Genomic DNA, 56,277 nt, shown 5'->3' with positions numbered 1-56,277 from the left:
ATCCACGGTGTGTCGGTCACCCAGCCGCAAGGCACCGACCACCTGATGAGCCACTTCACCCCGCACTCGGGCTTCGGCTACGACGACGACGGCAACAAGCTGCGCCTCCCGCGCGTCCCGCTCAACCGCGGCGAGTACTTCAAGCTGCTGGTGCTGCTGTCCGGCGGTGACGTGGGCCGCGATATCAAGCTCGTCGGCGGCATCCGGGACGGCGTGGTGCGCCCCAACCGCGGTGCGCTGCCGGACGACAAGCCGCCGCTGTTCAGCCGGGCGGCCCGGGTGATCACCATCGTGCTCACCGCCTCCGTCCTCACCCTCGCCACCATCATCATCGCCCGCGACGACAATCCGCCTCCGCTGGGCTGCGAGAAGGGCGAGCTCACGGTCACCGGCTCCACCGCCTTCGCGCCCGTGGTGCGGGACCTGGCGAAGGAGTACGAGAAGGACTGCGAGGGCTCCGACATCGTGGTGGACGCCCGGGGCAGTACGGCGGGTGTCGGCGAACTCGCCGACCTGAAGGGCGGGTCTGCGAAGTCCAGGGCGTCCATGATCGCCTTCTCCGACGGCCGCAGCACCCGCGCCGATGCCGCTCTGGAGGCCGAGTCCATCGCCCTGTCCGTCTTCACGCTGGTCGCCAACGGCGGCCTCAACCTCCCGGAGGGCCTGACCCTGACGCAGGTCCGGCGCCTCTACTCCGGGGAGATCGGGCACTGGGACGAGCTCGACCCGTCCCTCCCGCACCGGCGGGTCGTCCTGGTCAGCCGGGACGCCGACTCCGGCACCCGGCAGGTCTTCCAGGACCGGGTGCTCGACGGACGGTGGGAGGGCGTGCCCAGCACCTCCCTTGACTGCGATCTCGCGGTCGACAGGTCCGCCCCCGTGCGCTGCGAGCTCAACTCCACGGAGGACGTGCTGAAGAAGGTCGCCTTGATCCCGGGCGCCATCGGCTTCAGCGAACTCAACCAGGCGAACGGCGAGAAGGGCGTCAAGCTCGTCCCCCTCAACGGCGACATCGCCGACGTCGACGCCATCGAGAACGACGGCAACCCCTACCCGTACCGCGGCGTGGAGTACGCCTACACCTACGGCGCCCCGCCCGCCGGCTCCCTCGCCGGGAGCTTCCTCGACTACATCCGGAACAACGGCCAGAACGTCATCCGCAGCCACGGCCATGTGCCGTGCTCGACGGAGGCGGGGGGCCAGCTCTGCCGCGACGACGACTGAAGCCGTCACAACTCCGCGTATTCCAGGCCCCCTTGCGCTGATCTTGACGCGTCCACAACCATGGGTGACGGTTCGTTCGCATCGGCCACGGGAGACGACATGCGCCCCAGCCCCTCCAGAAGAACGGTCCTCACCGCTACGGCGGCGAGCGCGGCGGTGGTCGGGACGGGGGCCGGAGCAGCGGACGCGGCGACGACAGGGGAACGGGGCGGCCCGGCGACGGCCCAGCGCCCGAGCCGCGAACTACGTGCCTTGCTACGGGAGATCTCCGAGTCCCGCATCGAGGCGACGGTCCGCAAACTGGTGTCCTTCGGCACCCGCCACACCCTCTCCACCCAGGACGACCCGAATCGCGGCATAGGCGCCGCCCGCGACTGGATCGCGGCGGAGCTGCGCACGTACGCCGAGACGTCGGGCGGCCGTATGACCGTGGAGCTGCAGTCGTACATCCAGGAACCGGCGCCCCGCATCCCGGTCGCGACCCGCATCACCAACGTGGTGGCGACGCTGCGCGGCTCGGTGACGCCGGAGCGCGTGTACGTCGTCTCGGGCCACTACGACTCCCGCGTCACGGACGTCATGGACGCCACCTCGGACTCGCCGGGCGCGGACGACGACGCGTCGGGTGTCGCGGTGGCGATGGAACTGGCCCGGGTGATGGCGAAGCGCAGGCCCGCCGCGACGATCGTGTTCGCCGCGGTGGCGGGGGAGGAGCAGGGGCTGTACGGGGCGGCGCACATGGCGCAGCGGTACCGGGCGGCCGGGACGGATGTGCAGGGCATGTTCACCAACGACATCGTCGGCAGCCCGAAGGCGGACGACGGCACGGTGGACCCGTACACCATCCGCCTCTTCGCGGAGGGCGTGCCGTCCTCGGAGACGCCGGAGCAGGCGGCGACACGGCGCTCGGTGGGCGGCGAGAACGACTCCGCGACCCGCCAGCTGGCCCGCTTCGTGCGGGACGTGGCGCAGAACGACGCGACGGGCATGCGGGTCCGCGTCATCTACCGCCGGGACCGCTACCGCCGCGGCGGCGACCACATCCCCTTCCTCGAACGCGCCTATCCCGCCGCCCGCTTCACCGAACCGACCGAGGACTACGCCCATCAGCACCAGGACGTACGCATCGACGAAACGGGCAAGCAGTACGGCGACCTGCCCGAGTTCTGCGACTTCCCGTTCATCACGAGGGTGGCGAAGGTGAACGCGGCGACCCTGTGGACCCTGGCCCAGGCCCCGGGCACACCCCGGGACGCCAAGATCATCACCGCCACCCTGACCAACTCGACCGAGCTGGTGTGGACGAAGGGCACCGAACCCGACCTCGCCGGCTACGAGGTCGTCTGGCGCGAGACGACCTCCCCGGAGTGGACCCACGTGATCCCGGTGGGCGACGTGACGACCTACGAGGCCGACCTGTCGAAGGACAACGTGTTCTTCGGGGTGAGGGCGGTGAACAGAGCGGGGCTAAGGAGCCCGGTGGCATTTCCGGCCCCGCAGGCCTAGTCGCTCACCTCTCGGCGCCGGGTCGGCATCATTCAGCCCGTCCGGCGTTTGAGGACGAGGCCGTTCAGGCCGAAGCGGGGGTCTGGGGGCGGCAGCCCCCAGGGATGGGACGGGTAGGGGCGGCGGGGGCGAAAAAACTCACCGCGGTTCCGGCGGCCGCTGCCGAGGCATGTTCGGCCGGGCGGAGCCCCCCGGCGACATGGGAAACCGCCCCTGCACCACAGCCCCCTCCCCCCGCGTCCCTCCAGCAACAGCCGACTGAATCCCCATCGGCGCGGACCCCGTCCGGAACTCCACCATCCAGTCCGCCGTCTCCGCCCGCACCAACTCCGTCACGTCCTCGGAGAACCTCCGCAGCACCCCCAGACACCGCTCCGCAGCCTCACTCGCCGTCCCCTCCGCCGGCCCCAGCACCTCCCGCACACTCTCCGAGGCCCAGTCGAACTGCAGCACCTGAAGCCGCCGCTGCACAGCCTGCGCGGTCGCGACGTCCCTTATCCACCCGGACGTCACCCCGAAGCACCGGTCGACCGCCACACACGCCGCCCCGAGCAACAGCGCCAGATATCCCCACGCGGCCGCCCCGACCAGCACCCCCGTCAGATCCAGCAACGGCAGCGCACCCCCCGCCACCGCCCCCACCGCGGCGCCGGCCCGCAGCCCCCGCGCCCCCCGCCGCTTCCACACCCGGTCGGCGAGATACCAGGACGCGGTGTCCAGCGCCCCGCGCTCCACCCACCGGTACAGCTCGTTCAGCCGCTCCGCCGGCTCCGCCCAGTCCCCGAGCGGAAACGTCCGCCCGGCCAGATCGCCCGGCCGCAGCCCGGCGGCCTCCTTGCCGCGCCCGTCCTGAGGCCGACCCTCGGGCTGCATCTCCGGCTGACCCACCCGGCACTCCCTACTGATCACGGTGCGTGACGCCTGCCTGGCGCTCACGTGAGATCTGATGCTGACGCGCCGCACCCTTCCTACCGCCCAATGGGTGGCGAAGACCCGGTTTTCGTCTCTTTTCCGCCCGGAAGTGGGCCTTGATCAGGTATAGGACTCACGACCGCCTCACTCGAAAGAGTGCTGGGGCGACGGCTGCGCGGACCACGTAGGCTCGTGCCGAGCGGGAAAAACGAGCGGGAAAAACCCGTACCCGAAGAGGAGCTGATCGTGATCCCCGGTGGTGGCCAGCCCAATATGCAGCAGCTGCTGCAGCAGGCCCAGAAGATGCAGCAGGATCTGGCGCAGGCGCAGGAAGAACTGGCGCAGACGGAGGTCGACGGCCAGGCCGGCGGCGGCCTGGTGACGGCCACCGTCACCGGCGCCGGTGAGCTGCGCGCCCTCAAGATCGACCCGAAGGCGGTGGACCCCGAAGACACCGAGACGCTCGCCGACCTGGTCATCGCGGCCGTCCACGCGGCCAACGAGAACGCGCAGACGCTCCAGCAGCAGAAGCTGGGTCCGCTGGCGCAGGGTCTGGGCGGCGGCAGCGGTATCCCCGGCCTGCCGTTCTGACACCTGTTCTGTGACCGGACCTGCCTTACTGCGGCGGGCGTCCGGCAACTACCGTACGAACTGAGAGAACACCAGGAAGGGCGGGCAGTCCGTGTACGAAGGCGTGGTCCAGGACCTCATCGACGAACTGGGGCGGCTCCCCGGCGTCGGTCCCAAGAGCGCGCAGCGGATCGCCTTCCACATCCTCCAGGCCGAACCGACAGATGTACGGCGCCTTGCGCAGGCCCTCATGGAGGTCAAGGCCAAGGTCCGCTTCTGCGCGATCTGCGGGAACGTCGCGCAGGAGGAGAACTGCAACATCTGCCGCGACACCCGCCGCGACCACGCCGTCATCTGCGTGGTGGAGGAGCCGAAGGACGTCGTCGCGATCGAGCGCACGCGCGAGTTCCGCGGCCGCTACCACGTCCTCGGCGGCGCGATCAGCCCGATCGAGGGTGTCGGTCCGGACGACCTGCGTATACGAGAACTTCTCGCGCGGTTGGCCGACGGGACGGTGACGGAACTGATCCTGGCGACGGACCCGAATCTGGAAGGCGAGGCCACGGCCACGTACCTCGCCCGCATGATCAAGCCCATGGGCCTCAAGGTCACCCGCCTGGCCAGCGGCCTCCCGGTGGGTGGCGACCTGGAATACGCGGACGAGGTGACCCTCGGCCGCGCCTTCGAGGGGAGACGACTCCTAGATGTCTGACGCCACGCTGCACGCGACCACGCAGGACCCGGACGACTTCGCGGTCCAGATCGCGGACCAGGTAGAGAGCTTCCTCGTTGCGGTCACCGAGGTGGCGAAGGGCGACGAGCCGGAATCGGCGATCCCCTTCCTCCTGCTGGAGGTCTCCCAGCTGCTGCTCGCCGGGGGCCGCCTCGGCGCGCACGAGGACCTGGTGCCCGAGGATCGCTACGAGCCCGACCCCGGCCCCGAGCCGGACGTGGACGACCTCCGCGAGAACCTCGCCCGGCTCCTCGAGCCGGTCGACGTCTACTCGGAGGTCTTCGACCCGTACGAGCCCCGCAAGGCGCCGGTGCCCGCGCGTATCTCCGACGACCTCACCGACGTCATCACCGACCTCCGCCACGGCATGGCCCACTACCGCGCGGGCCGCACCACCGAGGCCATGTGGTGGTGGCAGTTCTCCTACTTCTCCAACTGGGGCGCCACGGCTTCGGCGACCCTGCGGGCGCTGCAGTCCGTCCTGGCGCACGTGCGGTTGAACCAGCCCCTCGAGGAACTCGACGGCCTCGACACGGACCAGGCCATGGGCGACGACACGCTCGAGTTCGAGGCCGGGAAGGTCATGGCGGAGGAGATCGCGGCCCCGCTGGGCCTGGACAAGGCGAAGGCCAAGCCCAAGTCCAAGGCGAAGTCCAAGTAGCAGCCAGGGTGCGGAACCTCACTGCCGGGCGGGGTCCGGCGTGAGGTCCGCTTTCAGGCGTACGGCGGCACCGGTGACGCCGATGCCGCTGCCGGGCGCTTCCGGCACCGACACCCAGATCGTGCTCGGCCGCCCCATGTCCACACCCTGGTGAATCGTCAAGGCAGCCGGTACGGCGATGAGTTGCAGCTCCCTGAGATACCCGCCGAAGGCGGCAGCCGCCGCCCCGGTGGCGGGGTCCTCGACGACACCGCCCGGCGGGAAGGGATTGCGGGCGTGGAACACCGTGGGCGACTCCCGCCAGACCAGGTCCACGGTGGTCCAGTCCTTCCGGCGCATGAGCGCGCCGAGCGCGGACATGTCGTAGGCCAGCTCGGCCAGCCGGCTCCGGGCACCGGCTGCGATCACCGGATGCCAGGCCCCGGCATAGGCCACCCGCGGCGGCAGCGCCGGATCGAGATCCTCGGCCGACCAGCGCAGGGCGTCGAGCAGTTCGGCGAGATCGGCGTCGGACAAGTCCGCCGTACGAGGCGCAACACTGGTCAGCGAGGCCACGACAGAACCGTCTTCCCCCCGTTCCGCCGTGACCGGCACCGCCCCCGCCTTGGTGCGCAACACCAAGGACCCCGGCCCATGCCGCTCCGCATATGCGACCGCCGTCGCGATCGTCGCATGACCGCAGAACGGCACCTCGGCGAGCGGACTGAAGTACCGGACATCCAGCCCACCATCGCCGTCCGGCACCACGAACGCCGTCTCCGAATAACCCACTTCAGCCGCCACCGCCAGCATCGTCGCGTCGTCGAGCCCGGTGGCATCGAGGACGACACCGGCGGGGTTTCCGCCGGCCGGGTCGGTGGTGAACGCGGTATAGCGCAAGATCTCCATTCGGCCGACGGTAACGAGACGCGCTACCGAAGGCCACCCCAATAGGCCCACAGCCCCTTCCCGACTGCGCCCAGCCCACCCGCGAGGGCCAGCGCCAGTACGAGCGCTCTGACCCGCCGCTCCGGTACGCGCCCGGCGAGCCCCCACCCGGCCAGCGCACCGACGACCATCGCGACAGCCACGACGGCCCACTGCAGCCGGCCCATCCGCGGCACCCCGTTCGCGGCCACGGAGAACGCGTTGACGACAACGCCGTAGAACAGCGCGTTCGGCACGAAGTCCCGTACGGCCCACCCCGCGTTGACGGCGTACAGGGACATCGGCGGCCCGCCCACCCCGGCCGCCGAGTTCATGAACCCACCCACCGCACCGGCCGCGACCGCGCCTCCCGTGCCCCGCAGTGCTGGCATGCGCGCGCCCCGCATGACAAGCAGGACGGCGACGGTCACCAGCCCGCCCATGACCAACATCAGCCCAGCTTCGGGCAGTTGACGGGTGACCCACGTCCCCACGGGCACGGTGCACGCCGCCGCGGCACACAACGGCACCATCGCCCCCACCCGCACCCGCCGCCACCCCACGGCAAGCCCCACGACACAGATGACCCCGGCCGCACAGTTGACCAGCGCCACACCCTCACCCGGCCCGAGCAGCAGCACCAGCGCGGGTACGGCGACCAGCGCGAACCCCATGCCGGTGAGCCACTGGACGCAGGAGGCGATCAGCACGGTTGCGGCCAGCAGTGCGTCACTTGCCCAACTCCCCGTCACAGGGCGGCACCCTTCCAGTTCCGATGGGGCGCGAACAATGGCTGAAGTGTTCGCAGTAGCGGGAGAAGCGCCGGTAGAGGGGTGTTCACGAGAGGCGGTGGATCAGGAGTAGTCGCCGCGTTCGGCCCGGCGCAGGATGTCGCGCTCCCGGCCGGTCTGCGTGTCGAGTGAGTCCTCGTGGTCGATGACGATGGTGTCGTCGGCCGACTGGGCACGTACCTGAGCTCCGTAGGCGTCGGTCGCCTTCACCAGGAGAGCATCCTGGTGTGCGGCGGGCCAGCTTTGGATCAGGTAGGACTCCACGACGTCATCCAAGGGTGTCTGGTCGACAGCCCCGTCCCGGCCCCGCGCATGGACACGCAGCCGGTACGGGCCTGGCCCTTGGGACGCCAGAGAGGGCAGATCCGCGGGGTCGTCCATCCAGTGAGTCACCAGCACTTCTCCGGACGGGGAGTTGCCCGAGATCTCAGCGATCTCTTCCCAGCCCGCAGCTACGTCGGGGCGCTGCGCGTGCAGCTCGGCAGTGACCTGGACGTGGCCGGTGTGGATCCCGGTTGTCACCTCGATGGCTCCGCCAGAAGCGGATACCAGCCCGTTGCACGTGCTGTCGAGATCACCGGCCAGGGGCCCATGCGGGTCCACGATCTGGAAGTGGTGGTACTGGGCGAGTACCAGGCCTGTCCCTGCACGGGCTGACTCATTCACAGCTGCTGTCTTCCCGATCTTGTCGCCGGCGAAGGGAAACCGCCGGTCAGTCTGAGCTTCGTCCTCTACGAGGCGGTGCTGCGCGCCCCCGCAGGTGACGCCGAACAACTGCGCCGCCTGCTGGAGGTGGGGCGGCTGCGGAACTTGTTTCTTGCGAGGAACCTCGGGCGTTACGCCCGAGAGGAATCGCATCCTTGGCCAGGTGGCGCGGAGCGCCGCAGCGTCATGATGTCTGCTCGGCCGCGGAGCGGCCGAGTCTCTCCTGTCCGGTCAGGGCGTCGACGCACACCTATGCGTATCACTCGTTCAGGTGATCGACTTCGAACGTGCGGTGCCGTGTCGCGCAGATGTGTACGTTCGTGATTGTGAAGCTGGTGGTGCAGGTCAAGCTGCTGCCGACGCCCGAGCAGGCGGCGGCACTCAAGGCAACCCTGCACGCCTGCAACGAGGCCGCCACCTGGGTGAGCGAGGTGGCCTTCGAGCGCGGGGAGTTCAAGAACTTCGCCCTGCGCAAGCGTGTCTACGACACCGTCAAGTCCCGTTGGGGCCTGGGCGCGCAGGCCGCCCAGCACGTCATCAAGAAGACGTGCGACGCGTACACCACGCTGAGGGCCAACCTGAAGGCCGGCAACCTGGGACGGCCCGGCTCCAAGCGCTACCGCCGGGCCACCGAGAAGCCGATCGCCTTCCGCCCCCAGGGCGCGCAGCCCTACGACGACCGCATGCTGTCCTGGCAGATCCCCGGCCGCACGGTGTCGATCTGGACCACCGGCGGGCGGGTCAAGAACGTGGCGTTCACCGCCTCGGTCGAGCAACTCGCCACCCTGGCCCTGTACCGCAAGGGCGAATCCGACCTGCTGGAGCGGGACGGCATGTGGTTCCTGAGCGCCACCTGCGAAGTCCCCGAAGCGCCGCTGAACACCGAGCCGGTGGACTTCCTCGGCATCGACCTGGGCATCGTCAACATCGCCACCACCTCGGACGGCGAGATCCTGGCCGGGCGCGAACTGAACCGCGTCCGGGTCCGCGAGCGCACGCTGCGCACCAAGCTGCAGAAGAAGAACACCCCGTCCGCCAAGCGCCGGCTGATGAAGCGGCGACGCAAGGAGGCCCGTAGGGCCAGGGACATCAACCACAAGATCGCGAAACATGTGGTGGCCGAGGCAGAACGCACCGGTCGCGGAATCGCCCTGGAAGACCTCACAGGGATCCGCGAACGGGTACGGCTTCGCAAGCCCCAACGGGCCACCCACGCCAGCTGGTCCTTCGCCCAGCTCGGGTCGTTCATCGCGTACAAGGCCCGCAAGGCGGGAGTGCCGGTGGTGCACGTCGACCCGGCATACACCTCCCGCACCTGCGCCGAGTGCGGGCACATCGACAAGGCGAACCGGGTCAGCCAGGCCTGGTTCGCGTGCCGGAACTGCGGACTCGTTGATCACGCAGACCGGAACAGCTCCCGCAACATCCGCGCACGCGCGTGGGAGTTGTGGCGACGCGGGGCCCAGTCAACGACCCCTGCCCCACCCCGAACACCTCGGAGTGGGACTGGACGCAAACGCAGCATCACACCCAGCGATGCCCGTTGTGCAAGCCCAGCGCCTTAGCGCCGGGTAGTTGACCGTGAGTCTTGATGCCGAGGTGTTGGCCCACTGCTGGGACACCCGCCCCAGGGCTGCGAACCTGCACAAGGTGCTGCGCCCCTGCCTTGTCCTGCCGCTGACCGAGACCACCGCGAAAGCGGCGGCGCTTCTGTGCCAGGAGAACGGTACGGCAGACGTGATCGATGCCTCCGTCGTGCTGGCATCTCACGCACGATGATGCGCTGATCCTCACGGACGACCTGGAGGACATCCGGGCCTTGGCCGCGAGCGCCAACCGCAAGCGCATCCGCATCGAACGGCCATGACGAGCTGAGTGCGGGTGTGTAGCCCGCTGCCCCCCTTTCGGGAGAGCACTCCCGGGTCCGGGCAGCGTGATCGTTCAGTGACCCTGCGTAGGTTGCACGGGTCTTGGCTGTCCCCTGTACGTCGGCTGCATAGGCGCTAACCGGCGGAAAGCGAGTCTGGAGTCACTTCCACCGCGGCGAACGCGGAGGGAGGTACAAGGCCCCTGACACGCACTGGAGTTGCGATGACCCGCAAGACCCGTATACGCGCCGCCGTCGTCACCGCCACCGCTGTCGTCGCCGCAGGCACCTTCGCCGCCGGCGCCGCGACGGCCGGGCCCGCGCAGGCCGGCAAGCCCAGCAAGGCGCAGGTCGCCTCGCTGTTCGACACGTGGAACGCCGCGCTGCAGACCGGTGACGCGCAGAAGGTCGCCGACCTGTACGCCGAGGACGCCGTCCTGCTCCCCACCGTCTCCAACAAGATCCGTACCGACCGGGAAGGCCGCGTCGACTACTTCGAGCACTTCCTGGAGAACAAGCCGGTCGGCACGAAGATCCAGACCGTGGTCAACGTCCTCGACTCCAACTCGGCCATCGACACGGGGACTTACAAGTTCGACCTGACCGACCCGGAGACCGGTGAGAAGCGCGTCGTCGAGGCCCGCTACACGTACGAGTACGAGAAGCGCAACGGAGAGTGGAAGATCGTCAACCACCACTCTTCTGCGATGCCCGAAGGCTGATCTCGACACTCAGCCCGCCCCCGGGCGCGTCTTTAAGGGTCACCGTGCCGCCGTCGTCCGTCACCAGTTGCTTGACGACGGCGAGGCCCAGGCCCGACCCCGCGCGCCCGGTGAGGCCCTGGCCCCGCCAGAAGCGGTCGAAGGCGCGGGACTTCTCCGCGTCCGACATGCCGGGGCCCTCGTCCGACACGGACAGCACCACTTCGTCGCCCCGCTGCTCCACCCGTACGGTGATCGTGCCGCCGTCCGGTGAGACCTCCAGGGCGTTCGAGAGCACGTTGTCCAGGACCTGGTCCAGGTGGCCGGGGCTGGACAGGACGAGCAGCCGGTCGTCGGCACTCCCCCTGAGCGCGATGGTGACTCCGCGCTCGTCGGCGGCCGGCCTCCACACCGAGAGGCGTTCCCGGACGATGTCCCACAGGGGCAGCGGTTCGGCCGCCGACACCTTCGCCTCCGCCCGGGCCAGGACCAGCAGGCCGTTCACCAGGCGGCTCATGCGGACGACTTCGGCGGTGGCCTGCTCCACGTCCTCCCGTACGAAGTCGTCGTCCACGCCGTCCGCGATGTTGTCCAGGGACAGGCGCAAGGCCGTGAGGGGAGTGCGGAGTTGGTGGGAGGCGTCGGCCACGAAGATGCGCTGCGAGGCGATGAGGGTGTCCAGGCGCTCACCCGCCTGGTTGAGGGTGCGCGCCAGTGTCTGTGTCTCCGACGGGCCCGTCACCGTCGACCGCGCCGTCAGGTCGCCGTCGCTGAACTTGCGCGCCATGTCGTTGAGCTGGCGCAGGGGGCGGGTGATGCGCCGTGCCGCCGCGGCGCCGATCACGGCGGCCACGACGAGGACCGCGACCGCGAGGCCCGCGCGGAAGCCCCAGATCTGCCACAGCCGGCTGGTCAGGGCGTCGGTCTGGTACACGATGCGTACGGCGCCGATGACCTCGCCCCTGTTGCGCCCGTCACCGGGCACCGCGCTCTCCTGCGCGGGCACCGTGATCACCAGCTCCGGGCCCCAGATGAAGGAGGAGCCCCAGTTGGTCGCGGGCTCGCCCGTCTTCAGGACCTTGGCCAGGTCCGCGTCCTCGGCCGGTTTCGGCAGACCCGTCTCGGCGCAGCTCCCGGTCACCTCGACCTTGCCGTCGGTCTGGCCGGCGTACGCCGCCGCCATCTCGCCCAGTGCCGCGCACGACGGGGCGTCTCCGTTGCCGAGCAGCAGGGCCATGGTGTCGGCCTCACGCCGGACGGAATCGGCGGTGTCGCCCCGCAGCTGGTCCGTGAGCGTGAAGGCCACCGGCACGGTGAACAGGGCGATGGCGACGGCGGTGAGACCGACGTAACTGCGGATGAGCTGACGGATCATGGTGCGCTGGTACCGCCGTCCACGATCTCCAGCCGGAAGCCGACGCCTCGTACCGCCTCGATCGTGATCGCGCCCGCGAGTTTCCGCCGCAGCGCCGCCACATGCACGTCGAGTGTCTTGGTCGGGCCGAACCAGTTCGCGTCCCAGACCGCTTCCATGATCTGCTCGCGCGACATCAGCGCGCCGGGCTCCTCGGTGAGGAAGGCCAGCAGGTCGTACTCCTTGGGGGCGAGGGACACCTCCTCGCCGTCCAGCCGGACGCGAGCGGCCTTGCGGTCGATCGTCAGGCTCGGTCCGTAGCGGTCGGGGCCGGACTCCGCGGCCGTACGGGGCTGGAAGCGCCGCATGACCGCCCGTATCCGCGCGATGACCTCCCGTACCCCGAACGGCTTGGACACATAGTCGTCGGCGCCCAGTTCCAGGCCGACCACCCGGTCCGTCTCGTCGCTGCGTGCGCTGATCACGATGATCGGCACGTCGCCGCGCTCGCGGAGCGCCTTGCAGACGTCGAGGCCGTCGGTGTCGGGCAGACCGAGGTCGAGGAGGACGACGTCGTACGGCCCCTCGTACGCGAGTGCCGCGCCGCCCGTGGTCACCCACTTCACTTCGAAGCCGTAGCGGATCAGGCCGCGCCGGAGGGACTCGGCCACCGGCTCATCGTCTTCCACCAGAAGTACGTGCACAGGCGGAACCTTAGTGCTTGAAAATTGATGCACCGAGGCCGCTTGTGACCCGTGGCACTTTTCCGCGTGCCTTCGTCGTGTGCCGGGCATGTGCAGTCCGAGAACGAGCGGCCGGAGATCTCACCATGCGGTATTCCGGAGGGGAAATTCGGACGCTCGGTAAACTGAGCCGACACACACGGACTGAGCGAGGAGCGCACGTGGGCCTTGTCGTGCAGAAGTACGGAGGCTCCTCCGTAGCCGATGCCGAGGGCATCAAGCGCGTCGCCAAGCGGATCGTGGAAGCGAAGAAGAACGGCCACCAGGTGGTCGTCGTCGTTTCCGCGATGGGCGACACGACGGACGAGCTGATCGATCTCGCCGGAGAGGTATCACCGATGCCTGCCGGGCGTGAGTTCGACATGCTGCTGACCGCCGGAGAGCGGATCTCCATGGCACTGCTGGCCATGGCGATCAAAAACCTGGGGCACGAGGCCCAGTCGTTCACCGGCAGCCAGGCAGGCGTCATCACCGACTCGGTCCACAACAAAGCCCGGATCATCGACGTCACGCCGGGCCGTATCCGGACCGCGCTGGACGAGGGCAACATCGCCATCGTGGCCGGGTTCCAGGGTGTCTCCCAGGACAAGAAGGACATCACCACGCTGGGACGCGGTGGGTCCGACACGACGGCCGTCGCCCTCGCCGCCGCCCTCGACGCCGAGGTGTGCGAGATCTACACCGACGTCGACGGCGTGTTCACCGCCGACCCGCGCGTGGTGAAGAAGGCGAAGAAGATCGACTGGATCTCCTTCGAGGACATGCTGGAGCTGGCCGCGTCCGGCTCGAAGGTGCTGCTCCACCGCTGTGTGGAGTACGCCCGCCGCTACAACATCCCGATCCATGTCCGGTCCAGCTTCAGCGGACTGCAGGGCACGTGGGTCAGCAGCGAGCCGATCAATCAAGGGGACAACAAGGTGGAGCAGGCCATCATCTCCGGTGTCGCGCACGACACCTCCGAGGCCAAGATCACGGTGGTCGGCGTGCCGGACAAGCCGGGCGAGGCCGCCGCGATCTTCCGCACGATCTCGGACGCCGAGATCAACATCGACATGATCGTGCAGAACGTGTCCGCGGCCTCCACCGGCCTGACGGACATCTCGTTCACGCTCCCCAAGACCGACGGCCGCAAGGCCATCGACGCCCTGGAGAAGAACAAGCACGGCATCGGCTACGAATCGCTGCGCTACGACGACCAGATCGGCAAGATCTCGCTCGTCGGCGCGGGCATGAAGACCAACCCTGGCGTCACGGCCGACTTCTTCACGGCCCTGTCCGACGCCGGCGTGAACATCGAGCTGATCTCGACCTCCGAGATCCGTATCTCGGTGGTCACCCGCGCCGACGACGTCAAGGAGGCCGTGACCGCCGTGCACACCGCCTTCGGGCTCGACTCCGACAGCGACGAGGCCGTTGTCTACGGAGGCACCGGCCGATGACCGTACGACCGACGCTCGCGGTCGTGGGTGCGACCGGAGCCGTCGGCACGGTCATGCTCAAGATCCTGTCCCAGCACGCGGACATCTGGGGCGAGATCCGTCTGATCGCCTCGCCGCGCTCGGCCGGCCGCAAGCTGGCCGTGCGCGGCGAGGAGGTCGAGGTGGTGGCGCTCACCGAGGAGGCCTTCGACGGCGTCGACGTCGCCATGTTCGACGTACCGGACGAGGTCGCGGCGCAGTGGGCTCCCGTCGCCGCCGCCAAGGGCGCCGTGGTGGTGGACAATTCGGGCGCCTTCCGGATGGACCCCGATGTGCCGCTCGTCGTGCCCGAGGTCAATCCGCACGCGGCGCGGGTCCGGCCGCGCGGGATCATCGCCAACCCGAACTGCACGACGCTGTCGATGATCGTGGCCCTGGGCGCGCTGCATGCCGAGTACGGGCTGCGCGAGCTGGTGGTGTCGTCGTACCAGGCCGTCAGCGGGGCCGGGCGGGCCGGCGTCGAGACGCTGCGCCGGCAGATGTCGCTGGTGGCGGGTACGGAGCTGGGGACCAGCCCGGGTGACGTACGGCGGGCCGTCGGCGACGACACCGGGCCGTTCCCGGAGCCGGTCGCGCTGAACGTCGTACCGTGGGCCGGGTCGCTGCGTGAGGACGGCTGGTCGTCGGAGGAGATGAAGGTGCGGGACGAGTCCCGCAAGATCCTCGGACTGCCGCGGCTGCCCGTCGCCGTGACATGCGTCCGGGTGCCGGTGATCACCACACACGCCCTGACCGTGCACGCCCGCTTCGAGGGCGAGGTCACCGTCGAGGGCGTCCGCGAGCTTCTGGCCACGGCGCCCGGTGTCGTCCTCTTCGACAACCCGGCCGCGGGGGAGTTCCCCACGCCCGCCGATGTGGTCGGCACCGATCCGACCTGGGTGGGGCGCGTGCGCCGGGCGCTGGACGACCCCACGGCGCTCGAACTCTTCGTGTGCGGGGACAACCTGCGCAAGGGTGCCGCGCTCAACACCGCGCAGATCGCCGAGCTGGTGGCTGCGGAGTTGCGGTGAGTTCTTCCGCTCACAGGAAAAAGCTCCGGCATAGCAGAAAGCGTTTGTAGAATCTATGTACGACATGTGAGCTGGATGATGGTCCGGACCACTTGTACCGGGCCCCTTCGGCGTTCGAAGATTTGCTCCCCGCCCTCCGCAACCGTGCGGAGGGCGGGGAGCGTCTTTGCGGTCGCCCTCCCTTGGGGCGTGGAGACGCGATGTGGTCGGCGTGGGGACGCCGTGAGCCGAGCGTGGGGACGTTCGGTTCATATGGGACATAGGGGAAGAGCGGGACGCATGAGGGCTTGTGAGGCACCTTCCGTAGGGCTGCCCGAGGAGAGAACGGCGTCGGGCGTGAACGTGACGCCCGGCACGTACAACCCTCATGGGGGGACGCGTGTCCAACTGGCGTGGCAGAGGTACTCGATTTCACCGCGGCGACGCACGGCACAGTTCTGCGTCCCCGCCGACCCCGCATGCCCGGCACGCCCGGCGGCATGCCGGTGATCGCGCCCATGCCCGCAGCGCGGCCCGCCCGCATACCCAGCCCGCGTGACGGCGACGAAGTCGACACAGTGGCCGCCGGTACCACCGTCGACCACCTCACCGAGACCTACCGCGCCCACTACCGCTCCCTGCTGGGCCTCGCGGCGCTCCTCCTCGACGACACCGCCTCCTGCGAGGACGTCGTCCAGGAGGCCTTCATCCGCGTCCACTCGGCACGCAAACGCGTCCGCGACCCGGAGAAGACCCTCGCCTATCTGCGGCAGACGGTCGTCAACCTCTCGCGCTCCGCCCTGCGCCGCCGCATCCTCGGCCTGAAGCTGCTGTCGAAGCCGATGCCGGACATGGCGAGCGCTGAAGAGGGCGCGTACGACCAGCTGGAGCGGGACTCGCTGATCAAGGCGATGAAGGGCCTCCAGCGCCGGCAGCGCGAGGTCCTCGTCCTGCGCTACTTCGCCGACATGACCGAGGCGCAGGTCGCCGCGACGCTCGGCATATCGCTGGGCTCCGTGAAGGCCTACGGCTCGCGCGGCATCGCGGCGCTGCGCATCGCCATGGAGGCGCCCGCATGACGGACGGAAAACCGCACGAGCCCTATGAGTGGCACGAGCCGACAGAGTCGGCCGACCCGCACGACCCGAAGCAATCGCACGCTGGGAACGGAACTGTGAACCACGGCCCCGACGACCAGAGCCTCCCCGGGCTCGACTCGGACGAGCTGGCACTGCGCAGGATGCTGCACGACGCGGTCCAGGAGATGGAGCCGCGCGACGGCACGCTGGACCACCTGCGGCGGGCGGTGCCCGCACGGCGGGCCCGCAAGCGCCAGGCCCTCGTCGGGATGGCCGCGGCCGCCCTGTTCATCGGCACCGCGGTCCCCGCCGCCCTGCACGTCTCCAACGCCACCGGCTCCGCCACCAACACCTCCAACGCCGGTCACGCGTCCCAGGCTCAGGGCGGCGCGGGACAGGACAAGGGCCCGGACGCCGGGTCGGGCACCTCCGGCGGCACCGGCGGCCAGTCCGCGGAACAGGGCGAGGGCGGCGGCAAGAAGGAGGGCGAGAAGGGCAACAGCACCGGGCCCGGCTCCACCGGCGCCACCACGGGCGCCGACCCCACGGCCACGACCTCGGTGGGCTCCCCCCTGTGCACCGCCGCGCAGCTCGGCGCCGACATCCCGATCACCGCCGCCGCCGACACCGTCGGCGCGGTCTACGGAAGCTTCCGCGTCACCAACGTCTCCACCACCGACTGCACGGTCACCAGCCCCGGCACGGTCGGCACGACCCCGCAGGGCGCCGCCGACGCCACCAAGATCTCCACCCTGCGGCACGTCGCCGGGGACGAGGCGGCCTCCCTGCCCGACCCGTCCCTCGAGGCCCCCGAGCTGCTGCTGAAGCCGGGCGCGGCCTACGAGGTCAAGTTCGCCTGGGTGCCCTCGGAAACCTGCCCGCCCGCCGGCGACAGCAGCGGCGGCAACACGGGCGAACCGACGCCCGACCCGACGAACTCCGCCGACACCAGCGGTTCGACCACGGGGACCACCGGCACCGACTCCGGCACGTCGACCCAGCTGATGACGGAGGACGGCACGGCGGACGGCAGCGTGGTCGTGTCCTACACGGCAGAACCCGCGGCACCCACGGCGTCTGCGACCGTGTCGGGCGCGTGCGCGGGGAAGGTGTACTGGACGGGGTTGCTGGCGGCGTCGTAGCCGCTGAACTCTTCAGGGCCAGGCTTCAGAGGGCCCGGGGCTACACGGATACGGGGTCGCGGTCTTCTTCGTCCACCAGCCCCAGCTGCGCGTCCCGTATGGACTCCACCTCGCGGCGCAGCAGCCGGAACCACATGAAGACCACGAACCCGGCGAAGACGAACCACTCGCCGGTGTAGCCGAGGTTCTGGAAGGCCTTCAGGTCCAGCCCGGTGTCCTGCGCGGCGGTCGCCGGCACCGTCTTCATCCCGGCGTCACCGGAGTTGAGAGTGACCCAGGCGTCGTACACGTCGTACGACACGAGGTTGATCAGCGAGGCCGCACTGATCGCCGCGGTCTGCCCGGCCGGCAGCCCGCCCCGCGCACTGACCCCGTTGTCCCCGGGCGTCTCGGACGCCTGGAGCGCACCGGTGACGGTGACCTCGCCGGAGGGCGCGGCGGGCGCCTTCGCGGCGTCGGCGTCGCCCGGCAGCCAGCCCCGCACGACGGGCAGGGCCTTGCCGTCGTCGGTGCGCAGCAGCGTCAGCACATAGAAGCCACGCTTGCCGTCCAGCTCCCGGTCCGGCACGAGCAGTTGCTTGCCGTACCGCCCGGTCGCGGTGGCCTGCTCGCCGGAGGTCTCCTTGTCGACGGGCAGCAACTCGGCCAGCGGCCGGGCCGCCTGCTGCTTGTCCGAGGCCGCCTTGTTCTCCGCGACCTTGTGGCTGTCCACCCGCTCCTCGAACCGGCTCAGCTGCCAGGACCCCATGTAAAGGCAGAAGGGGATGGCGAGCAGCACGAAGACGTTGATTCCCCACCAGCGGGGGGTCAGCAGGAACCGGTACACGCCCTCAACGGTACGGGGCGGGTGCGGCGGGCGGGGGCGCGGGGTCAGTACCTCCGGTGGAGCGATGGTGGAGTTATCCACAGGCTGGGGAGCTGGCCAGCGGATTGTCACAGGGAGCGGGCAGTATGGAGCCATGACTGAGAGCAACGGGTCCGACTCTCCGGAGCGGAAAGAAGAGATGCCGGACTGGGAGAAGCGCTTCCGGGCGCCCCGGGTGTCGCTGCCCGACTGGGCGGAGGACGCACCGGACCGTTCCCTGTTCGTGTCGAACGCGACGGGGACGTACGAGTTGTACGCCTGGGACCGTGCGACGGGCGAGCAGCGCCAGGTCACCGACCGGCCGAACGGCACGACGGACGGTGTGCTCTCCCCGGACGGCGCGTGGATCTGGTGGTTCGACGACAAGGACGGCGACGAGTTCGGCGTCTGGCGCCGCCAGCCGTTCGGCGGCGGAGCGGACGAGACCGCCGTCCCCGGCCTGGAACCGTCGTATCCGGCGGGCCTCGCCCTCGGCCGGGACGGACGTACGGCGGTCGTGGGCCGCTCCACCGACGAGGACGGTACGACGATCCATCTCGCGCGCGAGGGCGAGGACCCGGTGGAGATCTACCGGCACCGCGAGTCGGCGGGCGTCGGCGACCTCTCGCACGACGGCTCGCTGATCGCCGTCGAGCACACCGAGCACGGCGACGCGATGCACTCGGCGCTGCGTGTGGTGCGCCCGGACGGCACGGCGGTCGCCGAGCTCGACGACACCAAGGGCGGCACCGTCGAACTGGGCCTCGAGGTGCTGGGCTTCGCGCCGGTCGACGGGGACACGCGGCTGCTCATCGGGCATCAGCGGCGCGGTCGCTGGGAGCCGCTGGTGTGGGACGTGGCGAGCGGCATCGAGTCCGATCTCGCGCTCGATCTGCCCGGCGACGTGAGCGCCGAGTGGTATCCGGACGGCTCCGCACTGCTCATCGTGCACAGCTTCGAGGCCCGCAGCGAACTGTTCCGCTACGACCTCGCCTCCCGCGCGCTGCAGCAGCTCCCCACCCCGGCGGGCTCCGTCTCCGGCGCGACCGCCCGCCCCGACGGCACCGTGGAGTTCCTGTGGTCGTCGGCCGCCGAGCCGTCCACCGTCCGCTCCACGACGGGCGGCGTCGTCCTGGACCCGCCCGGCATGCGGTCCCCGGGATCAGTGCCAGTGGAGGACGTGTGGGTGGACGGTCCGGGCGGCCGTATCCACGCCCTGATCCAGAAGCCGGCGGATGTCTCCGGTCCCCTCCCCACCGTCTTCGACATCCACGGCGGCCCGACCTGGCACGACAGCGACTCCTTCGCCGCCGGCCCGGCCGCCTGGGTCGACCACGGATACGCGGTCGTCCGCGTCAACTACCGCGGCTCCACCGGGTACGGGCGCGCATGGACCGACGCCCTCAAGCACCGGATCGGTCTGATCGAGCTGGAGGACATCGCGGCGGTCCGTGAATGGGCGGTCGCCTCCGGGCTCGCCGACCCCGACCGGCTGATCCTCACCGGCGGCTCCTGGGGCGGCTACCTCACCCTCCTCGGCCTCGGCACCCAGCCCGAGGCCTGGACGATGGGCCTCGCCGCGGTCCCGGTGGCCGACTACGTCACGGCGTACCACGACGAGATGGAAGCCCTGAAGGCCATGGACCGCACCCTCCTCGGCGGCACCCCCGAAGAGGTCCCCGAGCGCTTCGAGGCATCCTCCCCGATCACCTACGTCGACCAGGTCAAGGCCCCCGTCTACATCTCGGCAGGCGTCAACGACCCACGCTGCCCCATCCGCCAGATCGACAACTACGTCAAACGCCTCGAAACCCGAGGCTCCGTCCACGAGGTCTACCGCTACGACGCGGGCCACGGCTCCCTGGTCGTGGACGAACGGATCAAACAGGTCCGCCTGGAACTGGACTTCGCTCGACGGCATTTGGGGGGCTGAGGGGGAAGGGGAGGGCGGGGTGTAAGCAGGTCGGTGCAGGCAGCGCCCCGATAGGGGCGCGGGGCTGTATCGATATGCGGCTCCGCCGCGTGGGCGCGACCAGCCACGACGGCGCCGCAGCGATTCGACGGGCCCAGCGGAGCGCTACGGCGACGGCAGTCGTACGACCGCGACCCCGCCGTCCAGGTCCACCCGCGTCCGATTCGGCGGCGCCCCGTCCTCCTCGTCGTCCCGCATCACCAGCGACGACTGCCGTTCCTTCAACTCGTGCTGCTTGCCCGGGGAGAGCGCCCCGTGCAACTGCTCGAAGCCGGTCGCGGACACCTGCCCGACCCGCGCGCTGTTCCGCCAGGGCAGCAGCCCGGCTCGCCCCATACGCAGCAGCAGCTGGTCGACGAAGGCGATGACGGTGAGCAGTATCACCAGGCCGGGAAGGGTCACGAAGACGGCGAACTCCATGCGGCCAGTGTCACCCGACACCCACCGGAACCGATACCCCCGTTCCACGTCTCGTCCCTCCGCCATGTCGCGATATAGCGTTGGCCTTCCAATCGCGCCGCTGCCGCTGCCCGCGTCGCGCGGAGACGTTCGACAGGACCAGGACGGAAGCATGTCGGGAGAGATATCGCCCACCGGGAAGCACTCCGGCCCCGGCTCGTCGCCCGAGCTGCGCGCCTCGCATGCGGACCGGGATCGAGTCGTGGATGTGCTGCGTATCGCGGCGGGGGAAGGCCTGCTGAGCGCGGACGAGTTGGACGAGCGCCTGGAAGCCGCCCTCTCGGCACGGACTTTGAGCGAACTGGCCGCCCTCACCGCTGACCTGCCGCCCGTATCGGCCACGACAGGCTCGACCGTCGCAGACGTCAAGGACGTAGTCCGGATCGAACAGGTCTTCAGCGGCACGATCGAGCGCGTGGGCCGCTGGGTGGTACCGCGCAGGCTGGAACTCGCCGTGACGTACTGCGACGTGACGCTCGACTTCACCGACGCGGTGATCACGCACGACACCCTGCAGGTCGACGTGGCGATGGCGGGCAAGACCCTGAGGCTGATCACGCGGCCGGGCATCGAGATCGACACCGACGCTCTGCAACTGGTGCACTGCAAACTCAAGCACCGCCGGACTCCGACCGATCCCGATACGCCGGTCACCCTGCGAGTTGAGCTGGTCGGCCAGAAGGCGCACGGCCGCGTCGTGGTGCGGCCCCCGCGCCGGACGTTCACGCAGTGGCTGCTGCGCAGGCGGGGCGGTCGCTGAGCTCTTGATGCTTTTCGAGCAGGCTCAAGCGTCCAGTCGCGCGCGAATCAGCGTGTCGAGTCGCTGCCATGCCGGGGACGAGGCGTTGACGGTGGCCTGGATGAGGGCGGGGATGTCAGAGGGCGCGTCCAGCTCGGGGCGTTCGTCAGGTCCGTAGCGGTGCCGGGTCGCCTCGACGATGCGGTGGGCGAGGGTGCCGATGCGGGGATCGTCGGGAGCGAGGTCGTGGGCGTGGTCGTAGTCGAGGAAGAGCTGCCGTAGCGCCGGGTCGGCCAGGATGTCGGCCTGGTCGCGGAACAGGGTGAGCGCGTGGTCCGGGTGGGTGGCGAACACGAGGATCCACAGGTCGCGTTGGAGGTCCACCCAGCGAGGGGTGAACCCCCAGCCGGCCAGGTGCTCCAGATGGTCACCGACCTCGGTGGGCAGCGGTGCCAGATCCCCGTCGGCGAGCCGGCGCAGGCGCCGCTGCGTCGCCCGCAGACCACGGATGCGGACGGTGAGCTGGTCGTCGATCTCGCGCAGCTCCTGCCGGAACTCCTCGTCGGCCGCGGATCTCAGGTCCCGGATACGGGCCAGAGGAACACCGGCTTCGGCGAGGGTGCGGATTTTGATCAGCTCGATGGCGTCGTTCGCGCTGTACCGCCGGTAGCCCGACGCATCGCGGTCGGGCTCCGGGAGCAGGCCCTTGTCGTGGTACACGCGAATGGTCTTGGTCGACACTCCGATGTACGTGGCCAGCTGCCCGATGGTGATCACTCGGCCATCGTCCCACTTGACGTTTCCCCTGGGGCAGGGTCGCACCATGGCGCCATGGCGAAAACGAACATCGATCGGGAGACCCTGCGCGCACTGGCCGACGAGGGCAACGAGACAGCTCTGGACCTGCTGGCCGACCTCGCCGACGAAGCGGGCGCCCTCAGCGAACTGAGCGAGCTGCTGGACGAGGGATCCATGCGCGCCGGTTTCCTGCTGACTCGACGCGCGGCCGAAACCGGCGACCTGCGCGAGCTGCAACGGATCTCCGACGCCGGATACGAGGAGGCGGGGAAGCAGTTGGACCGGCTGCTGGCTCAGCGCCCCGAAGGGGCGCGGGGAACTGCGCGACAAGCCCCCACCGGCCCGCAGAGTAAGTAAGGCACCTCCCGCGGAGCGCTCCCGCGGAGCGCTACGTCCCCGCCGCCTCCCGCCGCCTCCGTCCCAACAGCTCCGCCAGCCCCCTGCGAGTCGCCGCCAGCACCACTCGGTCCCCGGCCTGGAGCACATACCCCTCGTGCAGGTCCCACACGAGCCCTGACGGCCGTACGTCCCCGTCGTCGTTGTCCGGCGACGGCGGGAGGGCGAGATCGGGCTGGCGTTCGTCGGGGGTGGCCGTGTCCAGGGCCAGCACCCGCCACGCCCCCGGCCGGAACGCCTCGGCGACCGTCTTGCCCTCCAGCCGCGGATGCCCGGCCACGTCGACGGCGGCGAACAGCAGCACGCGCCGCTCGACCGGGATGGCGCCGAGGATCTGGCGGCCCATCATCGCGCCGGCGAAGGAGGGCGCGGCCAGATGCGTCACGCTGCGGCTGCGGGTGGAGGCGCCCGGGTGGGCGGCGCGCAGGGTGCGGTAGACGGCGGTCGCGAAGTCGTCGTCGTACAGGCGCAGGACGACGCGCAGGTCGGGCCGTACGGAACGGGCGTACAGCGCGGCCTCCAGATTGGTCGTGTCCGCGCTGGTCACCGCGAGGAGCGCGTTCGCGCGGTGGATCTTGGCGGCCTCCAGGACGCCTTCCTGGGTGACGTCCCCGAGGATCACCGGCACCCGCAGCCGTCGCGCGGTCGCGACGCCGCGCGCTTCCGGGTCGGCCTCGACGCACACCACCGGGATGTTCAGCTCGTGCAGCCGGGTCAGCACGCGGGTGCCGATCTTGCCGAGGCCGAGCAGGACGACGTGCCCGCCGAGCCCGCGCGACGGCTTGCGCAGGGCGGAGGCGCTGCGGAAGGTGCCGAGCGCCTCCAGCACGGCGGCCAGCAGCACCGGCAGGAGCAGCAACCCGAGCAGCCCGGAGAGGAGTTGGAGGATCTGGCGGCCGACGGACTGGTGGAGGGCGGGCTCGTTGATGGCGAAGAGATCGAGCAGGGTCTCGTACGTCGCGTACAGCGGATGGTCCCCGGTGACCACCGTCAGCGCGACCGCGAGCGCCAGCACACACCCGACCAGGCCCGCCAGGGACCACCGCAACCGCCGCGAGAACAGCGACGCGAAGGCTGGTGCGACGCCGACCGCGCGCCCGGCCGGCAGCGAAGGACCCGAGTACGACACCTGTTCCAGGACGACCGCCCCGCGCCCGGTGGCTGCCCGTACCGCGGCGTCGTCGGGCAGGAGCTGCGGTCCTTGCTCGTCGGTGTCCGCCGAGTCGCTGTTCGTGGGCGACAGCAGGGCCAGCGTGGCCAGCCCCGGATCGGGGATCCGGCCCCGCCACGGCTGCCGCTCGACCGCCCGCAGCAGCAGCCCGTCCGTCTGTACGACCTTGCTGGTCCCGGCGAGCGCGGTGGCGGCCAGCGCCGGTGCGGCCGTGTCGGCGTCGGACAGCACAGTTGTGGACGCGTCGGCGCCGATGTCGTCGATCCCGGTCGCCAACGCGGCCGCCTGGTCGAGGAGTTCCTCGATGTGCTGCCCCAGCCGCCGGTTGTAGAGCCGCAGGACGAGCCGCAGCCGGGGGTTGATCCGGCGGGCGGTGAGGGCGGCGCGGATGTTGGTCTCGTCGTCGTCGTACACGAGCGCCAGCGCGGCCGCCCGGTCCACACCGGCGTCGGCCAGCACGGCCTCGGTGATCTCGGGCGCCTCCACGACCCGCCCGTTCCCCGCGGGCTCCCCATTGGCCCGGCTGACCCACCGGTCCAGCAGCGCCACCGAGACCGCCCGCGCCCGCCCGACCACCGGTGGCCGCGCCGTGGTCACCGAGGGCGGCACGACAAGGGTGACCTGCTCGCCGTACACCCCCCGCAGCTCGGCGGCGAGCCGGTGCGCGAGACCGTCGTCACCGCACACCACCATGTGCGCCGACGACGTACCGCCCGGCTGACCCTGATTCGGAACGCTGCTGCCCACGAGGGGACAGACTGCCTCACCGAGACGCGTGGTTCCAACAACGGGTTGAACGCATGGCACGGTTAGGCCGTATGAGAGGGGAGGAGATCAGCGCCCCGTCAGGGGCGCGGGGAACTGCGCGACCAGCCCCCACAGCCCCGCACCCAACGAACCGCGGAGGTACCCCACCCGTGGCCATCACCAAGCCACCCCCGGCCACGCCCGTGGAAACCCCGGAGGAACCACAGGGCAGGCACCTCAACTCCCCCCTCGTCCTGACCATGGTGCTGGTCCTCGCCGTACTCGCACAGGGCCCCATCCGGCGGATGCTGGCCGTACCGGTGATGCAGAGCTGGATGACGGTGTTCGTCGCCGTCGTCGTACAGGCCCTGCCGTTTCTCGTGCTCGGCGTACTGCTGTCCGCGGCGATCGCGGTGTTCGTGCCGCCGTCGTTCTTCGCCCGCGCCCTGCCGAAGCGCCCCGCGCTGGCCGTGCCGGTGGCCGGAGCGGCGGGGGCGGTGCTGCCGGGGTGCGAGTGCGCGTCGGTGCCGGTCGCGGGCGCACTCGTGCGCCGGGGGGTGACTCCGGCCGCGGCGCTGGCGTTCCTGCTCTCCGCCCCGGCGATCAACCCGATCGTCCTGACCGCGACGGCCGTGGCCTTCCCCGGCAACCCCGAGATGGTCCTCGCCCGTTTCGTCGCGAGCCTGCTGGTGGCGTGCGCGATGGGCTGGTTGTGGCTGCGGCTCGGCCGCGCCGACTGGCTGCGCCCGCCGGCCCGTTCGTCGTACGACGGTCAGAGCAAGGGCGCGGCGTTCTGGGGGTCAGTTCGGCACGACGTCATGCACGCCGGGGGTTTCCTGGTCCTCGGCGCGATGGCCGCCGCAACGCTGAAGGCGGTGGTGCCGGAGACCTGGCTGCGCGCGGCGGCCGACAACCCGGTGATCGCCGTGCTGGCCCTCGCCGCACTCGCCGTCCTGCTGTCGATCTGCTCGGAGGCGGACGCGTTCGTGGCGGCCTCGCTGACGCAGTTCTCGCTCACGGCCCGGCTGGCGTTCCTGGTGGTCGGGCCGATGGTCGACCTGAAGCTGTTCGCGATGCAGGCGGGCACCTTCGGCCGCGACTTCGCCCTGCGCTTCGCGCCCGCGACCTTCGTGCTGGCGGTACTGGTGTCGGTGCTGACCGGGGCGGTGCTCCTGTGAACCGGCAAGCTCAGGCGGCCGTACTCTTCCTGCTCGGCGCGAGCCTGCTGCACGCGGGCCTGACCGATCTGTATCTGCGGTACGTCAAAGCAGGCCTGCGCCCGCTGGTGCTGCTGTCCGGCGCGGTGCTGATCGCGGCGGCGCTGGCGACGGTCTGGTACGAGCGGCGCAGGTCCGACGGACACGCCGGGCATCCCGAACCCCGCGTCTCCTGGCTGCTCGCCCTCCCCGTCCTCGCCCTGATCCTGGTCGCGCCGCCGGCCCTCGGCTCGTACAGCGCCGTACGCACGGGGACGGCCCTGCAAGAGCCGTACGGATTCTCCAAGCTGCCGGAGAGCGGGCCCCTGCGCCTGGCCCTCGCCGACTACGCGGGCCGCGCGGTCTACGACGACGGCCGCTCCCTCCGCGACCGCCAGCTGAAGATCACCGGCTTCCTCGCACTGGACCGCGACGGCACGCCCTACCTCGTCCGCATGACCCTCAACTGCTGTGCCGCGGACGCCCAGCCGGTCAAGGTCGGCCTGACCGGACACATGCCGCCGGTGCTGCAACCGGACACCTGGCTGGAGGTCACCGGCACCTACACCGACCACCGGACCCACGACCCGGTCAACGACGGCCCCATCCCGTTCATCGAGGTCAGCGAGGCCCGACCGGTGGCTCAGCCGCGGGATCCGTACGACGAGACATGGAACTCCTGAGAGGCCGTCCCAACCGGACGGGCACGCCGGGTGAGTAGAGGACGCTGACCGGGTCGCCGACCGGGGCGGGCAGACCGGCCGCGGCGACCAGGTCCTCCTGGCAGTGGATCAGCTCGGCGCGGTGGAGCGGCCAGCGCGGATGGTCGTTGGGCAGATAGGCGGCGCCCGCGGAGAACTGGTTGTGCATGCCCCAGCGGGCGGTGAGGAAGTGCTCCAACTCGGTTGGTTCTGCTATGCGTTCACCGGCCCGCACGGCGATACGGCTGTACGCGCCGCGCGGCCCGGGCCAGCGGCGGGCACTCTCGTACGAGACGGTGTTGGTGTCTGTGCGCACGCTCATCCGGGACCAGAGATACGGCAGCCGGAAGCCGAGGCGCCCCATCACCACCGGCAGCAGCCGCGAGGCGTCCATCGACCGGAACACCACACCACGACGGCCGTCCGCGCCGACCGAGTACAGCCGCACGTTCGTCTCCGGGAACGACCCGAAGTACGGCACCCCCGGCAGCCGCAGCCACCCCACCTTGTCCATCCGGAACGCGACCAGCCCGACGTACGTCATCCCGTCGTAAGTGTCGGGCACGGTGCCTGTCGGCAACAGCGGTGCCACCACGTCCGGTTCGACGGCCCAGTGGATGAAGCAGAGGTCGAGCCAGTGCTGGGTGAGCAGGGGGTCGGGTATCGGGACGGGAGCGTCGGGGGTGACGGGGGTGGGATTCGGCACGGGGCAAGGATCTCAGGGGAGTTGGCGGGGGTGGTTGGGGGGTGGCGTCGGTGGAGCGCTTCCTCCCCGCGGGGGGCGGACGTGCTGAGTAGGAGTACTCATGTGCGCCGGGACACGGGCTGGCACGCTTCGGGCATGACGCGTGGCAGAGGGACGCTGACGGCTCTGCATCTCCTTCTGGTCTGGGCGACGATGGCGGCCGCGGTGCCGGTGCTCGGCTTCGGGGTGGTGGTGACGGGCTGGAGCGGTGGGTCCGGTGCGACTGTGCTGCTCTTCTTGTTGGCTGTACCGCTGACGGTGGGCTTGCTGGCCACGGCGGGCATACCGGCCCGGACTGTGGTGCCGCTGTGCGACTCCGCGCCCGGGCGGCTCGGCTGGGCGGTCCTGGTCTTCGCCCTCGGGACGCTCGGCGTCCTGGCGGGCGTGGGTGCCTACGGTGGGGACGTCGACCTGGGGAGCGCCGGTACGCGAGTCGCGCTGACGGGGGTGCCGTACGCCGTGGTGGCGGCTTTCTTCGTGCCCGGCCGGTGGGTGCGGCTGGGGGCGGTGGCCGCGCTGGCGGCCGGCGTGGTCTATGGGGGCTTCGTCGGCCCGGCGCAGGCGCAGCAGCGTCGGCACGCGGCGGAGGTGGCGCGGTACCGGGAGCATCCGGAGCTGCTGTACGTGATCGCTACGCCGTCCGGCATGCGAGGAGCCCGTGCCGTGGTCGGCCCTGCCTCCTTCAGCATTGAGTACCACTCCGTTCAGCAGGACGGGTATGTGGCCCTCACGGTGCGCCGGCCACTCACGCCGACACCGCGGTGCCCCGAGTTCTTGGGGAAGGACGCGACCTGCACGGTGGACACGGACGGCGATATGCGCGTGATCGACGGCATCCCCGGCGGCACCCGCGACATCACCCTCACCCGCCGCCACCGCGACGCGGAGGTCCAGGTCTCCAGCAAGTCCCTCGACGCACCCGGCCTGCGCCGTCTCCTGGACACCCTCCACCCGCTGTCGGACAAGGAGTTGGAGGGGCTGATGCGGGAAAAGGTGATCGACGAGGGCTTCTGAGCTGTCGGATCGCTGCGAAAGTCTGTTGAGTTGCTGCCGTACGTTGGGGAGGGTCTGGGGCATGGAGTACTTCTGCTACCACCGCGACCGGCCCGGATCTGCCACGCTGCGCCACGCGTTGCTGGAAGAGCACTGGTCGTACATGGACCGGTACGCGAAGGAGCTGATCGCGCGCGGCCCGACCTTCGCCGACGACGGCGAAACGCCCACAGGCAGCGTGCACATCGTCGACCTGCCGGATGCCGCCGCCGCCCGCGCGTTCGCCTTCGACGAGCCCAACTATCAGGCCGGCGCTTACCGGGACGTGCTGCTGCGCCGGTGGCGCAACCTGCTGGGGCGCACCATGTGGGACTTCCCCGGTGGCCCGAGCGACGGCAATCGGTACCTGGTGCTCGGCTTGGGCTCAGGGCCGGCCGCCGATGTCGCCCTACCGCCCGACCGGGACGAGCTGATCGCGTACGGGCCACTGCTCTCCGACGACGGCGCCACCTGGCTGGGTACGGCCGTGCTGCTCAGGGCATCGGACCCGGCCACGGCACGGGCCGTCCTGACGGCGGAACGGTACGCCGCGGTCGAGGTGCACGACTGGGAGTTCGGTGGGCGGCGATGAACGCTCATCGCAGGAAGGGCAGTACGACGTCGGCCATCTCGTCGGGTACCTCTTCGGCGAGGTCGTGTCCGGCGTTGAAGACGTGGCCGGTGACGTCGTGGGCGAACTGCCGCAGCTGGGACTCGTTGCGGTCGCCGATGAAGGCGGAGCCGCCGAGGGCGAGTACGGGGATGTCCAGCTTCTTCCGGGCTGCTTGCCGGTTCTGCTCGGCGTCGACGAGCATGGCCCGGTAGATCGACAGCATCGCGCGGATGCCGCCGGGCATGGAGTAGCAGCGGACGTACTCGTCGATCGCGTCGGGGGTGGCGGTGTCCGGGTGGCTGCGCTCGTTTTTGATCATGTAGGTGATCAGCTCGCGTTCGTGTCCGGCGATGAGCATCTCGGGCACGTCCGGCTGGAAGTAGAAGCCCAGGTGCCACAGGTGCATGCCGCTCGCGACGTTGTCGGGCGTGAGGGCGGTGTGGTCCTCGAAGCCGAACCCGGGGAACAGGGCCTCGGCGAAGACCAGGGCGGCCACGTGATCGCGGTGCCGGGCGGCGAGCTGGTAGCCGATCACCGCTCCCCAGTCCTCGCCGATCACGCTGTAGGTGTCGTGCCCGAGGTGGTGCATCAGCTCGGCGATGTCGTCGCTCATCGTGGCGGAGTCGTAGCCGTCCGCGGGACGTGCGGAATCGCCGAGGCCACGGAGGTCGGGCGCTACGACGGTGTGGTGCGGCGTCAGCTTCGGGACGAGGTGCCGCCAGTGGTAGCTGGTCTTCGGCACGCCGTGCAGGAGCACCACTGCCGGGCCGGACCCGGCTGTGCGGTAGTGGAGGCTCGTGCCGTTGACGGTGGCACGGCCTGTGCGGACGGGGTCGTCGTGATGGTCGAGGATCATTCGGTCACCTAACTTGTCTGGATCGCCTTATCTGGATCGTCCGATACAGATTCAGAGCATGAAGAGTCAGTCGAGTAGGGCATGAAGAGTCAGTCGAGCGTGGTCAGCGCGACCTCTACGAGGGGTTCGAGGGCGCGGGCGTCCGGCGTGATCTTCGAAGCCACCAGGAGGCCGTTGAGGAAGGTGACGAGGAAGGCGGCGAGGGTGTGCGGGTCGTGCCGCGTCGAGATCTCGCCGCGCTCGGACGCCGCGCGCAGCAGGTCGGTGAGCGCGTCCTGGTTGGCGCCCAGCACGTCCCGCACGGTGCGCCGGGTCGGCTGGTCCTCCGGCAGGCGCTCGGTGGCGGCATTGACCAACAGGCAGCCCCTGCCGCCGTGTTCGACAGCGATGCGGATCCGCTCGACCAGCAGCGCACGGATCGCCGACCGGGCATCCGTCCCCTCGTCGAGACTGCGCAGTGCCGCCGCCGCGAACGTGGTGCGGTAGTGCTCCAGTGCGGCCCGGTACAGGCCGTCCTTGCCGCCGAACGCGGCGTACAAGGACCCCTGCCCGATCCCGAGGTGCTGAGTCAGATCGCGCACCGACGTCGCCTCGAACCCGTGCGCCCAGAACAGCTCCATCGCACGGCTCACCGCCGCCTCGGTGTCGAACTCCCGGGTCCTTGCCATGCGCCCACGGTAACTTATCTGGATCGCTCGCTCAAGAATGCGTGAGGCCGGCGGCGGTGCTCGCGGGCCGATGAGTTTCCGTGTGCCACGGTGTCCAAGGAGTGGGGACGATCCTGTCTCCCTGTCGGGAAGAGAGTGGTGTGCGATGAAGCTGGTGGTCCAGGAGTTTCTGACGCTCGACGGTGTCTCGCAGGGGCCGGGCTCCCCGGACGAGGACCCGAGTGACGGGTTCACGCGGGGCGGCTGGTTCGTGCCGCATCTGGACGAGGAGTTCGAGCGGCTGGCCACCGCCTGGCTCGGCGAGGCGGACGCGTTCCTGTTCGGGCGCCGTACATACGAGAACTTCGCGCGGGACTGGCCGAAGATGACCGACCATCCGGGCGCCGCCACCCTGAACGGCCTGCCGAAGTACGTCGCCTCCCACAGCTTGACCAGGGCCGACTGGAACCCGACCACGATCCTGTCCGGCGACATCCCCGCCGAGGTCGCCGAGCTGAAACGGCAGCCCGGCCGGGAACTGCAGATCCACGGCAGCGCGCGGCTGGCCCAGTCCCTGCTGGCCGCCGGTCTCGTCGACACGTTGCGGCTCGCGATCGCCCCGGTCGTGGTGGGCCAGGGCCGACGTCTGTTCCCGGACGGTGGCGCCCCGGCCGGGCTGCGTCTCGTCAGCCACCGGACGACACCGGGCGGCCTGTCGGTGCACGTCTTCGAATCGACGGGACTTCCGGCGTACGGGACGTACGGAGCCGACCGGGCGGCTGAACCCACGAGCTGAGCGGCGTGTCCGGGCGGGCGGGGTCGGCGGCTCGGAGCAGGGTGGTCGGCACTGTCATCGCCGAGGAGGAATCGTGAAGCGTCGTGTTTGCGCCGTCTTGGCCGTTGCCCTCGCCGGGCTGATGCTGCTCGTGGTTCCGGCCGCGGCGAAAGACGGCTATGGCAACGTCGAGAGAAACGAATGGAACGTCCCTCTCATCGGCGTCCGCCTGCTGTAGTGCTGCGACCGTACGGCCTGGGATAACGTCCCTCTCCGGACAGGTGAGAGGAATGGCGGGGTGCTCGCCGGTGGATCGTGTTCGGGGTGATCGCGTTCGGGTCGCTGTTCTTGGTCGTCGGGTTGATCCTCGCGGGGGTGTCGGTCTCGTTCCTGGCGGATGCCGAGCGTGCCCGGGGCACGGTGGTCGCGCTGGAGTGGCGGAACGACCAGAGCGGCGCGACCCGCAAGCAGCGGCAGAACGACAAGCCCACGGCCTACCCCGTGGTCGAGTTCACGTCGGCGGACGGCACGCCGAGGACGTTCCGGGACTCCACGGGTTCCAACCCGCCCTCGTACGAGGAGGGTGAGCGGGTCGAGGTGCTGTACCGCGCCGATTCCCCCGAGGACGCGCGGATCAACGGGTTCGCCTCGCTGTGGCTGCTGCCGCTGATCTTCGGTGGGATCGGGCTGGTGTGCGCGGGGATCGGGACGGCCGTCGCGATGGTGGGGCGCAGGCGTTCCTAGGTCGCGTGGGCGAGGTCCTTCGATGTCCTTACGGCTACGACCTACCCGAAGAGCCCCAGCGCCGCGTCCACCGACCACGACTGCCACCCCATCGCGAACAGCGTGACCAGCGAGATCAGCGCCATCATGAGGTTCTGCCCCTGCTCGGCCCAGTCGTGGATCATCAGGACGAGATAGATCAGGTTGAGCAGGAGGCCGGCGACCAGGGCGATCGGTGTGAGGAAGCCGACGATGAGCCCGAGGCCGAGCGCGAGTTCCGCGTACGCGACGACGTACGCCATGAGGCGCGGGCGGGGTTTGACGATGCGGTCGAAGCCCTGCCGGACGAAGCCCCAGCGGTGTTCCGCCGCGATGCCGGCCGCCCACCTGATGCCGCCGCCGGCGAACCAGTCCCGCTTGTCCTTGTGCCGCCAGCTCTCCAGCCACCACAGGCCGAGGCCGACTCGGAGGACGGCGAGCCACTCGGCGCCGCTCAGCCAGATGCTCTGCATGTGGACCTCCCCGGGGTCGGGCGCCGGTTCCCGTGCCGCCATTCCCTTGCTGCCGTGAGAAGGCTGCCCTAACCTCTGAATCTGATGGATCGTCAGATTAGGGGTACAGCGTGAGCGATACCAGGGATCTGCCCAAGGTCATCAGCGTGGACGATCACGTGATCGAGCCGGCGCACCTCTTCGAGACGTGGCTCCCGGCCAAGTACCGGGACAAGGGGCCGAAACCCTTCACCGCCGGCATTGGCGACCTCGCGTACGTCGGCGGGAAGTACCGGTTCACGACCGATCCGGACGGCCAGATCACCGACTGGTGGGAGTACGAAGGCGAGTTCTTCCCGTACAAGCGCATCATCGCGGCCGTCGGCTTCTCACGGGACGAGATGACGCTCGACGGGATCACACGGGAGCAGATGCGGCGGGGCTGCTGGGATCCGAAGGCCCGGCTGGAGGACATGGACATCAACCATGTCGAGGCCTCGCTCTGCTTCCCGACCTTCCCCCGGTTCTGCGGGCAGACCTTCGCCGAGGCCAAGGACAAGGAGGTCGGCCTCGCGTGCGTGCGCGCCTACAACGACTGGATGGTCGAGGAGTGGTGCGGGGACAGCGGCGGCCGGCTGATCCCGCTGTGCCTGATCCCCCTGTGGGACATCGAGCTGGCCGTCGCGGAGATCCACCGCAACGCCGCCCGGGGCGTCCGTGCCGTCACCTTCAGCGAGATCCCGACCTATCTCGGGCTGCCCTCCATCCACTCCGGCTACTGGGACCCCTTCTTCGCGGCCTGCGAGGAGACCGGGACGGTGGTCAACATGCACATCGGGTCGTCCTCGCAGATGCCGGCCGCCTCACCCGACGCTCCCCCCGCCGTCCAGGCCTCCCTCAGCTTCAACAACGCCATGGCGTCGATGATGGACTTCCTGTTCAGCGGCGTGCTGGTGAAGTTCCCCCGGCTCAAACTCGCGTACAGCGAAGGGCAGATGGGCTGGATCCCGTACGCCCTCGAGCGCGCGGACGACGTGTGGGAGGAGCACCGGGCGTGGGGCGGCGTCAAGGACCTGATTCCGGAGCCGCCGTCGACGTACTACTACCGGCAGATCTTCTGCTGCTTCTTCCGTGACCGGCACGGCATCGAGGCCATCGAGACCGTCGGCGTGGACAACGCGACCTTCGAGACGGACTATCCGCACGTCGACTCGACCTGGCCGGAGACGAAGAAGGTGGCGGCCGAGCATGTGGCCGGTCTCTCCGACGAGGTGACGTACAAGCTGCTGCGGGGCAACGCCATCCGGATGCTGGAGCTGCCCTTCGACCGGTAGCGGCGGGCTCGATTCACGGGGTCGTCGGGCGGGAACGGGAAGGGGCATGAAGGTCTCCGTCGACCCCGACCGCTGTTATGGCTCCGGCGATTGCGTCTACCGGGTGCCGTCCGTCTTCACCGCGGAGGACGGTTTCGGTGCGGTGATACCGGGGCGTGAGGACACCGGTGACGATCCGCGGGTGCGGGAAGCGGCAGAGAGGTGTCCTTCGCAGGCCATCACGATCGCGGACTAACCGGTCAGTTCCTCGGCATCCATGCGGGAGAAGACCAGCTCTGTCTCACCGACGATCGGTCCCCGCCAGCGCACCGGTGGCGACGGGCTGCGCAGGGCGTGGGGGTAGCTCTCCGGCTTGTAGCTGTTGGGGAGGCGGTAGGTGTGGAAGCCGTGGGCGCGCATGGTCTCCAGCAACTCCTCCACCGAATCGCCTAGTTGGGCCATTCGGTCCGGCGTGACCTCTACGGCGATCTCCGCGTCGTCCCTGAGGCGGTCGAGGACGGGGGCCAGGCCTCGTACGACGCTGCCCTCCGCTCCCTCCACGTCGATCTTGATCACGCGGGCGTGGGCGAGGTCGGCCGGGTCGAGGAGTTCGGCGAGCGGCTGGGCCTCGGCCTCGAAGGTGGACTCGGCCGGGCCGTCGTACGGGACGATGGAGTTCGCGCCCATGTTGCGGGAGCTGGCCAGGACGAAGGTGAGCGTCTTGTGGCCGTCGGAGACCGCGGCGTTCACGGTGCGGACGTTGGTGCAGTTGTTGAGGGTGAGCTGCCGGCGCATCCGGTCGTGGAAGGCGGGGGACGCCTCCACGGCCACGACGCGGCCCGTGTCGCCGACGAGCCGGGAGCCGAGGACCGCGAAGTAGCCCACGTTGGCGCCGACGTCGACGAAGGTGTCGCCGGGGCGCAGCCGGCCGCGGAGCCAGGCCGTCATGTGGGGCTCCCAGACGCCGAACAGATAGACGTAGCGCTGGATGAGGTCCTGTGTGTCGACCGCGAACCGGGCGCCGAACCGGGTCTCCACGACCCGGCGCCTGGGATGCTCCCGCAGATGGGAGTTGAGGTACCGCGCGGCCAGCGGTGCCTTGCCGAGCGGCACCGGGGCGTCGCGCACGTACCGGCGGCCCAGGGTGATCAGGGCCTCGGTGATGCCGGTACTCATCGCGCGCCTCCGGTGCGGCTCTCGACATGATCGACAAGCGTCAGCGAGTGATCAAGCGATGATCAAGCGATCATCAACGGGGATCAACGGGTGATCAACTGCTGGGCATTGTTGTACATGATGTCTTCCTGGACGGACGCATCCAGCCCCTCCATCAGCTTCCAGTATTCCGCCGGCGCCGCGACGCCCTCCGCGTGCGGGTAGTCCGAGCCCATGACCAGCGACTCGTGGTAGCCGAGCCGCGCGACCAGGCTCGGGATGTCGTCCTCCGGATACGGCACCACGCGGACGTGCTTGCGGAAGACCTTGCTGGGGCGCTCCTCGAGCTTTCCGCCGATCCAGGGACCGTTGCGGCCCATGCCCCGGCTCTTGTCCATGTGCCCGACGAAGTGCGGCACCCACTCCGCGCCGAACTCCGACACCAGGATGTTGATGTCGGGGAAGCGGCCGAAGAGGTTGTCGAAGATGAGCGCGGAGAGCGTCTCCTCGATCGGGCGCTGGCCGTAGGTGTTCATCCACTGCCACGCCGACATCCGGAAGTGGATCGGGTTCGGCTCGAAGCCCCAGGCGGGCGCCACCTGCGAGTTGTAGTAGAACTCGCTGATGTGGTAACAGACGCTCGCCTTGGCCTCGTTCACCAGTTTCCAGAACGGGTCGAAGTACGGGTCACCCGGCGAGCGGCCGTACACCGGTCCGGTCGGCAGCAGGATGAAGCGGGCGCCCTGCTCCAGGACGTACTCCAGCTCCTTGACCGCGCTGTCGAGGTCACGCAGTGACAGCAGGGCGGGGGCGTAGATGCGGCCCTTGTGGTCGAAGCCCCAGACCTCGTTCATGTACCGGTTGAACGAGTGGACGTTGGCGTACAGCGCCTCGGACGATTTCACGTACTCCTCGGCGACCAGCGCCCAGCCGCCCGGATACATGATCGTCTGGTCGACGCCCTGCTCGTCCATGAGTGTCAGCCGGGCGTCGCGGTTCTGGTACGCCTCGTGCATCGGCTCGAACTGGTAGGTCTCCTCGGGGTTGCCCGAGGCCATCGCCTTGAGCATCTCCTTGAGCGAGCCGGGCCGGTAGACCTGGCCGAACTCCGGCTCCAGGCATACGACGATCCGGTCGCCGGCGAGGATCACCTCGCGGCCGTCCGGCAGGGTGATCGGGGCGACCGCCGTGCCGAGGAACTCCTTGGGGAGGTAGCGGGTGAAGGAGTCCCGCTCCTCGTACATGTGCTGGTCGCAGTCGAAGATCCGCTTGCGCTGATCGGTCATCGCCATCGCCTCCCGGCGCGTTGGGTTACGGGGTGGACATCAGGAGTTGGTGTGCCGGCGGGCGAGCCGCAGCCCTTCTTCGCGGCTGGGGGCGACGACCTCCCAGCGCTCGCAGGAACAGGCGCAGATGTAACTGCCGTCGTCCCGCGGGATCACCGACTGGGCCATACAGCGGTTGCCGGAGCCGGCGACCTCGTGCAGGAACTCGGTCGGCGAGTCGTACATGACGTTGTCGGACATGGCGGCCTCAGGCGGCGTTCGCGCCGGCCGGCAGCGGCGGCACCTCGGGGAAGAGTTCGGCGAAGGCGCCCACCGTGATGCGCTCGCGCAGGGCCGGGTCCACTCCGTCGAAGAGACCGTGCAGGGTCTCTTGGGTGTGGCCGAAGGTGCCCTCCATGTGGGGGTAGTCGCTGCCCCACATGACGTTGCGGTAGCCCATCGAGGAGGCGGCGGCCACCGCGGTGGCGTCGTGCTGGAAGGACGCGTACACCTGCGAGTAGATGATCTCGCGGGGTGAGCGCTTGAGCTTGGGGCGGACCATCTGGTGGTGCTGCCGGTAGCCCTCCTCGATCCGGTCGGCGATGAACGGCACCCAGGTCGCGCCGCCCTCGGCGACCAGGACCTTCAGGTCCGGGTGCCGGTCCAGCGCGCCGGAGGCGACCATCTTGGTCACCGCGCGCTGGCCGCCGTACGTCGTCTCGGTGTAGTTGAGCACCGCGCCGCCGGGGCCGCGGAAGACGACGCCGATCTGGCCGCCGGTGGTCAGGTCGACCGGGTCGGTGCCGATGTGGAAGGCGAGCACGACGTTCGCCTCCTCGGCGAGCGCCCAGAAGGGCTCCCACACGTCGTGGTTGTAGTCCTTCTGCTTGGGGTGCGGGGCGGTCGGCAGGAAGACCGCGCGGTAGCCCATGGCGGCGACCCGCTCCAGCTCGTGCACGGCGTCGTCGACGTCCAGGGTGGACACCTGCGCGGCCGGTACGAGACGGGGAGTGGCCTGCGCGATGGTCTCCCAGGCCCAGTCGTTGCTGACACGCAGCGCCTCGCGCAGGGCCTCGGGCGTGCGGAAGGACGAGGACCACATGCCCAGTGACGGGAAGACCAGCTCACCCCAGACGCCCTCGTTGTCGAGGTCCTTCATCCGCAGGCCGATGTCCCGGGCGCCCGGCGCGCGATGCGTGGCCTCCATGAACTCCTGAACCTTGACCGGGGGCGTCGCACGGCGGAAGGACATCCCGTCGATGTGGACGGTCTCCCACGCGCCGTCGGGGTCCTTCTCCGAGCGCGGCATCAGCTCGGCCAAGTGCTTGGGCAGGTTGCTGACCCATAGGTCGTCCGGCTCCAGGAAGTGTGAGTCGGCCGAGTTGGCCCAGATCTTCTCCATCGTCGTTCTCCTTCGATCGACACGCCTGGAGGTGGTGAGGTGGTGAGGTGGTGCGAGGTGAAAATGGCGTTTTCATAGTTGGCTCGGCTGGGAACGCCTGTCAATAGGTGTGCGGGTGAGAACGGGGTAGAACCGGGAAGCGCATCCATCGCTAGACTGGTGGCGCACGGGATCGGGATTTTCGTTCTTCGGCAGAGAGTGGGGCGATGGCGGAGCAGGATCAGCGCGCGGAGCGGGCGCGCATCATCGAGGCGGCGCATCGCTGCCTGGCCTCGACGGGCGGGGCATCCGTCTCGGTGAGCGACATCCTCGCGGAGACCGGGCTGGGCACCCGTGCCTTCTATCGGCACTTCGACTCCAAGGACGACCTGCTGCTCGCGATGTTCCGCCGCGACCACGACCGGGTCACCGCGGAGCTGCAGACGGCCATCGCGTCGGCACAGGGCCCCGAGGACGCGCTACGGCGCTATGTGCAGAGCCGGATGCGTCTGGTCTCGGAGAAGCGCCGCCGGCAGCGCGTGCTCGTGCTGACCTCGGAGGAGGTGCGCCGGGCACGCGGCTACGACGCCGAACTGAACCGTGCCGCGGAGGGCGCGGAGGCCATCCTCGCCCTCATCGTGGAGCAGGGGCGCGACAGCGGGGACTTTCCCCTGGTCAACGACGTCCGGGCGGACGCGCGAGCGATCGCGGCGGTGCTGCAGCGCGCCTTCGACGAGCAGATCCTCCGGCCCAGCGCCCAGAGCGCCGAGGAGGCGAGCGAGCAGGTCATCGACTTCGCGCTGCGGGCACTAGGGGCGCCGACGAGGGACACCTCCGCCTCCGGCGGAACGGGCCGGAGGGGAGCGGCGGTGGGTGATCGGCGGGGGTGAGTGGGGCGAAATGGGGTGCCCTCCGAGCGGGGGTGTCCGAGCGCGTGGCAGACGGTGGCGACGCGGCGGGCGGGGGGTCGTGGCGGTGGACGAGGTCTCTCGCGAGGCCTGGATCACGGTGAAGCAGCGGTGACTGGTCGGCGCGGGTGACCAGGGGCGGAAGGGGGCCCGCGCGGGTGTGGCCGAGCGCGCGGGAGACGGTGGCAACGCGGCGGGCGGGGGCGCAGGCCGTGCGTCTGCGGCATGATCCGCCGACAGGCTCCGGGCCCCGGGCGGCGGGCGGGGTCTCTCGCGGGGCCTGAATCGCGGCGAAGTGAGAACATTGTCCGGAGCCCCGTGGTGCTGAAGGGCTCCCTGACGGACCTGTGGTGTCGAGAGGCCCCCGATGGATCTGGACGCTGTCGCCGACGAGCTGTACGGACTGCGGCCGGAGGACTTCACCGCCGCCCGCGCCGCCCGTGTCGCGGCTGCCCGCACCGCCGGGGACCGCGCCCTCGCCGAGCGGATCGGCAAGCTGCGCCGCCCGAGCCTGTCGGCGTGGGCCAGCAACCTCCTCGTACGCGAACAGCCCGAGCAGATCGAGCCGCTGCTCAAGCTGGGGGAGGCCCTGCGGCAGGCGCACCAGGATCTGGACGGGGCGCAGTTGAGGGCCCTCAGCCGGCAGCAGCGGAGCCTGATCAGCGCGTTGTCGCGGCAGGCGGGCCAGTTGGCCGCGAACGCCGGTCACCCCCTCAGCGAGGGCGCGCAGCGCGAGATCGAAAGCACCCTGCACACGGTCCTCGCCGATCCGGAGGCCGCCCGCGAATGGGCCACCGGCCGACTCGCCAAACCCCTCACCGCCACGGTCGGTTTCCCCGCAGCCGCCCTGTCGGCCGAGCCGCGCGCCGCCCCTGTCGGCAGGCCGCGACCCGTTCCTGCCGCCGAGCCGCGCGCCGCCCCTGTCGGCAGGCCGCGACCCGTTCCTGCCGCCGAGCCGCGCGCCGCCCCTGTCGGCAGGCCGCGACCCGTTCCTGCCGCCGAGCCGCGCGCCGCCCCTGTCGGCAGGCCGCGACCCGTTCCTGCCGCCGAGCCGCGCGCCGCCCCTGTCGGCAGGCCGCGACCCGTTCCTGCCGCCGAGCCGCGCGCCGCCCCTGTCGGCAGGCCGCGACCCGTTCCTGCCGCCGAGCCGCGCGCCGCCCCTGTCGGCAGGCCGCGACCCGTTCCTGCCGCCGAGCCGCGCGCCGCCCCTGTCGGCAGGCCGCGACCCGTTCCTGCCGCCGAGCCGCGCGCCGCCCCTGCCGCCAAGCCGCGCGCCGCCCCTGCCGCCGAGCCGCGTCGCGCCCCCAGTGCCAGGCCGCGCCCCGCCTCCGCCACCCAGCCGCGTCCCACCCCCGCCGCCCAGCCGCGTGCCGCCAAGCCACGCACCGCACCCGCCGAGCCGCCGCCCAGCAGAGCCGGCAAGCAGCGTCGCGAGCGCCTGGACCGGGCTCGCAAGGACGCCCAGGACGCCGACGCCGAACTGCGTGCCCGCGAGAAGGAAGCCGCAACCGCCACCCGCGACGTCGACCAGGCGCGGAAACTGGCGGAGCAGCTCCGGCGGCACATGGACGAACTCTCCGCCGAGCTGAAACGCACCGAGGGCGAGTACGAGGAGGCACGGGCCGCCGAGCGCAAGGCGCACGAGGATCTACGACGCACCGAGCGCCGCATCCGCGAGGCCAGACGCCGGGCCGAGACCGCCGCCGCGAAGGTGGAACGGCTGGTTCAGTCAGCGCCCGGATAGCTCTACCCCAGTTCCGCCAACGCCCGCACCCGCGGTGAACGGCTGGTTCAGTCGGCGGCCGGATAGCTCCACCGCAGCTCCCCCAACGCCCGTGCCCGCGCCTCCACCACCGCCATCCGTGCCTCCCGTTCGCCGGGATCGACATGGGACGCCTGCCCGGTGACCTGCCCCTCCCACTTGCGGTACAGCAGCCCCACCTCCGCCGAGAACCAGCCACGGCTCACGGAGTTGAGGGCGAGCAGCAGGCCGGTGTCCTCGGACGCGGGGAGGGCCATCCAGCCGCCGAGCGCCAGCAGCAGGTCCCGGCGTACGCACAGCGTGGCCGGGTGGACCTGGGCGCGGAAGTCGTTGGCCTTCCAGAAGTTCAGTACGGTCCCGCGCTCCACGGGGCCGTGGCCAGGATCGCCGGGGAAGCCGACCGTCGAGCCGTCCGGCAGGAGGTCCAGCGCCCGCGACGTCGCCCAGCCGATCGTGGGGTCGGCCTCAAGGGCCGCCAGGTCGCGGGCGAGCGCGCCGGGGGTGAGCTGGTCGTCGGCGTCGAGGATCTTCACGTAGTCGCCGTCGGCCTGCGCGAGGGCGATCGTGCGGGCGACACCGGGGCCACCCGGGCGCCCCTGACGGAAGGTCACGCGGTCGTCGTCGGGGACGTACGGGGCGACGGCATCGGTCGTGCCGTCCTCCTGGATCACCCAGTGCCACTCCCAGCCGGCGGGCAACTCCTGTGCGCAGAGCGACTTGTGGGCGTCCGCCAGGAACGCGGCCGAGGGCGCGTGCACGGCGGTGACGACGACGACGCGCCGGCTCACGGCAGCGCTCACCACCTTTCCAGGGGCGTGGTGAAGACGAGTTCCGTGCGGTCGCCGGGCAGCGTGACGTGGGAGATGTCGACGACGCGGTCATGGATGTCGTACGACGTCTTGCGCAGCAGGATCACCGCAGTACCGGGCGGCAGCTCCAGCTCTCGCGCCTCCTGAGGCGTCGGTGGACGGGCGGTGAAGCGTTCCTCGATGCGGTCCACCTCGATGCCGACCGTGGAGAGCTGGTGCTGGGTGCCGCCGGGCCAGGGTTCCTTGCTGTCGTCCAGGACGTCGGGGTTGGCCGCGATCATGTCGTGGACCAGGTAGGAGGTGACCAGGCTGAAGGGGGCCGTCCCGGTGGCGCAGCGGGTGCGGTACGTCCGCTCCAGGAGCAGGGTCCCCGCCGGGACGCCGAACGCGTCCGCGAGGGCCTCCGGTGCCTCGATCGTGCGGTACTTGGCGTAGAAGACGAGGTCGTCGCGGTGCAGTCCGGTCTCGTGTTCCGTGGCGCCGGTCCCGGCCCGCGTGCGCAGCGGACGGCGGGCGCGGTCCTTCTCCCACTGGTGCCGCGCGTTGTCGCGGACGGCGCGGGGGCGCGGGTGGCGGAGGTCGTCCTCGATCTCTTCGTACGCTTTCGGCACAGCCTCAGCCTAAGACTCCCGGCGAAAACAGCCTCACAGAAGACGTCCGCACGAAAAGACCCGATCGCTGGCGACGGGGGATGCACCAGCGATCGGGCTATGGCCAAGGCTAACAAGGCCGCGAGTGCTGTGGGAGGCGACTGCTCAGCCACATCATCGCGTTGTGATCGGGATCACTGACGGCACGGCGGCTCGTACGACAAACGGGGCAGGTACTCCTGCCATTGCTCCCGCGTCAGTACGCCGTGCGTGGCCGCGCAGATCCGGCTGATCGCCTGGTCGACGTCCAGGTTCCACAGCCGTACGGTGTCGGAGCCGCTGGACACCCCGAGCATGTGGCCGGTGGGGCTGAACGACAGGAAGTTGCCCGTCTTGGCGTTGGGGCTCATCGACTGGCCGATGGGGCCGGCGTCGGCGGGGTCGGTGACGTTCCACAGGCGGACCGTGTTGTCGTTGCCGCCGCTGGCCAGGGTGCGGCCGTCGTGGCTGAAGGTGAGCGACACCAGCGCCTCGGTGTGGCCGGTGAGGGGACGGCCCAGCAGGGTCGCCCCGGCGGGGTCGGTGACGTTCCACAGGCGGACCGTGTTGTCGTCGCTGCCGCTGGCCAGGGTGCGGCCGTCCGGGGTGTAGGCGAGGGCGTTGATGGGGCCGACGTGCCCGGTGAGCGGCTTGCCGAGTGGCGTCGCGTGGCGCAGGTCGGCGACGTTCCACAGGCGGATCGTGAGGTCGGCGCTGCCGCTGGCGAGGGTGCGGCCGTCAGGGCTGAAGGCGAGGGCGTTGACGTACCCCTTGTGACCGGTGAGCGGCTTGCCGAGCGGGACGAGGTGGGCCGGGTCGGCGGCGTTCCACAGCTGGATGGTGCGGTCGTCGTAGGCGCTGGCGAGGGTGCGGCCGTCGGGGCTGAAGGCGAGCGAGTCGGGGCCCGAATACCGCGTGTCCAGCAGGACCGGCTTGCCGTACGCGACGGGGTGGGCGGGGTCGGAGATGTTCCACAGCTGCACCGTGTTGCGGACGCCGGTGAGGATGGCGAGGGTGCGGCCGTCGGGCGAGAACGCCAGCAGCCGGATGTCGCGCTCCCCGGTCGTGAACGGCTTGCCCAGCGCCACGGGCCGGCCGGGACTGGCCACGTTCCACAGCCGGATCTTGCTGTCGCCGCTGCCCGTGGCGAGGATCTTCCCGTCCCGGCGGAACGCCCCGATCCGGCCGATCATGTCCGACCTCGGGATCGACCAGAGCCGGGCCTTGCCGTCACCCGTGCCGGTGGCGAGGGTGCGGCCGTCGGGGCTGAAGCCGATGGCGTACATCTCCCCGCTGCTGCCCGAGAGCGGCATGCCGACCTGCGAGGGATAGGCCGGATTGCGGACGTTCCACAGACTCGCCGTACTGTCCGCGCTGCCCGCGGCGAGCATGCTTCCGTCCGGGCTGAAGGCCACGGACCAGATGGGGCCGGTGTGCCCGGTCAGCGGCGAGCCGAGCGCGGTCGCGCGGCCGCGGTCGGTGACGTCCCACAGCCGGATGGTGTTGTCCGAGCTGCCGCTGGCGAGCGTGCGGCCGTCGGGGCTGAAGGCCACCGAGTGCACGGTGTCGGTGTGGCCGGTCAGCGGCGTACCGATCCGATCCGGACGGCGCGGATCGTCCATGTCCCACAGCGTGACCGTGTTGTCGTCGCCGCCCGCCGCCAGCGTCCGCCCGTCGGGGCTGAACGCCACCGAGCGCACGGGTGCGGTGTGGCCGGTCAGCGTGCCGAGCGTCCTCGGCCGCCGCACGTCGCGCACATCCCATAGACGTACGTTCCGCTTCTCGTCGGCGGTGGCCAGCGTGTGCCCGTCCGGGCTGAAGGCGACCAGGTAGATCGTGCCGTCGTGCCCGGTCAGCGGTGCGCCGAGCGACCGCGGACGGCTCGGATCGCGCACGTCCCACAGCCGGAGCGTGCCGTCGTCCCCCGCGCTGGCCAGGGTCTTCCCGTCGGGGCTGAAGACCGCGCTGCTCACCCAACTGGTGTGCCCGGTCAGGGGTTTGCCGACGGCCTTGGGCCGGGTCGGGTCCGATACGTCCCACAGGCGTACGGTCCGGTCGTAGCTGGCGGTGGCCAGCAGCCGGCCGTCCGGGCTGAACGTGGTGAGGTAGACGGCGCCGGTGTGGCCGAGCAGCGGTGTGGCCAATGGTGCGTTGACGATCGAGATCAGCCGGTTGTTGGCGTCCGCGTCGTCCGGCCGCAGCCGGTGCGCCACCAGGCCGAGCTGCGCGGACAGCGACGGATCCGTGGACTGCACGCGATCGGACTCGGCGAGCACCTGCGCGAACACCGCGTCGTCCCGCTGCTGTATCGCGACCACCGCCGCACCGACGGCCACGACCGCCAGGACCACCAGCGTCGCGACCGCGCCCCGGCTGATCCAGACCACGCGCCGGCGCAAGCGCACCGACGCGGCCAGGAACTCCACCGCGCTGCGGGTCAGGAAGGTGTCCCCGGCGGACTTGGCCCAGTTGTGGGCCTGCTCCAGCCGGGAACCCCGGTACAGCAGCGCCGTATCGCGGTTCGAGCCCTCCCAGGACCTGCTGTCCTCCTCCAGTCGCTGGCGCAGCAGATGGTCGCTGCGGCCCTCGTCGATCCAGTCGCGCAGCCGCGGCCAGGCGTGCAGCAGCGCCTCATGGGTGATCTCCACGCTCTCCGCGTCGAGCGTCACCAACCGGGCCCTGACCAGCGCCTCCAGCGACTCCTCCGTCTTGCCGGGGTCGGTGGACTCCTCCGCGAGCTGCCGCCGGGTCCCGCGCCGCCGCGTGGCCTGGGTGTCCTCGCCCAGCCGGACCAGCCTGAGCAGCAGCAGCCGCGCGGCCGTACGCGCCGCCGGATCGAGGCCGGACCAGGCCCGCTCCGCGGTCGCCGCCACCGCGCCCTGGATGCCGCCCGCCGCCCGGAAGCCGGCCAGCGTCAGCCGGCCCGCCTTCCGGCGCTGCCAGGTGGCGAGCAGGGCGTGGGAGAGGAGCGGCAGCACACCGGCGTCGTGCGCCCCGCGCGGGCCGTCGGCGCTCACCTCACGGACGATCAGTTCCGCGAGGCCGGGCTCCAGTTCCAGGCCCACGGCCTTGGCGGGACCGGTCACCGCCTCGCGCAACTCGGCCGTGGTCAGCGGCCCGAGCACCATGTGCCGGTGCTGCAGCGCGTCGGCCAGCTCGGGATGGGCGAGGCACTGCTCGTAGAAGTCGGCGCGTATGCCGAGGACCACGAGGACGGGGGCGGGGCCGTCGGAGGCGGGAGCGCACGCGGCGTGCAGAAGCTGGATGAACGTACGCCGGTCCGCCTCGTCGGTGCAGAGGGTGAAGGCCTCTTCGAACTGGTCGACGATGAGGACGGGGCGGGCGGGGGAGGAGGGCCGCGCCCAGGCGGCGACGGCTTCCCGCACCGCGCCCGTGTCCACATCCGAGGTGTCGACCAGGGGCGCGAGCTCGGGGATCCGTTCGGTCAGCTCGGCGAGCGGACGGGCGCCCGGCACGAGCTGCACCACCTCCCGCGCGTCCTGCTCAAGCGCGGGCACCAGACCGGCGTTGAGCAGGGAGGACTTGCCCGCGCCCGAGGCGCCCACGAGCATGACCAGGCCGCCAGTCTTCTCCGCCGCACGGAGCTGCGCCATGAGGGCTTCGGTGCTCCGCTCCCGGCCGAAGAACCACCGCGCGTCCTGCTGCCGATAGGAAGCGAGCCCCCGGTAGGGACACACACCACCGGGTACGGCAGGGGCGTCGCCGGCGGACCGCTCCCCCCCTTGCCCTTCCCCTTCCCCTTCCCCGGACACGGCGGCACGCTCGCCGATGGGATCGGCCACCGCCTGTTCCCAGATGCGCTGCCATTGAGCCAGGTCGTACAGGCCGGGCGACACCGGAGTGGGCCGTGCGCGCCGCGCCTGCGGGATCAGGATGTGCAGCACCGCCGCGAGGGCGGCGAACTGGGCCGGTACGTTCTTCGCCCGCCGCCAGTCGCTGATCCGCTGCGCGGACACTCGTACGGGCCGCCCCCGCTCATCGACCCGCTGCAGCTGTACGACCGCCTCGGCCACGCGCTTGAGGGGAGGGTTGCCGGCCTCCCGGTACAGCAGCGCGAGGCGTTCCGCGAAGGCTGTGCGCGCCCCTGAGTCGGAACTCAAGGCCTCCACCCCTTTACTTCCCTCGCAGCTGGCATCCGGACCGGAAAACTCACCTTATACGGCTGACCTGCGAGGAAGGGCTGGACCGGACACCGGAACCTCCTCGTTCCAGGCCACAGGTGGCAGGATCACGACGCAGTAGCGAACCGACTGCACGCCGTTATGACAGGCCACCAGCCCAGTGCTCGGAGACGCAGCCTATGACGCCGTTCGTTCTCGGCCAGCTTCCGCCTCAGTCACCTCAGTTGCCGGACGGTGGTGACGCACCCGTCCAGAGGGCCTGAGAGATCCGTGGAGACCGGTCCCATCCGGACCGCTCGACGCCGACCACGGATCCCGCCCCGCCCCGGTCCGCGCCGTATCAGCGCGAACCGAGGCCACGCGCGTCGTACGGAACCGGTCCCCACGTGGGGAGGGACCGGTTCCGCACGACGCTGCGAAGGTGAGAGCGCGCGAAGTCGATCGTTCGGACGCGCACCAGCCTCCGCTTCCAGGGCGGCGCGTTCCAGGGCGGCGTGTTCCTGTTCCAGGGCGGCGCGCTCAGCGGGAGTCTCCGTAGCGGGCGGCCAGCGCGGTGGCGCGGTCGTGCAGGGAGGTGCGCAACGCCTGCGGGGAGAGGGCTTCCGCGTCCGTGCCGAGCTGCCACAGCGCCCATTCGGCATGGCGTGAATCCTGGAACGTCACTTCCAGCCGCAACCGGCCGTCCGCGTCGGGTTCTTCCGCACGGACGGCCAGTACGGTGTCCAGCAGTTCCTCTCGCCGCGCCGGATTCACCCGTAGCAGCACGGCGATGTGGTCGCCGTCCGAGAGAAAGCGCGCGGAGCGTTCCCGCCAGATCCGGTCCAGATCGACCCGGTTCGGTCGCTCCGCCGCTTCGGGCAGCTCCTCGGCGGCCAGCACCCGCGACAGCCGGTACGTGCGGTCCGCGCCGGATCGCCTGGCCAGCAAGTAGCCCCGGTCGCGCACGGTGACCAGGCCGATCGGGTCCACCGTGCGCCACCGCGGTGCCTGGCCCGTGGCCGCGTAGTGGATACGCAGCTTGTGTCCGGCGAGCACCGCGCGCCGGACCTCGACCATGACGGCGCCGGCCACCTCCTCAGTGACCGGCCGACGCGAGAGCAAGTCGGTCTCCGGCTCGACGAGAATGCGCTGCGCCGCGTCGCTCGCCGTGGCCCGGTGCCCTTCGGGCAGCGCGTCGACCACCTTCCGCATCGCCGAAGCCAGCGCCGAGCCGAGCCCGAACACCTGCTCGCCGCGCCCCGATCCGGCGGCCAGCAGAGCAAGGGCCTCGTCGTGGTTCAGACCCGTGAGCTCGGTCCGGAAACCGGGCGACAACACGAAACCACCGTGCCGCCCGCGTTCGGCGTAAACCGGGACCCCGGCCGCGGACAGCGCCTCGATGTCACGCAGCACGGTGCGAGTGGACACCTCCAGCTCCCGGGCCAGCGTGTCCGCGGTCAGCCGACCGCGCTGACGCAGCAGCAGCACGAGCGAGACCAAGCGATCGGCGCGCATACGAGAACTCTACGCAGATACATGACTGAGGGTGTCATGTATTGCTGCGAGGCTCGTCGCAGGAGGTCGAAGCCGGCGGTTACCGAGTGAGCCGATGGCCGTACGGCTCCCCATGACCGGAGTGGACCGGACTGAACCGGACCGAATCGAATGGAGCTGACGTGGCAATGGAACGAACGGCGGTCAACCCGGTGACATGGTCGACGGAGTTGGGCTTCAACCAGGGCGAGGTCGTCTCCGGACACACCCGGACCCTCTACATCTCGGGGCAGACCGCGATGAACGCCGAGGGCAAGCCCCAGCATGACGGCGACATGGCAGCCCAGTTGGCGCTGACCCTCGACAACCTGGAGGCCGTTCTCGCCGAGGCCGGCATGTCCCTGGCCCACCTCATCCGGCTCAACGTCTACACCACCGACGTCGATCTCCTCTTCCAGCACTACGGCGTGCTGGCGACGAGGTTGGGCGCCGCCGGTGTGGCACCGACCACCACGATGCTCGGGGTGACGCGGCTGGCGATCCCCGGCCAGATGGTCGAGCTGGAGGGGACGGCGGTCGCGTGATGGGAGGGGTCCCGTTCGCGGCGGGGTTCCATGGCAACCATGATGCGCAGAACGTCATCCACCGCCGTAGCCGCCGTCGTTGCCGCTGCCGTGTTCGCCGCTCTCACGTCGTGTTCCTCGGATTCCTCGGACGGGTCCCCCGCCGAAAGCCGGCCCAGCGAATCCCGCTCCGAGGCACCGCCGTCCGACCCCACGAAGACGCCCACGCCGTCACCCTCCCCGACCGGGCCCTGCGCCGACGGGACGTGCGAGATCAAGGTCGCCGTCGGGGACGTCATCACCGTGCCCGAAACGTACGGCCTCGGGCCCCTCGAGGTGAAGGCGATCAACGGCAACGAGGTCGAGCTGGTCGCCCCGCTGACCGGATCGGGCTACAGCGTTTCAGGCTGCTCCGGCGGCGGCAGCGTGTCATCGAACGGCACCGGCGGCGTCGGCCTCACCTGCGCCGAGGGCCCCGCCGCGACCCTCAACGACGTCATGAGCCTGAAGGTCGTCAAGGTCCTCGACTCCGCCGCGGTCCTCCGCATCGAACCCACCGGGTGACGTACGACCCCAAAACCACTCAAGGCCCCGACCCGCACTGCGGATCAGGCCCCTGACCTGGTGTTTCAGCTGTCGGGGTGGTGGGATTTGAACCCACGACCTCTTGTCCCGAATGAGAAGTCGTCTCAGTTGGTTGTCCGTCGGTGGAAGATGCGTAGAGAACACTGCCCCGCCGCCGACCCAAGGATCGCGATGGCTGCGTCGCTGAACTGGCCGGTCTCGGTCAAGGCCGTGGCCCTGGACGCCCGTCGGCGCGTGCTGCTGCTGCAGAACGAGCGGGGGGAATGGGAACTGCCCGGCGGTCGGCTGGAGCCGTCCGACGCAACGCCAGAAGCCGCCCTGGAACGCGAGTTGGAGGAAGAGACCGGCTGGACGGTCAAGGCAGGGCCGCTGCTGGATGTGTGGATCTACCAGCCGTTGCCGCAGGCGCTTCCTGAGCGCCGGGTGGTCATCGTCACCTATGGCTGCGACGTGCTTACCCCCGAGGTGGCACCCGTCGTCAGTCACGAGCACAAGCAGATCGGCCTCTTCGCGGCTGAGGAGGTGGCGGGCCTGCGCATGCCAGACGGCTACAAGCGTTCGATCGCCGACTGGTACGCCCGCACCTAAGCGACTTTCCAGAAGTTCTGTCGGCAACTGGTCGGGAACCAGGGGCTGGGCCAGGGCGCGGCGGTGGTCAGGAGCTGGCCGGGTGAGCGGCTGCGGAAGAAGGCGTGGACCTGTCGCCTGCGGGCCGGCCAGGAGACAGCGGTGTTGGCGAGGTAGTGCTTGAGTGCGGCCCAACGCGTTCGATGGGGTTGTCGTGCGGGCTGCAGCGGGCGCCGTACCACAGGTGCATCCCGGGGTGCGCGGCGATGAACTCGCGGACGGTGCGGGCGCGATGGATCTGGTCGTTTTCGCAGATCACCACGGTCGCCGGGGCGTGAGGGAAGGCCGTCCCCAGCTGCTTGAGCAGGTCGAGAAAGCCGACGGCGCGGAGTCGGCCGAGCCGGTAGCGGAAAGTGCCGGTGGTGACCTCCAGCGCGCCCTGCACGGTGACCTGACGGTTCTTGCCCGGGGTGGGGATGTGTGGCCCACGGCCGGGCAGTGTCCAGCTGGAGCGGACGTGGGGCAGCAGATGCAGACGGGTCTCGTCGGCCACCCATACCGCTGCCCCTGCGGGCGGCAGCCGCAGCCGTTTCGGGATCGCGGCCACCACCGCGGTCCGTGCCGGATCGCCGCGGGCGATCAGCTTGGGCCTGCGCCAGAGGGCTACCTGCCGCACCCGGCGATACAGCGTGCGGCGACTGATCCGCGGCCGGCCCAAGTAGTGGTGCAGCCTGACCACGGTCCACGGCCCGGGCCGCCCAAGCAGCGCGACGATCCGCGCGGTCAGCCGGGTGCCGCCCAGCTTCGGCCGTCCGCTGGAGGGCCGGTCGTGCAGGCCGGCCACTCCGTTGGTGTTGAAACGGGTGATCCAGCGGCGCACCGTGGCCGGGTCGCACTCCAGTAGGGCGGAGATCTGCGCCGTCGGCAGGCCCTGCAACGGCAGCAGCACCATCACCGCCCGTAACGCTGATCGCCATGGGCCACGCGCAGGCCGCGTAACATCTCGCACTCGGCGGCGGACGCATTGGCGAACACGGTGGGCGGGCGCACACTGACCACAACCTCGCCGAGCGGGCGGACGATGGGTGACACCTCGATCGAAGGCCCGGCGAGGGCCGTGTCAACGCCTCTCGCACCACATGACCTCAACTCCCGTTACGGGGCAGAACTTCTGGACACACGCTTGGATCGTGGCTGCCCAGACCGACGCCACGGAGCAGGGGCGGAGGTCGTGGTGCATGCGGTGGTAGTCCCACAGAAGTCAGGCATCCGCCCATGCCTGCGCCGAGATCATTCCTGCCCCTTCTTGTCCTGTGCTGAGTCGGGAACCTTGAAGTCGTACTCCCGCGCGAAGCGAGAGCCGAGTGCACGTTGCCTATATCAGTCGGGCCGACTGCCTGACTCGCTGCGTAGTACTGGTGATTGAGCGGATTCCTCCCCGTCATGCGGCTTACCCCTGCCAGGATCGGACGCGTGACATACGTAGTGACCGTGGACGTCCACATCCCGGACGGCACTCCGGAGATGGACCCACTTCAGCGCGCCGGTGCCGTGGCGCTCATCGAGGACGGCTTCGATTCCGTCGAGGCCATCGAGGGACCCGACGGCATGGAAGTCGATCTCCTCGACAGCATCGTGGCCGTCTATCCAGGCGGAGCGCTGCTGAAAGTGTTCGTGGATGCGCCAGCCCTGGAATTCGCCGAGGAGGCGGTGCGATCGGTCGTGGGTGAACTGCTGGAACGGTCCGAGCTGTTGGCTGACTGGCAGATCGAGCGATGCGAGGTCGAACTCCACCCGGAGCTCGCTCAGGAGGGTCTCGACGCCGCCGACGGTCCCGATGCCCCGCCCGATGATCCGGCTGACCGTAAGGCCCGGCATACCGAGCGTCCCACGGCCGACGACGACAAAGAGAGCTACGACGCCGAGGTGAAAGCCGAGGTTGTACGCGGTCAGATGCTGGTACTTGCAGACGAGCTGCGCTCCTTCCCGCCCGTGATGTTCGGCGTCATCGACGACGAAGACGGCGAGGAAGAAGACCGTGACAACGAGTTCGCCGTCTCGCCGGAGGACGCCAAACTCGCTGCCGGTGCCATGGTGTACGCGACGGACATCCTGGTGGACGAGCTGTTCCAAGACGTGCAGACCCTGACGGAGGAGGACACCACCGCTGCCGAATGCGACGGGCCCCTGTGGCACTTCGAGGACCTTCCCGAGCGATACGCCCTCCAGTACGACGCCCGTTTCGCCCGCCGCTTCCTGGTGACGGTGATAGCGATGACTACCCGCTTCACGGATGGCAGCTTCCAGCAGCTGAGCTGCGTCGCTGAAGAACTCGCGCTGAAGCTGCTGCTGAATGAGACGAAGGTGACCCTGGAGACTTTCGGGCTGCTCGACGACGGCGTCTCGGCCGCGCTCGACTCGTTCGCCGACAACGTCTACGAGGACATGGACCACGAGTGGCTCTACGACGACTCCATGGACGGTATCGACGAGAGCGCCGTCGGAGCGGCTCTCGGCATCGCACCGATGGCGTTCAAGGCGTGGTTCACTCCGTTCAACGAGGGCAGGTACGTCCACCCGTCTGCGGCTGATGAACCGGAGGGGGCAGCACAGTGAGTTGTCCCGCTGCTCCGCTTACAGGTCGAATAGTGCGTCGCCTGCGTCCGATGCCGCCTTCAGCGCCTTGGTCGCCTTGAGGGCGGTCGCGTGGCAGCAACACCCTGCCGTACGGCCTCCCAGCCACCTCGTCGGCGTACCGCTCGCCGTAGGTGTGCAGCCACAGGACTCGCTGGCCGATGGCAACCGCCCGCTCCCACAGGTAAAGGTCAGCGGTGGGGGGTATCCGCGCGCCCTCGCCGTGCGCGGGCCTTGAACTCGTAGAGAAAGTTGTAACTCAGTCAGCAGCATCGTATTGTCCGGTCCCGGTAGATGCTTGACACTTCGGTCCCAGCTGATGGTTGACAGTGGCCGTGTTCGGCTTTTCTGTGCGCGTCGTTGCGGCGTGTGTGGGGAGGCTGGGATTGGCGCTGGTGGAGTTGTCGGTTGTCGAGCAGAGATACCGGGCTGTGCTTGCGGTGCTGGCGGGTGCGACGGTGACGGAGGTCGCCGCGTCGCTGGGGGTGTCGCGGCAGACGGTGAGCGGGTGGAAGTCCCGGTATGAGGCCTCAGGTCTGGCGGGTCTGGTGGATCGTTCGCGCAGGCCGGCGTCGTGTCCGCATCAGGCCTCTGCCGAGGTGGAGGCAGCCGTGTGTGAGCTGCGGCGTAAGCATCCTCGGTGGGGTCCGCGGCGGATCGCTCATGTGCTGGAGCGGTCCGGGGCGGTGGCGCTGGTGCCGTCGCGGATGACGGTGTATCGGATCCTGGTCCGGCATGGGCTGGTGGAGCCGGGGGTGCGGCGCCGGAAGCGGTCCGATTACAAGCGCTGGCAGCGCGACCGTGCGATGCAGTTGTGGCAGATGGACATCGTCGGCGGCGTGATGCTGGTCGACCCGGGGACCGGGGAGTTGACCGAGGCCAAGGTCGTGACGGGTGTGGATGACCATTCCCGGTATTGCGTGATCGCCTCGGTGGTCGAGCGGGCGACCGGGCGGGCGGTGTGTGCGGCGTTCGTCCGGGCCTTGCGGACGTTCGGGGTGCCGGAAGAGGTGCTGACCGACAACGGCAAGCAGTTCACCGACCGGTTCGGGCACGGGGGTGAGGTGTTGTTCGACCGGATCTGCCGGGAGAACGGGATCGCTCACCGCCTCACCCAGCCGGCGTCCCCGACCACGACGGGCAAGGTCGAGCGGTTCCATCAGACGCTGCGGCGTGAACTCCTCGACGACTGCGGCGCGTTCGAGAGTATCGGGGCGGCTCAGGCGGCGCTGGATGCGTGGGTGGAGGAATACCACTCCGTCCGGCCGCATCAGGCCCTGGACATGCAGTCTCCGGGCGACCGGTTCACCCCGGTTCCCGAGCAGGAACGGGATGTGCTGGGCCTGCGGGTGCCCGGAGTGCTCGGGCTGGTGCCGCAGCAGAGGCCTTCCCCCGCCGAGCAGGGACCGGCTGAGGCGATGCCTGTTTCCGTCAGTCCGCTTGAGGAGATCGCGCCATCGGCGCAGGTGGAGGACGGCGGACCGGTGGAGTTCGAGCGGGTGGTGCCTGCGAGTGGGAATCTGCAGGTCGCGGGCAAGCAGTTCTGGCTGGGCCCGGCCCGCTCGGGTCTAAAACTGCCGATCATCGTTGACACCTGGGTCTCTGATCACTACGGAGATCCACATGCTCAAGTCCAACCCCACCCCGCCGCTTGACCGTGAGGCCAGGCGGCGCCTGGCGGTGATACGCCATGTCGAAGAGGTCAGCGGGAACGTCGCGATGTCCTGCCGGTACTTCGGGATCAGCCGGCAGGCGTACTACACCTGGTACCGGCCGGTACCGGGCTGAGGGAATCGAGGGCCTGCGCACCCGTTCCAAGGCACCCAAGCACAGCCCCAACGCGACGCACGTCGAGGTGGTCGGGAAGATCATCTACCTGCGGCAGAACTACCACTTCGGGCCGGAGAAGATCGCGATGTACCTCAAGCGGTACCACGACGTCACCATCAGCAAGTCGGGTGTGTGGCGGATCCTCAACCGCCTGGACATGGGCCGCCTGCCGGCCTCGCAGCGCTACAAACGCCACGACCGCCGATGGAAGCGGTACGAGAAGCAGCTGCCCGGCCACCGGGTGCAGATCGACGTGAAGTTCATCGAGCCGCTCGCCTCGATGCCCCAGGGTCGCCGCGGCGGGCGCAGCAAGTACTTCCAGTTCACTGCCATCGATGACTGCACCCGGCTGCGTGTCCTGCGGATCTACCCGACGCTGAACCAGGCGACCGCGATCCAGTTCCTCGACTACGTCATCCAGCGCCTGCCGTTCCAGGTCGAGGTCATCCAGACGGACAACGGCGCCGAGTTCCAGTCTGCCTTCCACTGGCACGTGTTGGACAAGGGCATTGCCCACACCTACATCAAGCCGCGAACGCCGCGTCTGAACGGCAAGGTCGAGCGCTCTCACCGCATCGACGCCGAGGAGTTCTACCGGCTCCTCGACGGCGTCATCATCGACGACGCCGAGGTCTTCAACGACAAGCTGCGCGAGTGGGAGGGCTACTACAACTACCATCGCCCGCACAGCGGCCTCGGCGGCCAGACACCTTACGAACGCCTCAAGCAGAAGACCACGCCCCAGGCGTAATCGGTGATCATCAGTTGCACACCGAGAGAGATTTACCTTTCCGGGTAGCAAAGATCTCGGCCCTGGTGGCGAGGAGCCTGGTGCCTGAGGCGAGGAGGCAACTCCATGGGGTGGACCGCCATGGGATGGGTCACTGTCGCAGGGCTGTTCGTGATGCGCGTGCTACTGCGCCAGGTGCGAGAACTCCTGCCGGACGTGGGCGCCGTTTATCCGAGCGTGGCGGGAGCTTCATCAGTGGGAGGGATTCGAGACCTCCCACCGGAGGTGGTGTCAGATTGAGGGAGCCGTGTCGGCCTGACAGTGCTGGAGGGCTGAGGTATCGCCATGGCGATTCTCGCGGCCATGGCGGCGGCTGCGGGCGGTGCGCACGTGCTGCCCTCGATGGCGGTGCCCGAGGATCTGCGTCCATGGTGACACTAGGGATGGCGGATGGCCTCCAGAAGCACAGTTAGGGCTTACGGCTGGCTCTCCTTATCGCTTGGTCGCACCTCCCGGTGATGCGCCGCCGCCGACCATTGGTGTCCGAGCGCCCGGATGCGCATGCCGGCGGCGTGCACACCGGCCGTACAGCGATAGCCGCGCTCGGACCGCTGCACCACGCCGATCCGGTTCCAAGCCAAGAACGCGAGGGCCTCCTCCACTTCGTCCTCCCCGACGCGGTAGCCGCGGCTTCGGAGCCCGCGACGAATGGAGGTGAGATCGAGCCAGCCTCCCTCTTCAAGGGGGTCTTCGGCTTCCGCGTTCAAGAGACCGACGATCGCGTACTCGACCTGGCTGCGAACCTCCTGCGCCTGCCAGTACCCGCTGAGGGCTTCTCGGCGCTGGGCCGCACGCAGCGCGGGATCAACGAGGGGCGCCAACTGGTCGAGCGTCAGCGGTGTGTGGTCCTGACGGCGGACGACCTCGGCCAGCAACTCGGTCTCGATGACGGCGATGGCCGGGTCGTCATCGGCTTCCCTGAGCATGCGGCGCTCGAACCCCGGGCCGATGAGGAGGGTGATTTCAGCGCCGATCTCCGCCCGGTGGTCGGCCAGCCCGAACAACGGCTGCTCCACAACGCGCCCATTAGCCGCGGACTTCGCCTCCACGCCCAGAATGGCGGAACCGGCTCCGATGCCGAAGCGTACGCGCCCGTCCACATGTCCATTACCGCCGACGTGTTCACCGGGCAACCCCAGATATCCCAGGGCCGCGACGGCGGCCTTCTCCAAACGCTTGTGGTTCGGGCTGTCGCGTGCGGCTCTCTCCAGTTCTGCCGCGATGTCCTCCCCAGGGGAAGCGCTCTGCCGATCGGCATCGGGACGGCCGGACGGGTTGCAATCGGCACGGGTGTCGGCCGGCCTGTCGGACAGGGCGTCTTCCTGGCTCAAGCAGGGCAGCGAGTCTTTGAACGCCAGCCCGAGAGGGGTCGTGCGGTAGACGGTCTGCGAGAGACGGGAGACGAGTCCGCATGCCTCCAGGAGGTTGAGACGCGTGTTGACCGCGGCCCGGGAGAGGGGTCTCTGCCGGTTGGGGAGGTAACGCACACTCCGCTCGGCGAGCGCTCCGGTGGTGAGCCGACCTGTCGCGTTCAGCTCGCCCAGAATTTCGCCGAAGAAGGCGAGCGAGGCATGGACGGTGCGCGCGAGGTCAAGCGCTTCCCCGGACTCGATCCATGCGATAGCGCCGGGCGTGGCGCTCCAGGTCTCGGACGACGTCCGCTGAATGAGTCCGAGAGCTTTCAGAGCTTCCTTCGCCGTGCGTGCCGTGGCCGCGGTCCGGGCCTTGGGGAAGTTGGCCCGCACGAAGCGGACGAAATCCGTGTCCGTGATCGACGGTATCGCTGCCTCTGTGAGCATGTGGAGTGCGTCCAGGCTGCCACCGTTCGCGGAAGTGCCCGGGATGTAGAGATTGGCGCCATCCGCCCGCGCCCGGAGTTCGGTCTCGTCCAACGAGTCGATCAGATCGGCCACGGCTCCCGTGGCGAGCGTGAGTCGTGTGGTCACGCCGGTGTCATCGGATGCGGGCGTCCCGAGCGCGAGGCGGGCCAGGACGTCACGGCCCGAGTCGGTCAGGTGGAGGTGGCGGTCGAAGAGGTCGACCATACCGGTGACCGAGAGCCACGCCGTGCGGTTGTGCACGGGGCCAGTCGTGGCCCACGGCAGGTCGTACTCTTCGCGCGCCAGGCGGAGCAGTTGGTCGTGCGTGAGGGGCGCGGAAGCGAGGGCGTGCATGGCCTCGCCGACGAATCTGACGTTGATGTGG

General features: G+C 69.9%; 54 protein-coding genes and 3 pseudogenes (2 of these 57 running past the window's edge). 32 read left to right on the top strand and 25 right to left on the bottom strand.

Going from position 1 to position 56,277, the window contains the following annotated elements:
* A protein-coding gene (locus tag OG828_RS23125; protein ID WP_328502194.1) for a substrate-binding domain-containing protein crosses the window boundary here: on the top strand, positions 1-1,224 show its 3' portion. The gene continues 324 nt to the left of window position 1, outside the view; only the last 1,224 of its 1,548 coding nucleotides appear in the window; its start codon lies off the left edge, out of view; its stop codon occupies positions 1,222-1,224.
* 99 nt (positions 1,225-1,323) lie between these two features.
* Positions 1,324-2,730, top strand: a complete 1,407-nt coding sequence (locus tag OG828_RS23120) for a M20/M25/M40 family metallo-hydrolase (RefSeq protein WP_328502193.1) — start codon at positions 1,324-1,326, stop codon at positions 2,728-2,730.
* Positions 2,731-2,868: 138 nt separating this feature from the next.
* On the opposite strand, the gene OG828_RS23115 is transcribed toward OG828_RS23120, so the two are convergent.
* Positions 2,869-3,618, bottom strand: a complete 750-nt coding sequence (locus OG828_RS23115; protein WP_328359956.1) for an SLATT domain-containing protein — start codon at positions 3,616-3,618, stop codon at positions 2,869-2,871.
* 270 nt (positions 3,619-3,888) lie between these two features.
* Between OG828_RS23115 and OG828_RS23110 the strand changes: the two genes are divergently transcribed.
* From OG828_RS23110 to OG828_RS23100, 3 genes are all read left to right on the top strand, one after another.
* Positions 3,889-4,233: a YbaB/EbfC family nucleoid-associated protein gene (locus OG828_RS23110; protein WP_210580757.1), complete on the top strand. Its 345-nt coding sequence runs from the start codon at positions 3,889-3,891 to the stop codon at positions 4,231-4,233.
* A gap of 91 nt (positions 4,234-4,324) precedes the next feature.
* On the top strand, positions 4,325-4,924 hold the full coding sequence (gene recR / locus OG828_RS23105) for a recombination mediator RecR (protein ID WP_328359952.1): 600 nt from the start codon (positions 4,325-4,327) through the stop codon (positions 4,922-4,924).
* Positions 4,917-5,606 (top strand): DUF5063 domain-containing protein, encoded by a 690-nt coding sequence (locus tag OG828_RS23100; protein ID WP_328439441.1) that lies wholly within the window; start codon positions 4,917-4,919, stop codon positions 5,604-5,606. The genes recR and OG828_RS23100 overlap by 8 nt, the downstream gene beginning before the upstream one ends.
* 18 nt (positions 5,607-5,624) lie before the next feature.
* Here OG828_RS23100 and OG828_RS23095 read toward each other — a convergent pair whose 3' ends face one another.
* The 3 genes from OG828_RS23095 to OG828_RS23085 all read right to left on the bottom strand — a co-directional run bounded on the left by OG828_RS23095 (position 5,625) and on the right by OG828_RS23085 (position 7,825).
* Positions 5,625-6,494, bottom strand: coding sequence for a PhzF family phenazine biosynthesis protein (locus OG828_RS23095; RefSeq protein WP_328502192.1), 870 nt, complete (start codon positions 6,492-6,494; stop codon positions 5,625-5,627).
* 23 nt (positions 6,495-6,517) lie between these two features.
* Entirely contained in the window at positions 6,518-7,264 is a 747-nt protein-coding gene (locus OG828_RS23090; RefSeq protein WP_328502191.1) for a sulfite exporter TauE/SafE family protein, read from the bottom strand.
* A gap of 102 nt (positions 7,265-7,366) precedes the next feature.
* Positions 7,367-7,825, bottom strand: a complete 459-nt coding sequence (locus tag OG828_RS23085) for a hypothetical protein (RefSeq protein ID WP_328502190.1) — start codon at positions 7,823-7,825, stop codon at positions 7,367-7,369.
* A 509-nt stretch (positions 7,826-8,334) separates the two neighbouring features.
* Here OG828_RS23085 and OG828_RS23080 point away from each other — a divergent pair.
* The 3 genes from OG828_RS23080 (at position 8,335) to OG828_RS23070 (ending at position 10,597) form a co-directional block, all read left to right on the top strand.
* Positions 8,335-9,573: an RNA-guided endonuclease InsQ/TnpB family protein gene (locus OG828_RS23080; RefSeq protein WP_328502189.1), complete on the top strand. Its 1,239-nt coding sequence runs from the start codon at positions 8,335-8,337 to the stop codon at positions 9,571-9,573.
* Between the two features lie 16 nt (positions 9,574-9,589).
* Complete coding sequence (locus OG828_RS23075; RefSeq protein ID WP_328502188.1) at positions 9,590-9,787, top strand: hypothetical protein; 198 nt, start codon at positions 9,590-9,592, stop codon at positions 9,785-9,787.
* A gap of 312 nt (positions 9,788-10,099) precedes the next feature.
* Positions 10,100-10,597: an SgcJ/EcaC family oxidoreductase gene (locus tag OG828_RS23070; RefSeq protein ID WP_328359920.1), complete on the top strand. Its 498-nt coding sequence runs from the start codon at positions 10,100-10,102 to the stop codon at positions 10,595-10,597.
* Here the strand turns inward: OG828_RS23070 and OG828_RS23065 are convergent.
* Both OG828_RS23065 and OG828_RS23060 read right to left on the bottom strand, forming a co-directional pair.
* Positions 10,563-11,951, bottom strand: coding sequence for a sensor histidine kinase (locus OG828_RS23065; protein ID WP_328359917.1), 1,389 nt, complete (start codon positions 11,949-11,951; stop codon positions 10,563-10,565). The two genes, OG828_RS23070 and OG828_RS23065, sit on opposite strands and share 35 nt — an antisense overlap.
* Positions 11,948-12,634 carry a response regulator transcription factor gene (locus OG828_RS23060; RefSeq protein WP_328502187.1) on the bottom strand — a complete coding sequence of 229 codons (687 nt, stop codon included), beginning with the start codon at positions 12,632-12,634 and terminating at the stop codon, positions 11,948-11,950. The genes OG828_RS23065 and OG828_RS23060 overlap by 4 nt, the downstream gene beginning before the upstream one ends.
* Before the next feature lie 200 nt (positions 12,635-12,834).
* Between OG828_RS23060 and OG828_RS23055 the strand changes: the two genes are divergently transcribed.
* The 4 genes from OG828_RS23055 to OG828_RS23040 all read left to right on the top strand — a co-directional run bounded on the left by OG828_RS23055 (position 12,835) and on the right by OG828_RS23040 (position 17,361).
* Complete coding sequence (locus OG828_RS23055; protein ID WP_328359911.1) at positions 12,835-14,112, top strand: aspartate kinase; 1,278 nt, start codon at positions 12,835-12,837, stop codon at positions 14,110-14,112.
* A complete protein-coding gene (locus OG828_RS23050; RefSeq protein WP_328502186.1) occupies positions 14,109-15,161 on the top strand; it encodes an aspartate-semialdehyde dehydrogenase in 1,053 nt (350 codons plus the stop codon). Before OG828_RS23055 ends, OG828_RS23050 begins: the two co-directional genes overlap by 4 nt.
* Before the next feature lie 458 nt (positions 15,162-15,619).
* Entirely contained in the window at positions 15,620-16,219 is a 600-nt protein-coding gene (locus OG828_RS23045) for a SigE family RNA polymerase sigma factor (RefSeq protein ID WP_210580763.1), read from the top strand.
* Positions 16,216-17,361, top strand: coding sequence for a hypothetical protein (locus OG828_RS23040; RefSeq protein ID WP_328439435.1), 1,146 nt, complete (start codon positions 16,216-16,218; stop codon positions 17,359-17,361). The genes OG828_RS23045 and OG828_RS23040 overlap by 4 nt, the downstream gene beginning before the upstream one ends.
* Before the next feature lie 40 nt (positions 17,362-17,401).
* Here OG828_RS23040 and OG828_RS23035 read toward each other — a convergent pair whose 3' ends face one another.
* Complete coding sequence (locus OG828_RS23035) at positions 17,402-18,187, bottom strand: SURF1 family protein (RefSeq protein WP_328439434.1); 786 nt, start codon at positions 18,185-18,187, stop codon at positions 17,402-17,404.
* Positions 18,188-18,320: 133 nt separating this feature from the next.
* Here OG828_RS23035 and OG828_RS23030 point away from each other — a divergent pair, with 133 nt between their 5' ends.
* Entirely contained in the window at positions 18,321-20,138 is a 1,818-nt protein-coding gene (locus OG828_RS23030; RefSeq protein ID WP_328502185.1) for a S9 family peptidase, read from the top strand.
* 144 nt (positions 20,139-20,282) lie between these two features.
* On the opposite strand, the gene OG828_RS23025 is transcribed toward OG828_RS23030, so the two are convergent.
* Positions 20,283-20,597: a DUF6191 domain-containing protein gene (locus OG828_RS23025; RefSeq protein ID WP_328502184.1), complete on the bottom strand. Its 315-nt coding sequence runs from the start codon at positions 20,595-20,597 to the stop codon at positions 20,283-20,285.
* A gap of 151 nt (positions 20,598-20,748) precedes the next feature.
* Here OG828_RS23025 and OG828_RS23020 point away from each other — a divergent pair, with 151 nt between their 5' ends.
* Positions 20,749-21,396: a DUF1707 SHOCT-like domain-containing protein gene (locus tag OG828_RS23020; protein ID WP_328502183.1), complete on the top strand. Its 648-nt coding sequence runs from the start codon at positions 20,749-20,751 to the stop codon at positions 21,394-21,396.
* A gap of 24 nt (positions 21,397-21,420) precedes the next feature.
* Here the strand turns inward: OG828_RS23020 and OG828_RS23015 are convergent, their stop codons facing one another.
* Positions 21,421-22,152, bottom strand: coding sequence for a MerR family transcriptional regulator (locus tag OG828_RS23015; protein WP_328502182.1), 732 nt, complete (start codon positions 22,150-22,152; stop codon positions 21,421-21,423).
* Positions 22,153-22,206: 54 nt separating this feature from the next.
* On the opposite strand from OG828_RS23015, the gene OG828_RS23010 reads away from it, so the two are divergent.
* A complete protein-coding gene (locus OG828_RS23010; protein ID WP_328502181.1) occupies positions 22,207-22,530 on the top strand; it encodes a hypothetical protein in 324 nt (107 codons plus the stop codon).
* 31 nt (positions 22,531-22,561) lie between these two features.
* Here OG828_RS23010 and OG828_RS23005 read toward each other — a convergent pair whose 3' ends face one another.
* Positions 22,562-24,433: an NAD-binding protein gene (locus tag OG828_RS23005; protein ID WP_328504919.1), complete on the bottom strand. Its 1,872-nt coding sequence runs from the start codon at positions 24,431-24,433 to the stop codon at positions 22,562-22,564.
* Positions 24,434-24,657: 224 nt separating this feature from the next.
* On the opposite strand from OG828_RS23005, the gene OG828_RS23000 reads away from it, so the two are divergent.
* Positions 24,658-25,665, top strand: coding sequence for a permease (locus OG828_RS23000; RefSeq protein ID WP_328502180.1), 1,008 nt, complete (start codon positions 24,658-24,660; stop codon positions 25,663-25,665).
* The gene (locus tag OG828_RS22995; protein WP_328502179.1) at positions 25,662-26,366 is read left to right on the top strand and encodes a TIGR03943 family putative permease subunit; all 705 of its coding nucleotides are present in this window, start codon (positions 25,662-25,664) and stop codon (positions 26,364-26,366) included. The genes OG828_RS23000 and OG828_RS22995 overlap by 4 nt, the downstream gene beginning before the upstream one ends.
* Here OG828_RS22995 and OG828_RS22990 read toward each other — a convergent pair.
* Positions 26,305-27,090, bottom strand: a complete 786-nt coding sequence (locus tag OG828_RS22990) for a YqjF family protein (protein ID WP_328502178.1) — start codon at positions 27,088-27,090, stop codon at positions 26,305-26,307. The two genes, OG828_RS22995 and OG828_RS22990, sit on opposite strands and share 62 nt — an antisense overlap.
* A gap of 135 nt (positions 27,091-27,225) precedes the next feature.
* Here OG828_RS22990 and OG828_RS22985 point away from each other — a divergent pair, with 135 nt between their 5' ends.
* Positions 27,226-28,143, top strand: coding sequence for a hypothetical protein (locus OG828_RS22985; RefSeq protein ID WP_328502177.1), 918 nt, complete (start codon positions 27,226-27,228; stop codon positions 28,141-28,143).
* 61 nt (positions 28,144-28,204) lie between these two features.
* The gene (locus tag OG828_RS22980) at positions 28,205-28,753 is read left to right on the top strand and encodes a YciI family protein (RefSeq protein WP_328502176.1); all 549 of its coding nucleotides are present in this window, start codon (positions 28,205-28,207) and stop codon (positions 28,751-28,753) included.
* 4 nt (positions 28,754-28,757) lie between these two features.
* Here OG828_RS22980 and OG828_RS22975 read toward each other — a convergent pair whose 3' ends face one another.
* Both OG828_RS22975 and OG828_RS22970 read right to left on the bottom strand, forming a co-directional pair.
* Positions 28,758-29,630: an alpha/beta fold hydrolase gene (locus tag OG828_RS22975; protein ID WP_328502175.1), complete on the bottom strand. Its 873-nt coding sequence runs from the start codon at positions 29,628-29,630 to the stop codon at positions 28,758-28,760.
* An 89-nt stretch (positions 29,631-29,719) separates the two neighbouring features.
* Entirely contained in the window at positions 29,720-30,298 is a 579-nt protein-coding gene (locus OG828_RS22970; RefSeq protein ID WP_328502174.1) for a TetR/AcrR family transcriptional regulator, read from the bottom strand.
* 145 nt (positions 30,299-30,443) lie between these two features.
* On the opposite strand from OG828_RS22970, the gene OG828_RS22965 reads away from it, so the two are divergent.
* The 3 genes from OG828_RS22965 to OG828_RS22955 all read left to right on the top strand — a co-directional run bounded on the left by OG828_RS22965 (position 30,444) and on the right by OG828_RS22955 (position 31,796).
* Entirely contained in the window at positions 30,444-31,073 is a 630-nt protein-coding gene (locus OG828_RS22965; RefSeq protein WP_328502173.1) for a dihydrofolate reductase family protein, read from the top strand.
* Positions 31,074-31,146: 73 nt separating this feature from the next.
* Positions 31,147-31,290 carry a hypothetical protein gene (locus OG828_RS22960; RefSeq protein WP_328502172.1) on the top strand — a complete coding sequence of 48 codons (144 nt, stop codon included), beginning with the start codon at positions 31,147-31,149 and terminating at the stop codon, positions 31,288-31,290.
* Between the two features lie 86 nt (positions 31,291-31,376).
* Positions 31,377-31,796 (top strand): DUF3592 domain-containing protein, encoded by a 420-nt coding sequence (locus tag OG828_RS22955; RefSeq protein ID WP_328502171.1) that lies wholly within the window; start codon positions 31,377-31,379, stop codon positions 31,794-31,796.
* 41 nt (positions 31,797-31,837) lie between these two features.
* Here the strand turns inward: OG828_RS22955 and OG828_RS22950 are convergent, their stop codons facing one another.
* Positions 31,838-32,287 (bottom strand): DoxX family membrane protein, encoded by a 450-nt coding sequence (locus OG828_RS22950; protein WP_328359858.1) that lies wholly within the window; start codon positions 32,285-32,287, stop codon positions 31,838-31,840.
* Between the two features lie 110 nt (positions 32,288-32,397).
* Between OG828_RS22950 and OG828_RS22945 the strand changes: the two genes are divergently transcribed.
* Both OG828_RS22945 and OG828_RS22940 read left to right on the top strand, forming a co-directional pair.
* Positions 32,398-33,600: an amidohydrolase family protein gene (locus OG828_RS22945; protein WP_328502170.1), complete on the top strand. Its 1,203-nt coding sequence runs from the start codon at positions 32,398-32,400 to the stop codon at positions 33,598-33,600.
* 46 nt (positions 33,601-33,646) lie between these two features.
* On the top strand, positions 33,647-33,835 hold the full coding sequence (locus OG828_RS22940) for a ferredoxin (RefSeq protein WP_328359854.1): 189 nt from the start codon (positions 33,647-33,649) through the stop codon (positions 33,833-33,835).
* Here the strand turns inward: OG828_RS22940 and OG828_RS22935 are convergent.
* The 4 genes from OG828_RS22935 to OG828_RS22920 form a co-directional block, all read right to left on the bottom strand.
* A complete protein-coding gene (locus OG828_RS22935; protein WP_328359852.1) occupies positions 33,832-34,755 on the bottom strand; it encodes an FkbM family methyltransferase in 924 nt (307 codons plus the stop codon). The genes OG828_RS22940 and OG828_RS22935 overlap by 4 nt on opposite strands.
* An 83-nt stretch (positions 34,756-34,838) precedes the next feature.
* Positions 34,839-36,020 (bottom strand): amidohydrolase family protein, encoded by a 1,182-nt coding sequence (locus OG828_RS22930; protein WP_328502169.1) that lies wholly within the window; start codon positions 36,018-36,020, stop codon positions 34,839-34,841.
* A gap of 39 nt (positions 36,021-36,059) precedes the next feature.
* Positions 36,060-36,260 (bottom strand): hypothetical protein, encoded by a 201-nt coding sequence (locus OG828_RS22925; protein WP_328359846.1) that lies wholly within the window; start codon positions 36,258-36,260, stop codon positions 36,060-36,062.
* A 7-nt stretch (positions 36,261-36,267) separates the two neighbouring features.
* Entirely contained in the window at positions 36,268-37,401 is a 1,134-nt protein-coding gene (locus OG828_RS22920; RefSeq protein WP_210580686.1) for an amidohydrolase family protein, read from the bottom strand.
* Between the two features lie 206 nt (positions 37,402-37,607).
* Here OG828_RS22920 and OG828_RS22915 point away from each other — a divergent pair, with 206 nt between their 5' ends.
* Positions 37,608-38,270 (top strand): TetR/AcrR family transcriptional regulator, encoded by a 663-nt coding sequence (locus tag OG828_RS22915; RefSeq protein ID WP_328502168.1) that lies wholly within the window; start codon positions 37,608-37,610, stop codon positions 38,268-38,270.
* Positions 38,271-38,655: 385 nt separating this feature from the next.
* Positions 38,656-40,032: a hypothetical protein gene (locus OG828_RS22910; protein ID WP_328502167.1), complete on the top strand. Its 1,377-nt coding sequence runs from the start codon at positions 38,656-38,658 to the stop codon at positions 40,030-40,032.
* A gap of 47 nt (positions 40,033-40,079) precedes the next feature.
* Here the strand turns inward: OG828_RS22910 and OG828_RS22905 are convergent, their stop codons facing one another.
* The 4 genes from OG828_RS22905 to OG828_RS22890 form a co-directional block, all read right to left on the bottom strand.
* The gene (locus tag OG828_RS22905; RefSeq protein WP_328502166.1) at positions 40,080-40,838 is read right to left on the bottom strand and encodes a glycosyltransferase family 2 protein; all 759 of its coding nucleotides are present in this window, start codon (positions 40,836-40,838) and stop codon (positions 40,080-40,082) included.
* Positions 40,839-40,846: 8 nt separating this feature from the next.
* On the bottom strand, positions 40,847-41,470 hold the full coding sequence (locus tag OG828_RS22900; RefSeq protein ID WP_328439416.1) for a UTRA domain-containing protein: 624 nt from the start codon (positions 41,468-41,470) through the stop codon (positions 40,847-40,849).
* Positions 41,471-41,643: 173 nt separating this feature from the next.
* Complete coding sequence (locus OG828_RS22895) at positions 41,644-45,618, bottom strand: nSTAND1 domain-containing NTPase (protein WP_328502165.1); 3,975 nt, start codon at positions 45,616-45,618, stop codon at positions 41,644-41,646.
* A 531-nt stretch (positions 45,619-46,149) separates the two neighbouring features.
* Positions 46,150-47,124, bottom strand: a complete 975-nt coding sequence (locus OG828_RS22890) for a helix-turn-helix transcriptional regulator (RefSeq protein WP_328502164.1) — start codon at positions 47,122-47,124, stop codon at positions 46,150-46,152.
* Between the two features lie 167 nt (positions 47,125-47,291).
* Here OG828_RS22890 and OG828_RS22885 point away from each other — a divergent pair, with 167 nt between their 5' ends.
* From OG828_RS22885 to OG828_RS22875, 3 genes are all read left to right on the top strand, one after another.
* Entirely contained in the window at positions 47,292-47,687 is a 396-nt protein-coding gene (locus OG828_RS22885; protein ID WP_328504918.1) for a RidA family protein, read from the top strand.
* Positions 47,688-47,726: 39 nt separating this feature from the next.
* Positions 47,727-48,230, top strand: coding sequence for a hypothetical protein (locus OG828_RS22880; RefSeq protein WP_328502163.1), 504 nt, complete (start codon positions 47,727-47,729; stop codon positions 48,228-48,230).
* Positions 48,231-48,422: 192 nt separating this feature from the next.
* The gene (locus OG828_RS22875; RefSeq protein ID WP_328502162.1) at positions 48,423-48,839 is read left to right on the top strand and encodes an NUDIX domain-containing protein; all 417 of its coding nucleotides are present in this window, start codon (positions 48,423-48,425) and stop codon (positions 48,837-48,839) included.
* Here the strand turns inward: OG828_RS22875 and OG828_RS22870 are convergent.
* Positions 48,836-49,868, bottom strand: a pseudogene (locus OG828_RS22870) (IS630 family transposase). The gene OG828_RS22875 and the pseudogene OG828_RS22870 overlap by 4 nt on opposite strands.
* Before the next feature lie 423 nt (positions 49,869-50,291).
* On the opposite strand from OG828_RS22870, the gene OG828_RS22860 reads away from it, so the two are divergent.
* Complete coding sequence (locus OG828_RS22860; RefSeq protein ID WP_328502161.1) at positions 50,292-51,434, top strand: hypothetical protein; 1,143 nt, start codon at positions 50,292-50,294, stop codon at positions 51,432-51,434.
* On the opposite strand, the gene OG828_RS49595 is transcribed toward OG828_RS22860, so the two are convergent.
* On the bottom strand, positions 51,373-51,660 hold the full coding sequence (locus tag OG828_RS49595) for a hypothetical protein (RefSeq protein ID WP_443062513.1): 288 nt from the start codon (positions 51,658-51,660) through the stop codon (positions 51,373-51,375). The two genes, OG828_RS22860 and OG828_RS49595, sit on opposite strands and share 62 nt — an antisense overlap.
* A 193-nt stretch (positions 51,661-51,853) precedes the next feature.
* On the opposite strand from OG828_RS49595, the pseudogene OG828_RS22855 reads away from it, so the two are divergent.
* Positions 51,854-53,044, top strand: a pseudogene (locus tag OG828_RS22855) (IS481 family transposase); the annotation flags it as partial.
* Between the two features lie 31 nt (positions 53,045-53,075).
* Positions 53,076-54,033: pseudogene (locus OG828_RS22850) on the top strand (IS481 family transposase).
* A 455-nt stretch (positions 54,034-54,488) separates the two neighbouring features.
* On the opposite strand, the gene OG828_RS22845 reads toward OG828_RS22850, so the two are convergent.
* Positions 54,489-56,277, bottom strand: the 3' portion of a protein-coding gene (locus tag OG828_RS22845) for a hypothetical protein (protein ID WP_328502160.1). Its footprint extends 203 nt past the window's final position; the window shows 1,789 of its 1,992 coding nt (coding positions 204-1,992); its start codon lies beyond the right edge, outside the window; its stop codon occupies positions 54,489-54,491.

It is taken from the genome of Streptomyces sp. NBC_00457, from assembly GCF_036014015.1.
GTDB lineage: Bacteria > Actinomycetota > Actinomycetes > Streptomycetales > Streptomycetaceae > Streptomyces.
This window is presented reverse-complemented; position numbering and strand designations above follow the sequence as displayed.

Excerpts from the sequence above, each read along its gene's own strand:
- OG828_RS23050 (WP_328502186.1), top strand. The coding sequence starts at position 14,109 with ATGACCGTACGACCGACGCTCGCGGTCGTGGGTGCGACCGGAGCCGTC.
- OG828_RS23095 (WP_328502192.1), bottom strand. The coding sequence starts at position 6,494 with ATGGAGATCTTGCGCTATACCGCGTTCACCACCGACCCGGCCGGCGGA.
- OG828_RS22970 (WP_328502174.1), bottom strand. The coding sequence starts at position 30,298 with ATGGCAAGGACCCGGGAGTTCGACACCGAGGCGGCGGTGAGCCGTGCG.
- OG828_RS22885 (WP_328504918.1), top strand. The coding sequence starts at position 47,292 with ATGGAACGAACGGCGGTCAACCCGGTGACATGGTCGACGGAGTTGGGC.
- OG828_RS22920 (WP_210580686.1), bottom strand. The coding sequence starts at position 37,401 with ATGGAGAAGATCTGGGCCAACTCGGCCGACTCACACTTCCTGGAGCCG.
- OG828_RS22875 (WP_328502162.1), top strand. The coding sequence starts at position 48,423 with ATGGCTGCGTCGCTGAACTGGCCGGTCTCGGTCAAGGCCGTGGCCCTG.
- OG828_RS22930 (WP_328502169.1), bottom strand. The coding sequence starts at position 36,020 with ATGACCGATCAGCGCAAGCGGATCTTCGACTGCGACCAGCACATGTAC.
- OG828_RS22915 (WP_328502168.1), top strand. The coding sequence starts at position 37,608 with ATGGCGGAGCAGGATCAGCGCGCGGAGCGGGCGCGCATCATCGAGGCG.
- OG828_RS22880 (WP_328502163.1), top strand. The coding sequence starts at position 47,727 with ATGATGCGCAGAACGTCATCCACCGCCGTAGCCGCCGTCGTTGCCGCT.
- OG828_RS22985 (WP_328502177.1), top strand. The coding sequence starts at position 27,226 with ATGACGCGTGGCAGAGGGACGCTGACGGCTCTGCATCTCCTTCTGGTC.
- OG828_RS22940 (WP_328359854.1), top strand. The coding sequence starts at position 33,647 with ATGAAGGTCTCCGTCGACCCCGACCGCTGTTATGGCTCCGGCGATTGC.
- OG828_RS22965 (WP_328502173.1), top strand. The coding sequence starts at position 30,444 with ATGAAGCTGGTGGTCCAGGAGTTTCTGACGCTCGACGGTGTCTCGCAG.
- OG828_RS23025 (WP_328502184.1), bottom strand. The coding sequence starts at position 20,597 with ATGGAGTTCGCCGTCTTCGTGACCCTTCCCGGCCTGGTGATACTGCTC.
- OG828_RS23065 (WP_328359917.1), bottom strand. The coding sequence starts at position 11,951 with ATGATCCGTCAGCTCATCCGCAGTTACGTCGGTCTCACCGCCGTCGCC.
- OG828_RS22925 (WP_328359846.1), bottom strand. The coding sequence starts at position 36,260 with ATGTCCGACAACGTCATGTACGACTCGCCGACCGAGTTCCTGCACGAG.
- OG828_RS23005 (WP_328504919.1), bottom strand. The coding sequence starts at position 24,433 with ATGGTGGTGTGCGGTGACGACGGTCTCGCGCACCGGCTCGCCGCCGAG.
- OG828_RS23020 (WP_328502183.1), top strand. The coding sequence starts at position 20,749 with ATGTCGGGAGAGATATCGCCCACCGGGAAGCACTCCGGCCCCGGCTCG.
- OG828_RS23070 (WP_328359920.1), top strand. The coding sequence starts at position 10,100 with ATGACCCGCAAGACCCGTATACGCGCCGCCGTCGTCACCGCCACCGCT.
- OG828_RS22910 (WP_328502167.1), top strand. The coding sequence starts at position 38,656 with ATGGATCTGGACGCTGTCGCCGACGAGCTGTACGGACTGCGGCCGGAG.
- OG828_RS23045 (WP_210580763.1), top strand. The coding sequence starts at position 15,620 with ATGCCCGGCACGCCCGGCGGCATGCCGGTGATCGCGCCCATGCCCGCA.
- OG828_RS22950 (WP_328359858.1), bottom strand. The coding sequence starts at position 32,287 with ATGCAGAGCATCTGGCTGAGCGGCGCCGAGTGGCTCGCCGTCCTCCGA.
- OG828_RS23010 (WP_328502181.1), top strand. The coding sequence starts at position 22,207 with ATGGCGAAAACGAACATCGATCGGGAGACCCTGCGCGCACTGGCCGAC.
- OG828_RS22975 (WP_328502175.1), bottom strand. The coding sequence starts at position 29,630 with ATGATCCTCGACCATCACGACGACCCCGTCCGCACAGGCCGTGCCACC.
- OG828_RS23100 (WP_328439441.1), top strand. The coding sequence starts at position 4,917 with ATGTCTGACGCCACGCTGCACGCGACCACGCAGGACCCGGACGACTTC.
- OG828_RS23030 (WP_328502185.1), top strand. The coding sequence starts at position 18,321 with ATGACTGAGAGCAACGGGTCCGACTCTCCGGAGCGGAAAGAAGAGATG.
- OG828_RS23120 (WP_328502193.1), top strand. The coding sequence starts at position 1,324 with ATGCGCCCCAGCCCCTCCAGAAGAACGGTCCTCACCGCTACGGCGGCG.
- OG828_RS22980 (WP_328502176.1), top strand. The coding sequence starts at position 28,205 with ATGGAGTACTTCTGCTACCACCGCGACCGGCCCGGATCTGCCACGCTG.
- OG828_RS23040 (WP_328439435.1), top strand. The coding sequence starts at position 16,216 with ATGACGGACGGAAAACCGCACGAGCCCTATGAGTGGCACGAGCCGACA.
- OG828_RS22935 (WP_328359852.1), bottom strand. The coding sequence starts at position 34,755 with ATGAGTACCGGCATCACCGAGGCCCTGATCACCCTGGGCCGCCGGTAC.
- OG828_RS22890 (WP_328502164.1), bottom strand. The coding sequence starts at position 47,124 with ATGCGCGCCGATCGCTTGGTCTCGCTCGTGCTGCTGCTGCGTCAGCGC.